The sequence below is a fragment of the Streptomyces sp. GbtcB6 genome (assembly GCF_019091475.1).
In the GTDB taxonomy this organism is placed as follows: Bacteria; Actinomycetota; Actinomycetes; order Streptomycetales; family Streptomycetaceae; genus Streptomyces; species Streptomyces hyaluromycini.
Window position 1 is genome coordinate 167,488 of sequence record NZ_JAGXJL010000017.1, and the last position, 56,912, is coordinate 224,399.

The window sequence follows — 56,912 nt, forward strand, 5'->3', positions numbered from 1 at the left end:
TGGCCGCGATCTTCATCATCGCGATCGGCAACTTCCACCCGGGCAACTTCCACTCGGAGGGCTTCGCGCCCTTCGGCGCCAAGGGTGTACTGACCGCGATCAGCACCAGCGGCATCATCTTCGCGCTGCTCGGCTTCGAGCAGGCCATCCAGCTGGCCGGCGAGAGCCGCAACCCGAAGAAGGACCTGCCGCGCGCCACGCTCGGCTCGGTCGCGATCGGCGCCGTCATCTACGTCCTGCTCCAGGTCGTGTTCATCGCCGCGCTGCCGCACAGCACCTTCGCGCGCGGCTGGGGCCACCTCGCGTACGAGGGCATCAGCGGCCCGTGGGCCGGCCTCGCCACCCTGGTGGGCCTCGGCTGGCTGGCCTGGGTCCTCTACCTGGACGCGATCATCTCCCCCGGCGGCACCGGCCTCATCTACACCACCGCCACCTCCCGCGTCTCCTACGGTCTGGCGAAGAACGGCTACGCGCCGAAGATCTTCGCCCGGACCGACGCCCGCGGTGTGCCGTGGTTCGGTCTCATCATGTCCTTCGTGACCGGCGTGATCTGCTTCCTGCCGTTCCCGAGCTGGCAGCAGTTGGTCGGCTTCATCACCTCGGCGAGCGTGCTGATGTACGCCGGCGCCCCGCTGGCGTACGGCGTCTTCAGCGACAAGCTGCCGCAGCGGGAGCGCCCGTACCGGCTGCCCTTCGGCAAGGTGATCTCCCCGCTGTCCTTCGTGGTCGCCAACCTGATCATCTACTGGTCCGGCTGGGACATCCTGTGGCGGCTCGGCCTCGCGATCATCCTCGGCTACCTGCTGCTCGGCGGCTACGCCTTCTACGCCCACAGCAGGAACCTGCCGGACGCGCCCCGGCTGGACTTCCGGGCCGCGCAGTGGCTGCCCGTCTACCTGATCGGCATGGGCCTGATCTCCTGGCAGGGCAGCTTCGGCGGCCAGGGTCACATCGCGCTGTGGTGGGACATCGTGGTCATCGCCGTCTTCTCGATCGGCATCTACTACTGGGCCAAGGCGACCGCCTCCACGGCCCAGGACATCGAGCGCAGCATCGACGAGGTCGTGGTCACGGACGCCCCGGCGCACTGACTTCTCCTCCTCACCTGCGTCCCGTCAGCCACGGCGGCACTGCCGTGGCTGACGGGACACCGTCATAATGCGGGGGTGACTCACCCCTCCCCCCACATCAACTCCCCTTCCGAAGAACGCCGTACGGTCGTCATCGTGGGCGCCGGGCCCGCCGGGCTGACCGTCGGCAACATCCTGCGGGCCGCCGACGTCGACTGTGTGGTCCTGGAGACCGAGAGCAGGCAGTTCATCGAGACCCGGCCACGGGCCGGGGTCATCGAGGAATGGGCGGTGCGCGGGCTCCGGCAACGCGGCCTGGCCGACGGCCTGGTGGCCCGGGCGCAGCTGCACAGCGAGTGCGAGTTCCGGTTCGGCGGCGACCGGTTCCGGTTCGACTACAGCGAACTGACGGACCATCACCACTACGTCTATCCGCAGCCGTTGCTGGTGACGGACCTGGTACGGGAGTACGTCGACGTGCGCGGCGGGGACATCAGGTTCGGGGTGCGGGACGTCACGTTGCACGACCTGGAGACGGACCGGCCCGCCGTGTCGTACCTCGACCCCGGGACCGGCGAACGGCACCTTCTGCACTGCGAGTTCATGGCGGGCTGCGACGGGGCACGCGGGGTGACCCGGGATGCGATACCGGACGGACGGGTACGGATCGCCCGGCAGGACTACGGCATAGCGTGGCTGGCCCTGCTCGCCGAGGCGCCGCCCTCCTCGGACTGTGTGGTGTTCGGCGTCCATCCGAACGGTTTCGCCGGGCACATGGCACGCAGCCCCGAGATCACCCGCTACTACCTGCAGTGCCCGCCGGGCGACGATCCGGAGAACTGGTCGCACGACCGGGTCTGGGACGAGCTGCGCGAACGTCTCGGCGCGGCCGGGGCGCCGCCGCTCACCGAGGGGCGGCTGATCGAGAAGCGCCTGCTGGACATGCACGACTACGTGGTCGAACCGATGGTGTTCGGCCGCCTCTTCCTGGCCGGTGACGCCGGGCACCTGACCGCCCCGATCGCCGCCAAGGGCATGAACCTCGCCCTGCACGACGCCTTCCTGCTGGGCGACGCGCTCACCGCGCACGTCACGAAGGGCGACGGCACCGGCCTGGAGGGCTACTCCCACGCCTGCCTGCGCCGGGTCTGGGACTACCAGGAGTTCTCGCAGTTCCTGTCCGGCATCTACCACGGCACGGCCTCCGGCGATCCGTTCCTCGCGGGCACCAGCCTGGCCCGGTTGCGCAGGCTGTTCACCTCGCGCGCGGCGGCGACGGCCTTCGCCGAGCAGTACCTCGGTTCGGCCACGGCCTACTGAGCACCACGCGGGGACGGCCGCCAGGTGGATGCCGGCGGCGATCCGGACGAGGCGCTCGCCCTGCTGACGAAGCTCAGCCGTCTGTTGCGGTAGCGGTCTCGGTCAGCCGGTGGTCCGCCACCTTCAGCGCCTCCTCGACCAGCCGCCGCAGATGACCGTGGCGCAGCGAGTACACCACCCGGCGCCCCTCCTTGCGCGTGCCGACCAGACCCGCGAGCCGCAGCCGGGCCAGATGCTGGCTGACGGCGGGCCGTGCGGCGCCGCAGACCTCGGTGAGCGTGCCGACGTCGGCCTCTCCGGTCGTCAGGGCGTGCAGCAGGGTGAGCCGGGTGCGGTCGCCGAGCAGGGCGAGGACCTCGGCGGCCAGCGCGAACTGCTCCTCGCCGGGGGTGCGCGGATGCGCATGATGCGCAGGTGATAGGTGCATGCGTGCGCTCATACGCACATAATGGCGTTGTGGGCGTCGCATGTCCACGTCCCGCGCACCGGAGAGGGGAGCCGCATGAGCGACCGGCACCACCACGAACACGCCCCCGCGGACGACCGCCACCCCCACGGGCACGCCCACACCCCCGACCGGCACGGCGAGCCCGCCCACGACCATGCCCATGCCCATGCCCATGAGCACGGCCACGGCCACCCGGACTCCAAGTCCCACTCCCACCCCGCGCCCGCCGGCCTCCGTCACCGCCTCACCCATCTTCTGACGCCCCACTCCCACGAGACGGCGGACAAGCTCGACTCCGCGCTGGAGTCCTCGGCGCGGGGTATGCGGGCACTCTGGGTCTCGCTGGCCGTGCTCGGCGCCACGGCACTCGTGCAGGCGGTCGTGGTCGTCCTGTCCGGCTCCGTCGCCCTGCTCGGGGACACGGTGCACAACGCGGCGGACGCGCTGACCGCCGTACCGCTGGGCATCGCCTTCGTGCTCGGGCGCCGCGCGGCGAACCGCCGCTTCACCTACGGCTACGGGCGGGCCGAGGATCTCGCGGGGATCGCGATCGTGCTGACGATCACCGCGTCGGCGGCCTTCGCCGCGTGGACCGCGGTCGACCGGCTGCTGGATCCGCGCCCGGTCACGCACCTCCCGGCGGTCGCGGTGGCCGCGCTCGCCGGGTTCGCCGGGAACGAGTGGGTGGCCCGGTACCGGATCCGGGTGGGCCGGGAGATCGGCTCGGCCGCGCTGGTGGCCGACGGGCTGCACGCCCGTACCGACGGATTCACCTCACTGGCCGTGCTACTGGGGGCCGGCGGCTCGGCCCTCGGTTGGCAACTCGCCGATCCGCTGGTGGGGTTGGCGATCACCGCGGCGATCGTGCTGGTGCTGCGGGACGCGGCGCGCGAGGTGTTCCGGCGGGTGATGGACGCCGTGGACCCGGAGCTGACGGACCGGGCCGAGCGGGCGCTGCGCGAGGTGCCGGGGGTGCGTGCGGTGGGCGAGCTGCGGCTGCGGTGGATCGGGCACCGGCTGCGCGCCGAGGTGGCGGTCGTGGTCGACGGCGAGGCGACCGTACGGCAGGCCCACGCGATCGCCGTCGGGGCCGAGCACGCGCTGCTGCACGCCGTACCGAGGCTGACGGCGGCCCTGGTGCACGCCGATCCGGCACCGGCACCGGGCCAGGCGGACCCGCACCTGGCGCTGGCGCACCACGCGCACGCCCACTCCTAGACGCCCAGCCCCTCCAGCACCACCGCGCCCGGCAGCTCGGCGAACGCCTTGCCGGGGACCAGGAGTTTGCCGCGCCGGCGGCCGCTGCCGACCAGGACGTAGGGCAGGTCGACCACCGCCGAGTCCACCAACAGCGGCCAGTCGTGCGGGAGTCCGATCGGGGTGATACCGCCGTACTCCATGCCGGTCGCGCCGGTCGCGGCGTCCATCGAGGCGAACGAGGCCTTGCGTGCGCCGAGTTGGCGGCGCACCACGCCGTTGACGTCCACCTTGGTCGTGGACAGCACCAGGCAGGCCGCCAGGGTGGTCTCGCCGCCGCGCTTGCCCGCCACCACCACGCAGTTGGCCGACCGCTCCAGCAGGTCGTGCCCGTAGTGCTCGACGAAGACCGCGGTGTCCGCCCACTGCGGGTCGGTCTCGACGTAGACGATCCGGTCGGCGGGCACGGCGCCGGTCCAGCGGCGTACGGCGTCGGCCACCGGCGCGGTCAGCTCGTCGAGGCAGTCGGGGGCGGGGACGGCGGTGTCGAAGTCTCCGATGGGTGCGCGCATGTCCGCACGCTAACAGCCCGGTCCGCAAGGCTCAGGGCACGGGTGGCACGGAGACCGTCATCACCATCACCATCGGCACGTCCCCGGTGTTGCCGTACACATGGGCGGTGTTGGCCTCGAAGGAGGCGCTGGCGCCCGTCGGCACGCGGTACTCGGTCCCGTCGACGGTGAGGGTGAGTTCACCGGCGGTGACATGGACGATCTCCACCGTGCCGGTCGGGTGGGGTTCCGACGGGCTGCTCTCGCCCGGCATCAGATGCCAGTCCCACATCTCCAGCGGGCCGGGCGCCTCGGTGCCGGCCAGGAGCCGGTTGTAGCTGCCGGCCTCGGTGTGCCACAGCCGTACGGCCTTGTCCTCGGGGATGATCTGGACCTTCGGGCCCTGCTCGTAGTCGAGGAGGGTGGTGATGCTGATGCCGAGCGCGTCACCGATCTTGACGACCGTGCCGATGCTCGGGTTGGTGCGGGCCTGCTCGATCTGGATCAGCATGCCGCGGCTGACCCCGGCCCGGGCCGCGAGCACGTCCAGGGTGAAGCCGCGCACCGCCCGCCAGTGCTTGACGTTGCGGGCCAGGGACTGGGTCAGCAGGTCGAGGTCCGACACGTTCCGTCCATCGTGGAGAGCCTTGTGGAGAGCATGGTGGTCCAATATTTTGGATGACGTGATTCATCATGGTGAACTACGGTGGGGTGTACCTGATCGTTCACCGAACTGTACTGCGAGGCGGGCCGTGACAGCATTCTTCGCCCTGACCACCAGTCTCCTGTGGGGGCTGGCCGACTTCGGCGGCGGGCTGCTCACGCGACGCGCCCCGGCGCTCACGGTGGTCGTCGTGTCGCAGGGCCTGGCTGCGCTGGTCCTGGGCGTGATCGTGGTCGCCACCGGCGGCTGGAGCGAGGCCGGGCCGCGGCTGTGGTTCGCGGTCGCGGCGGGTCTGGTCGGGCCGGTCGCGCTGTTCTCCTTCTACAAGGCCCTGGCCCTCGGCCCGATGGGGGTGGTCTCCCCACTGGCCACGCTGAGCGTCGCCGTCCCGGTCGGGGTCGGGCTGTTCCTCGGTGAGCGTCCGGGGCTGCTCCAGGTCGCGGGCATCGCGGTCGCCGTCACCGGAGTCGTCCTGGCCGGCGGCCCGCAACTGCGCGGCGCGCCCGTCCAGCGCCGGACGATCCTGCTCACCCTGGTCGCGGCGGCCGGCTTCGGCACCGTCTTCGCGCTGATCACGGAGGCGTCCACCACGGTCACCGGACTGTTCCTGGCCCTCTTCGTGCAGCGGCTGACGAGTGTCGCGACCGGCGGCGGCGCCCTGTGGCTGTCCGTGCGGCAGGGCGCGCCCGCGCTGCCGGAAGGCGGCTTCGCCTGGTCCGCGCTCCCGGCGCTGAGCTTCGTCGGTCTCGCCGACGTCGCGGCCAACGGCACGTACTCGGTCGCCGCCCAGCACGGCCCGGTCACCGTCGCCGCGGTGCTCGCCTCGCTCTACCCGGTGGTCACCGCGCTCGCGGCCCGCGGCTTCCTCAGCGAACGGCTGCGCGCGATCCAGGCGGCGGGCGCCGGGCTGGCGCTGGTGGGGACACTGCTGCTGGCCACCGGCTGAACCGGCGGCCGGCGGCCCGGCCGGGACCCGCTCAGCTCTCGGTCTCCAGTTCGGCGAGCCGCGCCACGTCCTCCTCGTCCAGCTCCGCCAGCGCGCGCAGCTGCTCCGGCGTGGTGCCGGCCGGGATCGGCACCGGCGGGGGCGTGCGCAGCGGCGGCTGCCAGCCGGTCTCGGGCGTCCAGCGGCGTACGACCCGGGCGGGCGCGCCGGCCACCACGGCGTGGTCGGGCACTGTGCCCCGGACCACCGCGCCGGCGGCCACCACCACGTTCCGGCCGATCCGCGCACCCGGCAGGATCACCGCGCCGGTGCCGATCCAGCAGCCCGGGCCGATCTCCACGGGCTCCATGCGGGGCCACTGCCTGCCGATGGGCTCGTGCGGGTCGTCGTAGGAGTGGTTGGTGGAGGTGACGTAGACGTACGGGCCGAAGTAGCAGTCGCTGCCGATGGTGACCGTGGTGTCCGCGATGACGTGGCTGCCTCGGCCGAGGACGACGCCGTCGCCGATGCGCAGGATCGGGTCGGGGCCGAGGTCGAGGTCGGGCATCAGGCCCGCGGTGAGGGTGACCTGTTCGCCGACGATGCAGTGCGAGCCGAGGTGGATCCACGGTTCGCCGAAGACCGTGCCGAGCGGGAAGGCGAGGCGGGTGGCTTCGCCGAGCGCGCCGAAGCGGAAGCGGCCGGGGTGGTCGGCCGTGACGGATCCCGTGCGCTGCGCCCACGCCCAGGCCGCGTGCACTGCGCGTTGGGCGAGGCGGCGGCGCCAGGACGAGAACGTGTTCTTGGGCTTCGGCACGCAGTCACGCTACTCAGCGGGCGCCGACTTAAAGAGGGCGGGCTGCTGTGATCTTCGCCCCAGGGGGTGGGCTAGGTTGCCGGAGACATCGATTAGGACGGGAGACGGTGATGGCACAGCAGGCGCTGATCGTGGGGATCGGGGGGCGTGAGCCGAAGGTCGAGGCCGACGTGTTCGTGGCGCCGACGGCCTCGGTGATCGGGGACGTGACGCTGAAGGCCGGGGCCAGTGTCTGGTACGGCGCGGTGGTGCGGGGGGACGTGGAGAAGATCACCGTGGGGGCGCAGGCGAACGTCCAGGACAATGTGACATTGCACGCGGATCCGGGGTTCCCCGTGACCGTCGGGGAGCGGGTGTCCATCGGGCACAACGCGGTGGTGCACGGGGCGACCGTGGAGGACGACTGCCTGATCGGGATGGGGGCGACCGTGCTGAACGGGGCCGTGATCGGGGCGGGGTCGCTGGTGGCCGCGCAGGCGTTGGTGCCGCAGGGGATGGTGGTGCCGCCGGGGTCGCTGGTGGCGGGGGTGCCGGCCAAGGTGCGGCGCGAGCTCAGCCAGGAGGAGCGGGAGGGGGTGACCCTCAACGGGACCTTGTATGCGGAGTTGGCCAAGGCGCATCGCGGGGTGCATGAGGAGGACTCATAGCGGGTGCGGCGTGGTGGGGGCTGGTCGCGCCCACGCGGCGGAGCCGCAAATTGATACAGCCCCGCGCCCCTAAAGACATTTACTCGCCGGCGCCTACAGGTTCCGCTTCCTTCTGCGTTGCCTGGACCTTCTTTGCCTTGCGGCGGACGATCAGCATCGATGCCAGGCCGAAGAGGACCGCCGCTGCCAGGCCCACGTACGAGAACCTCTTCAGCCAGTCCTCCGCGACGATGCCGACGTAGTAGACGACCGCCGTCGTGCCGCCCGCCCAGCAGATGCCGCCTAGGAGGTTGGCGATCAGGAACTTCCAGTACGGCATCTGGAGGACGCCGGCCAGCGGGCCGGCGAAGATGCGCAGGAGGGCGATGAAGCGGCCGACGAAGACCGCCCACATGCCCCACTTCTCGAAGGAGCGCTCGGCGGTGGCGACGTGGCCCTCGCTGAAGTGGCTCGGGAACTTCTTGCCCAGCCAGGCCAGCAGCGGACGGCCGCCCTTGCGGCCGATCGCGTAGCCGATGGAGTCGCCGATGACCGCGCCCGCGGTCGCGCAGGCGCCGAGGACGAACGGGTTGACGCCCGAGTGCTGGGAGGAGAGCAGCGCGGCGGAGACCAGAACGATCTCGCCCGGCAGCGGGATGCCCAGGCTCTCCACCCCGATGACCAGCGCCACCACGGCGTAGACGGCGACCGCCGGTACCGAGTCGAGCCATTCCTGGACGTGCACGGCCGGATCCTCCCCTGTCGTGTGCTCCTTCCCCAGGAAGGCTACCGGGTCGGCCGGGTACCACCGCGCCCGTGGCACCGGCCCGCCCTCCCGCCTTCGGTTATCGGACATCCGGGTGTCATACGGGCGGGGAAGGCTCCCGGCGTCTCCGCTCACCGGCGGCTCCCCACCGCCGGCCCGCCGTGGAAGGACAACGTCCCCGTGTCCTCTCTGTCCTCGCTCCGCTCCGACGCTCCCGTGCGTCCGCTGTCGACGCCCTCGATGGCGGGCCGACCGCTCCGGCTCGCCCTGTGCCTGTCCCCGCTGCTCATCGCCGCGGTCTGGGGGCTGACCAACCAGTCGCTGCTGTACGAGGGCGTCACCCGGCTCGCCCGCGCCGAACCGGCGTGGCTGCTGGCCGCAGGCGGTTTCACCTGCCTGACCTGGGTGGTGGCCTCCTGCATGCGGCAGGGCGCCGTACCCGACCGGCTGCCGCCGGGCCTGCTGCTGGCCTCGCAGTTCGCCGCCGGTGCCGCCAACCACGCACTGCCCGCCGGACTGGGCGCGCACGCCGTCACCGTCCGCTTCCTGCGCACCCGCGGCGTCCCCCTGGAGCGGGCCACCTCCTCGATCGCGCTGTACTCGGTGGCGAAGTCGGGCGCGAAGACGGTCGTGCTGATCGTGTTCCTGCTCTCCTCGTCCGCCTGGCGGCGGCTGGGCGAGCTGGTCCCGGACGGCGTGGTGCTGATCCCGGTGGCCGCGGTGCTCACCCTGCTGGGCGTGGCGACGGCCGTCGTACGACCGCTGCGGCGGCCGGTCACCGGGCTGGTGCGCTCCGCGCTCACCGACGCCCGGACGGTGCACGCCCGCCCCTCCCGGGTGCTGGCCCTGTGGGGCGGGGCCACCGCGATGCCGCTGGTGCAGGCTTGTGTGCTGGCCTGCACCGGGGAGGCGCTGGGGCTCGGGCTGTCGTGGGGCACCGTGATCTTCGCGTACCTGGCGGCCGGCACGGCGGGGGGTGCCGTACCGGTACCCGGCGGGGTCGCGGTGGACGCGGCGCTGGTGATCACCCTGGTCGCGTTCGGCTCCCCGGTCGCGGTGGCCACCGCGACCGTGATCGGCTACCGCGTCCTGACCGACTGGATTCCGCTGCTGCCGGGCGCCCTGGTGCTGTCGGCGATGATCCGCGCGAAGGTGCTGTGAGGCGAGGCGTCAGTCGCGTCGGGCGACTATGCGGTAGGCGTTGGAGAGGCGGAGGCGGTGCGAGAGCGGTCGTACGGCGAAGCGGTCCAGGAGGGTGCCGGCGATCAGCGCCGGGATGCCCGCGATGAGCAGGGCGGCGCGGAGCGTCTTCTGGAGGGTGCCGGGCGGTGTCGGCAGCCAGGGGGCGTCCTCGCGCGGGGCGGTGTGGTCCAGGGCGAGCCAGACGGCGGCCAGCAGGTCGACGGGGTCGTGGGCCTCGGCGTGCTGTTCGGCGACGACCGTGAAGCCCAGGTCGGTGAGGCGCGCGCGCAGGTTGGCGACCGGGATGAAGTGCAGGTGCTGCGGCTGGAGCCAGGGCAGCCACCAGCGGCCCAGCAGTCGGGCGTAGCGGCTCTCGGGGTCGGGGACCTCGATGAGGAGGTGGCCGCCGGGTCGTACCGTCTCGTGGGCGGCGCGCAGTTCGCGGTCGGGGTCGGTGCTGTGTTCCAGGTAGTGGAACATGCTGACGACGTCGTAGCGGGCGGTGAGGTCGGGGGCCAGGTCGGGGAAGGCGCCGCGGTAGGCGCGCTCCACGCGGCCCTCGCGGGCGGCGAGTTCGACGCCGTCGGTGAAGTCGAGGCCGTCGAAGGCGGTGCCGGGCAGCACCTCGCGGGCGGCCTCGCAGAAGTGGCCGTGGCCGGTGCCGACGTCGAGCCAGTTCTTGGGGGTCGGGTCGTGCGGGACCATGGCCTGGGCGCGGCCCTGGTACATCTTGGTGCGGCCGCCGAAGGTGCCGCTCATCTTCTGCTCGCCGAGGCCGTCGTAGAAGTCTCGGTAGTAGAACTCCAGGCCCGTCTCGTTCAGGCGCGGGTTCTGGAAGGTGTGTCCGCAGTCCTCGCAGCGGTCGAGGACGAAGGCGCCGGGCTTGTGCTGGAGCAGGTCGGTGGTGCGCAGCCGGGTGGTCAGCCGGCCGGAGCCGCACCAGGGGCAGGTGGTGCGCGGGGGTTCGAAGAAGCGGTCGGTGCCCTCGGCGAGGTCCTTCTGGTAGGCGGAGCGCAGCGCCTCGATCTCAGTCTGCTTGCTCATCGGCTCTCCTTGCGTGCGGGTCGGCTGCGAGGCGTTCCAGGTGGGTTGCGGCGGCCGGCGCACCGCCGGCCGCGCGGAACGCGGTGCGGATCCGGGCCGCCGCCGTGCGCGGGCCGGGCTCGTACAGGACGGTGTCGAGGGCCTCGCCCAGCCGCGCGGCGGTGACCCGGCCGAACCTGACCCGGACGCCCGCGCCGGCGTCGACGACCTGCCCGGCGATCACCGGCTGGTCGTCGCGGATGGGGGCGACGACCAGCGGGACGCCGTGCCACAGGGACTCGCACACCGTGTTGTGTCCGGCGTGGCAGACGACCGCGTCGACCCTTTCCAGGAGCGGGAGTTGGGGCAGGGACGGCAGGATCAGGAGGTCCTTGTCGTCGGGCGCCGGGGGCAGGGTGCCGCCGGGGTCGGCCACCAACGCCTGCACGCGGTGGGCCCGTTCGCGTACGGCGGCCACGCACTCGGCGAGGAACCGCCCGCCCGCGTCCGCGTTGGCGGTGCCGAGGGAGACGAGGACCCGCTCCCGGCCCGGGTCCAGCCACTCCCAGGGGAAGCCGTCGGCGACCGGCCGCTCGGAGATCGACGGGCCCACGTAATGGACCGCCGGCCGGTCGGTGGGGCCCGCCAGTTCGGGGGTGGTGAAGGCGAGGGTGAGATACGGCGAGAAACGCGGGTCGGCGGTGCCCGCCGGGTCGCCGATGCGGTCCCGCAGTTCCGTGAGCCGGTCCCGGAGCCACTCGGCGACCTTGGGGATGCCGTCGTAGGCGCCGCCGAACTCGGCCGAGGTGGTCGCGGAGGTCGCCCAGGGCAGGCCCAGCCGCTCGGCCACCAGGGCCCCGGCGAAGGCCTGTTGGTCGGCGACCACCACATCGGGGCGGAAGTCGTCGACGGCCGCCCGTACACCGGGCGCCATGGCGTCCGCCAGGGGCACCAGGAACCACTCCCAGAGGAACCTCAGCGCCTCCGCGCCGCGCAGCTCGGCGGGCCGCTCCCCCTCGGCCGTCCCCGCGCACGGGAACACCCGTGCCTGCGGCCCCGCCAGCCGGCGCAGCAGCCCGGCGTCCGCACAGACCCAGGCCACCCGGTGCCCGCGCGCGGCGAGTTCGGCCGCGACGCCGACGGCCGGGTTGATGTGCCCGACCAGGGGCGGTACGACGAACAGGAATCCGCTCACCGGACCCCGGCCGCCCGCGCCCCGCCGACCGAGTGGATCAGCTCCAGGATGTGTCCGCCGACCGTGCCGGCCGCCTCGACCAGCACGGAGTGCTCGTGCCCTGGCAGCACCACCGACCGGTAGTCCACCAGCAGGGCCTCCTTCAGCGGGACCACCCCGACCAGGTCGGAGTCACCGCCGTACACCCCGAGGACCGGGCAGCGTACGGCGCTGATCTGGTCCTCGGTCAGGACCCGGCTGGCCGGGATGTCCCGGCCGAGGCTGGTCTCGCGGGCGAGGCGGGCCGCGCCCTTGGCCAGGCGGGCGGTGTTGTGGCTGCGGTTGGCGGTGATCCAGGCGATCGCGTCCGACTCGTTGTGGGCGAGTTCGGTGACGACCCGGTGCAGGATGCCGCCGATCTTCGCGGCCCAGGCGGCGGTCGCGGGTTCGGACTCGATGAGGGTCAGGCTGGCCGTGCGCTCCGGGTGGCGGGCCGCGTAGCCGAAGGCGATGGTGCCGCCGTAGGAGTTGCCGACGAGGTGGACCGGGCCGGTGACCGACAGCCGGTCGAGCAGGGCCTCCAGGTCGTCGATGTTGTCGTCGAGGGTGTAGCCGCCGGCCGGGCGGGCGCTGCGCCCGTGACCGCGCAGGTCGTACATGACCACGTCGAGGCCGGAGGCCGCGAAGGCGGGGGCCACGGTGAAGTAGTAGCTGGCCAGGCTGTCGGTGAGCAGCCCGTGGACGAGGACCACGGTGGCGACCGGGATCCGGCCCTCCCCCGGGCCCATTCTCTGCACGTGCAGCCGGACGTCTCCGGTGTCGATGATCGCCATGGCTCAGCCCGCCTCCGTGGCCTTCAGGCTCCACACGACGTACTCGACGAGCCGGCCGACGGTCAGCTCGATGATCTCGTCGAACTCCATCCCGGCCAGGAACTCCGCGAAGTTGACCCGCTTCCCGTACCGCTCCTCCAGGAGCCCGGCCAGGGTGACCAGGTCGATGCTCTCCAGCTCCAGGTCGCGGTTGAAGGTGGTGCTCATGCCGATCTCGGCGTCGTCGTCGCCGTACTCCTCCAGGAGGGTGCGGAGCATCCGCGCGAGGTCGGCGAGCACCGCCTCCTCGTCGGCGCGGACTTCGGGCTCGGTGGGATTCATCGCGGGTCCTCCTCGGGGTCTGCTGCTGCCGGTCCGGTCGTCCAGGCCACGACGTAGTCGCGGTCCGGCAGTGCGGGGGGATTGCGGACCGGCGCGCAGTGCACCGGGTAGGCGCGTTCCAGCCGGCCCGAGACCAGCAGCCGGCTGCCGTCCGGGGCCGCGTCCAGGACGGTGAAGTCCCTTGGCCGGCCGTCGAATCCGGTGCCCTCCGCCTTGGCGACGGCCTCCTTGGCCGCCCAGAACCGGGTGAACCACAGGGCCCGGGAGCCGTCGGCGGAGTCGGCGGAAAGGGCGTACAGCAGCCGGAGTTCGTCCGCGCCGAGCGCGGCCTGGATGGCGGCCGGGTCGCGTTCGGCGACCTCTTCGAGGTCGATGCCCGGCCCGGGTCCGGGCGTGTGCGGGCGTACGATCGCCACCGCCGCCTCCGCCCGGTGGGCGAGGGAGACGTCCAGCGCGGGCAGCGTGCGGCCGTGCACGCCGACCACGTACGGGCGGCCCAACGCGTCGTTCCGGACCCGGAGTTCGGCCGGGAAGACGGGCCCCTCGCCGTGCTGCCAGAGCCACTGCCGTACCGCGTCCTTGGCGGCGATCCGGCCCAGCAGCCACTGCCGGCGGCCGCGCGGTGGCCGCGCCGCGTACTCCGAACGCTCCGCTCCGCCCAGGGAGTTGCGCATGATCAGCTCCCGGGAGGCCAGGTCCGGCCAGCGTTCGTGGAGCAGGGTCCAGCCGCCGGGCCGGGCCTCGGAGAGGGTGTTGCGCTCCGGGAAGCGTTCGACGGGCCGGGTCTGCGGGTCGTTGTCGAAGCGGCGGTCCTGCCAGCCGTCGATCCGGGCCCAGACCCGGCCGCCGACGGTCAGCTCCACGTCCGCCTCCAGCACGGTGTCGGTGAGCGAGGTGATCCGCACCAGGCAGCCGACCTCGGTGCCGGGGGCGGGGTGCGGGCCGTGGAAGCGCATCTCCCGCATCTGCACCGGGAAGACGACGGTCCGCTCGGTGCGGGTGGCCATGATCCAGTAGCCGAGGATCTGGCCGACGTTGTCGAGGAGGGCACCCGGGGCGGTGGGCGTGGTGATCACGCCGCGGACGTGCCGGTCGCCGATCGCCGTGAGCTCGGTGACGCCCTGGAACGCCGGGCCGTGGAACATCCAGCGCTCGGAGTACAGCTCGGCCGCGGTGTGGTCGGGGGTGCGTTCGGGGGCCGGGGGCCGCACGGGGGCGGAGGGGGGTGCGGAGTGGTGGGGGGCGAGTTCGATCACCGCGCGGGCGGTGGGGCCGAAGGTGACCGAGACGCGGCCGGGCCCCTCGGGGGTGACGGTGACCGGGACGTCGACGGGGGGTGTGGCGGTGAGCCAGCGGTCGAAGCGGGCTCCGTGCACGGCGACCGCCCGCAGTCCGGTGGCGTCCTCGGCCGCGTCCATCATGTGCTGGACGATCGTGGTGGCCGGGACCACCGGCCAACGGTCCTCGGTGTCGGGCCAGTCGGGGCGTTGCGGGAAGAAGCAGTGGTCGAGGAGGTGGGGCATCGCCTCGGGGGACACCTGGAGGGTGGTGGTGCGGGAGGTGGAGGTGGCGGGCGGTGTCGTGGCGCCGGGGACGCCCTGCGTGGGACGCGGTGCGGTGGGCTGCGGTGCTGCGGGCCGAGGTGCGGTGGGCGCCGGGATACGGGGCAGGGCACGGGCGGCGGCGGGGGCCGTGGTGCTGCCGGACGGGGTGCGGATCGCGGTGAGGACGGCCGCTGCCGTGTCGGCGGTCTCCCGGAGCAGTGCGTCGAGTTCGGCGGCGGCCGGGATGCGGGCGGCGAGGTCGTCCAGCGGGGACGGTCCGGTGGACGTCCGCCGGCTGCCCAGCGCCGCGCGGAGTTCGTGCAGTTCCGGGCCGTCCAGGGATACCAGTGCGCCGCCCAGGTCGAGCCGGACCGGCGGCAGCTGCCGTGGGGGCACGGCCGTGCCGCTCGTCCTCGGCAGCGCCGGTGCGACGGAGGCGCCGGCCGTCCACAACGCGGTGGCCACGCGCCGGAGTTGGGCCAGGCCGGAGCGGTGCGGGGAGTTGGCGGCGACGGCGAGGTGGTCGCGGTCGCCGAGGGTGTCGCCGATCAGGGAGGCCAGCTGGCCGGGCCCGGTCTGGACGAAGACCCGGTGCCCTGCGGCGTACAGGCCTTCGACCAGTTGCCGGAACCGGACCGGCTCCAGCAGGTGCCGGACGAACAGCTCGCGTACCTCAGCCTCGGCCGCCGGGAAGGGGGCCGCGGTGGTGCCCGACCAGACCGGGACCGTCGGCCGGTGCAGCCGGAAGCGCTCGGCGGCCTCCCTGATGGGGGTCAGGTACGGCTCCAGCATCGGGGTGTGGAACCCGGACCGGAACGGCAGCACCTGGCACAGCACGCCCTCGGACCGGAAGGCACGGACGAAGTCCGCCACCGCCCGGTCCGGGCCGCAGACCATCGACTGGTTCGGCGCGTTGTCGTGGGAGAGGACGATCCCGGCGTCCGTCCAGTCCTCGTGGAGCGCGGCGAGGACCCGGTCGGCGGGGGCGCCGACCGCGGCGAAGGCGAGGCCCGGGACGGTGACCGCGTCGGGGTCGAACTCCGCCATGAACGCGTCTACCTGGTCCCCCGAGTAGAGCCCGGCGGCCGTCATCGCCGTCCACTCGCCGACGCTGTGCCCGGCGACCGCGTCCGGCACCACGCCCATCCGGCGCAGCGCCGAGTCGAGCAGCCGCCCCACGCCGACGACACCGAACCCATGACGGCCTACGTCCCCGACCCGCACGGCGTCCGTGGCCGGGCCGGTGACGGTGGGGAGGCCGAAATGGGCGGCGATGTCGTCGACGCGGGGAGTGAACTCGCCTTCCAGACCCGGGAAGACGAAGGCCAGCCGGCCGGTGCGCAGCAGTGCGGCGGGCCGGAACCACACGTCGTTGCGGCCCTGCCAGGCGCGGCCCCTGCCGACCGCGCGCCGGGCGAGGGCGAGCCGTTTGGCGGTGGGGTCGACGATGCCCAGGCGGACCGGGCCCGCCTGCGGGTGGGTCCCCTCGGGGGCGAGACCGGCGGCGAGGACGGCAGAGTCGTCGGCGGCGAGGGCGGCGGCCAGCTGTTCGGGGGTGTCGGCGGCGAGCAGGAGGATGCGCTCGGGTTCGGTGACTTCGGTGATGTGGGTTTCGGCGACTTCCGTCCGGCGGGGTTCGGCGCCCCCGGTGCTGCGCCTGACGGCGGCCGCGCGGTTGCCGGGGGCCTCCTCCAGCACCACGTGGGCGTTGATCCCGCCGAACCCGAAGGCGTTCACGCCGGCTCTGCGGACCGGCTGTCCGGGAGCGGTCTCCCAGGGCGCGGCCCGGTCCAGGGTGCGGAAGCGGGTGGCGGCGAGCGCCGGGTGCGGGTCGTCGCAGTGCAGGGTGGGCAGCAGGGTGGCGTGGTGCAGCGCGAGGGCGGCCTTGACCAGCCCGGCGACTCCGGCGGCCGGCATGGTGTGGCCGATCATCGACTTCACCGAACCCAGCACGGCCCGCTCGTCGCTGAGCCCGCTGGGTCCGAACACCTCGGCCAGCGTGGTCAGTTCGGCCGCGTCACCGGCCGGGGTGGCGGTGCCGTGCGCCTCCAGGAGGCCGACCGAGTGCGGTGCGGCGGGGTCGAGGCCGGCGGCCCGCCAGGCCTGGCGTACGGCGTGGGTCTGGCCGCCGGGATCGGGGTTGACGAGTCCGGCGGTGCGGCCGTCGCTGGCCACGCCGGTGCCGCGGATCACGGCGTAGACGCGGTCGCCGTCGCGTTCGGCGTCGGCGAGGCGTTTGAGGACGACGACTCCGGTGCCCTCGCCGATGAGGATGCCGTCGGCGTCGCGGTGGAAGGGGCGGATGCGCTGGCTCGGGGAGAGCGCGCGCAGCTGGGAGAAGACGCTCCACAGGGTGATGTCGTGGCAGTGGTGCACTCCCCCGGCGAGCATCAGGTCGCAGCGCCCGGCGGAGAGTTCGGTGACGGCCTGGTCGACGGCGACCAGGGAGGAGGCGCAGGCCGCGTCCACGGTGTAGGCGGGGCCGCGCAGGTCGAGGCGGTTGGCGATCCTGGAGGCGGCGAGGTTGGGCACCAGTCCGATCGCGTGCTCCGGGCTGGCGGGGCCGAGCCGCTCGGTGAACGCCTCGCGTACCCGGGCCAGTTGGCCGGGGCTGAGGTCGGGCACCAACTCGCCGAGGGTGCGCACGAGTTGCCCCGCCGTCCGGACCCGCTGGTCGAGCCGGACCAGGCCGGGCGTGAGGTAGCCGCCCCGGCCGAGGACCACGCCGATCCGGTGCCGGTCGGGCAGCCGGTCCTCGCCGCCCGCGTCGGCTATCGCGGCGGCGGCCACGTCGAGGGCGATCAGCTGGTCGGGTTCGGTGCCGGACACTGAGTTCGGCATGATCCCGTACTGGGTGACCTCCACGTCGGCCAGCCCGTCCACGAAGCCGCCGCGCCGGCAGTACACCTGGTCGGGGACGGCGGGCCCGGTGGCCGAGTCCGGCCGGTAGTAGTCCGCGTCCCAGCGTCCTTCGGGCACCTCGCCGATCGCGTCCACGCCGTCGCGGAGGTTCTTCCAGTACGCGTCGAGGCCTGCGGCGCCGGGCAGCAGCACCGCCATGCCCACGATCGCGACCGGTGTCTGACGGTCGTCGGTCATGTCACCAGCCCGAGGCGGTGTAGACGACGGCCCGCACGGACTCCTCGCCCCAGGCGAGCTCGCGCAGCAGGGCGGCGGTGCCCTCGTCGGGGTCGATCAGCGTGACCCCGCGCCGGGCGTACTCGCGCCCGAGCTCCGGGCTAACCATTCCGGTGTGGCCGCCGGTCGGTGCCCACGGCCCCCAGTGCACGGTCAGCGCCCGGTTGCCGGTACGGTCCGCCCAGCCGGCGCCGAGGCTCTCCAGGGCATCGTTGGCGGCGGCGTAGTCGGCCTGGCCGCGGTTGCCGAGGACGGCCGAGATGCTGCCGAACAGCACCGCGAAACCGGGCCCGTTGGGCAGTTCCTCAAGGGCGGCGAGCAGGGTGGCCGCGCCGGCCGTCTTCGTCCCGTACACCCGTTGGAAGGACTCCGGTGTCTTCTCGGCGATCAGCCGGTCCTCGATCACCCCGGCCGCGAACACGACCCCGTCCAGGCGGCCGTGGTCGGCGTGAATCTCCTTGACGGCCTGGAGTGCGGCGTCGCGGTCGCGGAAGTCGACGGCGCGGTAGCGCGCCTCGCTGCCGAGTGCGGCGAGTTCGTCCAGGGTGGCGGTGATCTCCCGCTGGGCCAGGATCAGTTCGGCCTCGCGGTTGATCTCGGCGGGCTTCAGGCCGCCCCGGGCGGCGAGGGCGGCGCGGAGTTCGGCGGGGGTGCGGGCGGCGGCGGTGTCCGAGGCCTCGGGACCGTTCGCCGCGGGCGTCCGGCCGAGCAGTTCGATCCGGCAGCGGCAGGCGGCGGCGAGGGTGGCCGCGAACTTCGCGGTGATGCCCCGGGCCCCGCCGACCAGCAGCACCACCGAGTCCCGGTCGAGGCCGAGGGCGGCGGCCTCGGCGGCCCCCTCCCCGGCCGGTCCGGCCCCGGTTCCGGCGAGCGCGCCGGGCGGTACCTCGACCAGTTCGAGGCCCTGCCGGCCGGCGGCCGTGCGCAGCACGACCGGGGCCGGTTCCGGTGCGAGCAGCTCGGCGAGCAGTGCGTCGGCGACCGCCTCGGGTGCGGTGTCCCCGAGGGTCACGACCCGGGCGACGGTGTCCGGGTACTCCCGGGCCACGGTACGGAACAGCCCGTGCAGCCCGGCCGAGCGTGCCGCGTCCGCGCCGTCGGCGGGGCGGGCGGCCAGCAGCCAGCGTGGGCTCCTGGCCAGGGCCGCGCGCAGGACCGGGAAGGCGTCGGGCAGCACGGGTGCGTCGCTGCCGGGCAGCGCGCCCAGGTACAGCACGCCGTCCACGACGCCGTCCGGCTCCCCGAGCAGGTGGTCCGCGTCGACGGTGACGGCCTCGGCGCCGTACCCGGCGAGCCGTGCCGCCACCTGTGCGCCGTCCCCGAGGACGAGGAAGCGCCTGCCCGCCAGCACGGCGGCCGGGTCGGCCACGGCGGACGGCTGCGGCAGGGCCACGGGCCGCATCTCGAACCGCTTCGGCGCCTCGCCCGGGGGGACCTCGCCGGCCGCGGCGGGCTGGGGCGCCGGTACGCCCGCGCCGGGCGCCGGCTCCGACACGGCGGCGCTCGCGGCCACCGGTTCGGGCGCGGCGGCCGTCGGGTCGGTGGTGGCCGGGACCGGTCCCGTCGGAGCCGTGGCCGTCTCCTGCTCACCGGAGCCGACCCGCGCCCTCAGCCATCCGGTGACGGCCGCCGCCGTTCGCGCCTTGGCCAGGTCCTCCAGTTCGGTGTCGTCCAGGGTCTGCGCACCGCCCGCGATGCCGAGTCGCTTCGCCAACTCCCCCGCGATCTCGGCCCGCTTGATCGAGTCGATGCTCAGGTCCGCCTCCAGATCGAGGTCGGGCTCGATCATGTCGACGGGATAGCCGGTGCGTTCGCTGATGATCTCCAGGACGACCCGCTCGACGTCGGCCGCCGCCTCGGGCTCGACCGCCGGTGCGGGCGCGGGTGCGAGCGCGAGTGCGGGCTCCGCCGACTGCGGCTGCGCCACGACCACTTCGGCGGTCGGCAGCTGCTGGAGCACCGGCGCCCCTGGCACCTGCACCTGGGTCGCCCCGAAGTAGGTGAGCAGGACGTCGCGCTGGGCGGCGACCATCTCCCGGCTGGTGCGCAGGAACTCGGAGATCAGCGCGTCCCGGTCGACCGGTGCGCCGTGCGGCTGCTGGTTCGTCGTCACAGTCGTCGTCTCCACGACTCGTCGGGCCGGTGCGAGGGCACCGGGCAGGAGGTCTCCGGCGGCAGTGCGCACGAGCTGTCCGTCGACCGTCCAGCCCGGCCGCTTCGGCGCCGGGGTCCGGACCGCGTCCACGGCGTCGCGGCCGCGCAGCAGCCAAGCGGTGCGTACCGGCGCCCCGGCCACGGCCAGCTGCGCGAGCGCGTCGAGCCAGCCGGGCAGTCCGCTGCCGGCGCGCGGCTCGCAGGCCACGGTGGTGTGCGGGCGGTCGCCGAGGATCTGCCCGACGAGCCGGGTGAGGACGGTCCCGGGCCCGGCCTCCACGAAGACGCGGGCCCCGGCCTCGTACATCGCCTCGATCTGGGCGGCGAAGGCGACGGGCGAGCCGATCTGGGCGGCGAGTTCGGCGCGTACGGCGTCGGCGTCGGGCCGGTAGGGGGCCGCGGTGCGGTTGGACCACACCGGGAACTCGGGCGGTCGTACGGCCGTTGCCGCGAGGACTTCGGCGAACCGGTCGCCCGCCCCGGCCACGACCGGGCTGTGGAAGGCGCAGGCCACCGGGATCCGCTTGGCGCCGAGGCCGGCCTCGCGCAACAGCCGTACGGCTTCGGTCACTTCGTCGGTCGGGCCGGAGACGACCGTCTGCCGGGGCGAGTTGTGGTTGGCCACGACCACGGAGGGCGGGGCCCCGGCCGTGCGCAGCGCACGTTCGACGTCGTCCGCTCCGGCGGACACGGCCGCCATGGTGCCGGGTTCGTCGCCCGCGGCGGCCAGGATCGCGGCCGCGCGCCGGGCGCTCAGTTCCAGGAGGGTCTCGGGAGTGAGGGCACCGGCCGCGCTGAGGGCGACGAGTTCGCCGTAGCTGTGTCCGGCGGCCATGTCGGGGCGGACGCCGGCCGCCGTCAGGAAGGCGTGGGCGGCGAGGCCGGTGATGCCGAGGGCGGGCTGGGCGGCCCGGGTGTCGGTGAGGGCGGCCCGGCGGCGCTCGCGGGTGTCGTCGTCGAACGCGGCGGGCGGGTAGAGGGCGTCGGCGTGGGCACGGCCGAGCTGGAGGTAGTGCTGGAGCTCGGGGAAGGCGATGAGGATGTCGGCGAGCATGCCGGGGCGCTGGCTGCCCTGGCCGGGGAAGAGGAAGGCGACCTTGGCGTCGGTCTCGGCGTCGGCATCGGTGCCGGTGCCGGCATCGGTGTCCGGCTGCGGGGCGGCCAGGTGGATGCCGGCGGCCGGGTCGTGCTCCCCCGCGAGGACGCGGCCCAGTTGCCCGGTCAGCCCGGCCACATCGGTCGCGACCACCGCGGCCCGCACCGGCTCGTGCGAGGCGTCCGCGCGGCGGGCGGCGGCGAGCGCCAGGTCGCGCAGCCGCCAGGAGCCGGTCCCGGCGGCCCGCAGGATCTCCTCGACGCCCCGGCGGGCGGCCTGCTCGTCCCGCCCCCGGAACACGAAGAGCTCGGCGGGCCAGGCGTCCAGCCCCTGCTCCGGCGGTACCGCGCTGTCGTAGGCGGCCAGCACCACGTGGAAGTTGGTGCCGCCGAAGCCGAACGCGCTGACCCCGGCGACCCGTTCGGCGGGCGGGGTGGCCCAGGGCCGGGCCTCGGTGTGGAAGGCGAACGGGCTGCCGCCCTCCTGCCAGGCCGGGTTGGGGTGGTCGAGGTGCAGGGTGGGCGGCTTGACGCCGGTGTGCAGGGCGAGGGTGGTCTTGATCAGCCCGGCGAGACCGGCGGCGCACTTGGTGTGCCCGATCTGGGACTTGACCGACCCGAGCGCGCAACTGCCGTTCTCCGCGCCCGCTTCCGCGAACACCTCGCTGAGGATGCCGAGTTCGGTGCGGTCGCCGACGACGGTCCCGGTGCCGTGCGCCTCGACCAGGCCGACCCGAGCCGGGGAGATCCCGGCGCTGCGGTACGCCCGCAGCAGCGCGGCCCGCTGGCCCTCGGGGCGTGGGGCGGTCAGGCCCAGGGAACGGCCGTCGCTGGACGAGCCCAGGCCCTTGATCACGCCGTAGATCCGGTCGCCGTCGCGCTCGGCGTCCGCCAGCCGTTTGAGGACGACGCAGGCCACGCCCTCGCCGAGCGCGATGCCGTCGGCCGAGCCGTCGAAGGCGCGGGAGCGGCCGGTCGGGGACAGCGCATGGACCGAGGAGAACAGGACGTAGTCGTTGATGCCGTTGTGCAGGTCGGCGCCGCCGCACAGCACGACGTCGCTGGTGCCGGCGGTGAGTTCCTTGCAGGCGACGTCGACGGCGGCCAGCGAGGAGGCGCAGGCGGCGTCGACGGTGTAGTTGGCGCCGCCCAGGTCGAGGCGGTTGGCGATGCGGCCGGAGATGACGTTGGCGAGCATGCCCGGGAAGGAGTCCTCGGTGAGCCGGGGCAGCTGGTCTTCGAGGCCGTCGGGCACCTTGCCGTAGTAGGAGGGCAGGACGGCGCGCAGGGTGGCCGCGTTGGAGAGGTCGCTGCCGGCCTCGGCGCCGAAGACGACGGAGGTGCGTGAGCGGTCGAACTCCCGCCCCCGCTCGCCGTATCCGGCGTTGTCCAGGGCACGGCGGGCCGCCTCCAGGGCGAGCAGCTGGACGGGCTCGATGTGGCCGAGGGAGGCGGGCGGGATGCCGTAGCCCAGCGGGTCGAAGGGGATCTGCGGCAGGAAGCCGCCCCACTTGGACGTCGTGCTGCCGTCGGCGTGGTGCACGGCGGGATCCCAGCGCTCCACCGGTACCTCGGTGACCGCGTCGTGTCCGGCGACCACGTTGGCCCAGAAGGCGGCGAGGTCGGGGGCCTGCGGGAACATGCAGGCCATGCCGACGATCGCGATGTCGAGCGGGGCGGGGACGGGAGGCTGTGCCGGCCGGGCCCCCGCCGTCCGCCGCGCCAGGAAGTCGGCGGCCCCGTCGGTCACGGCGCGGTGCAGCGCGGCCACGGTGGTGGTCGCCGAGCGCAGGACGGCGACCTCTCCGGCCATGAACATCCCGTCGGAGAACTGCCGTTGCTCGTCCACGGCAGTCAACTCGCCGTCGCCCGTCCGGTCGACGCCCTTGCTGGCGATGCGCAGCCGGCCGACGTTGAGCCGTTCCAGCTCCTCCCACACCCGCCGGTCGGGCACCCCGCTGTCCCGCAACTCCGCTTCGCGTTCCCGGTAGTTGAAGGTGAATGGACTGGGGACGCAGCGGGTGGCGTGACCGGGTGCGGTCTCCAGCAGGGCGGTCGAGGCGGCCGCCATGACCTGGCGCTGGAACAGGGGCTGGATCGCGCCCCGGTCCACGGCCTCCTCCGTGAAGAGGTAGGCGGTACCCATGAGCAGGCCGACGGCCGCACCCCGGGCGGTGAGCGGCGCGGCGAGCGTGGCGACCATCGCCGCCGAGCGTTCGTCGTGGATGCCGCCCGCGAAGAACACCTCCACGTTCGCCGCGTCCGGGAAGTCCTCCAGTACGGCGAGCTGGGCCTCCCAGAGCGGGAAGCTCGCGCGCGGTCCGACGTGGCCGCCGCACTCGGAGCCCTCGAACACGAACTTGCGGGCCCCGGCGTCCAGGAACTGCCGCAGCAGCCCCGGTGAGGGCACGTGCAGGAAGGTGCTGATCCCGGCCTGCTCCAGCGCCTCCGCCTGGGCGGGGCGGCCGCCCGCGACGATCGCGTGGCTGGGCCGCAGCTCGCGTACCGCTTCGAGCTGGGCGTTCCTGAGTTCCTCGGGCGCGAAGCCCAGCACGCCGACACCCCAGGGGCGTCCGTCGAGCGCGGCCTTGGCCTCGGTCAGCATCTCCCGGGTGCGGGCGCCGTCGGCGAGGGCCAGCGCCAGGAAGGGCAGCGCCCCGTCGTCGGCGACGGCCGCGGCGAAGGCGGCCCGGTCGCTCACCCGGGTCATCGGGCCCTGGGCGACGGGCAGCCGGGTGCCGAGGGCACGGCTCATGGCGGAGGTGGCGGGCCGCAGCGCGTCGACGGCCGTGCCGGCGGTCGGCAGCGCGTCGGGCGCGGCCCCGGCAGCCGAGTCGGTCGGCCGCGGCGCGGTGGCGGCATCGCTCCCCCGGATGGCCGCCGTCAGTTCCCGTACGGTCCGCCGTACATCCCCCCATCGTTCGGCGAACCGTGCGGCGAGGAAGCCGTCCTGGCCCACCGGGAGCAGTTGGGTGCGCAGGTCCTCGGCGCCGAGCACCGCGGCGACCGCGGCCGGGTCGTCGGCGGGCGGGCGCACGGCGTCCGGGCCGCGGCGGTGCAGGACCCGGTATCCGGCCACGACGGCGGTCTCGGAGCCGTCCAGGGAGCGCAGTGCGGCCGCCGTCGCCTCGGGCAGCCGGGACTCGGCGAGCAGGGCCAGTTGGCTGTCCAGGACCACCCCGGCCGCACCACCGGCCACCGCGGCCGCCGCGGTGTGCGGTCCGATGCCGCCGGCGGCCCAGACCGGTACCGCCAACTCGGTTGCGGCGAGCAGCTGTTGGAGGAGGACGAAGGTGCTGAGCTCGCCGACCCGGCCGCCGCTCTCGGCGCCCCGGGCGATCAGCCCGTGCGCGCCGGCCGCGACCGCCGCACGCGCCCCGGCGAGGTCGGTCACCTCGGCCAGCACCCGGGTGTGCGGGGCGAGTTCGGCGACGGTCCAGGGTGCGTCCGCGGCCCGGACCACGGTGTCGGGGGCCGGGCCGAGACCGTCCGGACCGAGACCGTCCGGGATGAGATCGTCCGGGGTGAGGGCGCAGCCGGCGGCGATCCGCACGCCGTACGGTCCCGGTGCCGCCCGTCTCAGCCGGGCCAGCGCCTCCCGGGTTCTTCGGTCGCCGCGGCCCAGGTCGAGGACGCCGAGTCCGCCGGCGGCACAGACCGCTGTGGCGAGCCTGGCATCGGGTTCTCCGAAAGGGGTGATGCACATGATCAGGTCGACGGCACGCACAGGGGACGTCATGACGCTCCGAATAATCGGGAGGACAGCACGGTGGGGGATGTGTGCGGCGAAAAGCTCGTGGTGAGGCCACCGGAAACTAGCGAGTTCGTTACTCGCGGGTCAATAACGGAGCATGCCTATCGCGTCCGGTAGCATTGATTCGGCCAGCGGGAGTAATTCACCGCAAGAGCCGAAAATCCGAGCAATCCACTTCGGGGCGGCCGTCGCACGGCGCCGGGATCACTGGCGGCACACCGCCACAAGCCCGTCAAAGCACCCTGGCCATTCACCGGGCACTCATCGCGGCGCAACGCGGCGTGTGGCTGCGCCGAGCTCTGTAAATTCGGGATGACTTCGGTCCGCTGGCTCGATCGTGGCACACCGGAAACCCACGGCGAACGCCTCCGCGCCAACCCTCACCCAATCCTGACAAAACCCTGCCGTCAACCGCACTACTTCAAATGAAACACACGGTGGGGAAAATTCTTGTAAACCCTTGAAGTAAAGGGCCGGAGAACCCTGGCTCCCCGGCCGCTCATTGACAGGAATTCAGCGGTGGCCGTCGCCCACCCGGGCGCCGGTGCGCAGCCTCAGGTCGCCCGACGAGGCACCGATCCAGACGGTCCGCCGTCCGGTGCCGAGTGTCCAGCGATGGTGCCGCGCGTCCCAGGACGACAGGGTGCGCGCGGCCACCCGAACGGTGACCCGCCGCCGCTCCCCGGCCCGCAGCGCCAGTCGCCGGTAGCCGCCCAACACCCGTACCGCCTGGTCGAGTCGGAGGTCCGGGGAGGGGCCGACGTACACCTGCGGCACGTCGGTCCCGGCGCGGCGCCCGGTGTTGTGCACGGTGAACGTCACCTCCAGCCCGTCGTGCGCCCAGCGGGCCCGGGGGTCGGAGTACGCGAAGGAGGTGTACGACAGCCCGTGCCCGAAGGGGAAGAGGGGCCGCACGCCCTCCGCGTCGTACCAGCGGTAGCCGGCGTGGATGCCCTCGGAGTACTCCTCCACACCGTCGACGCCGGGGTAGCGGCGCGGGTCGCCGGCGACCGGGTGGTGGTCGTCGTCGGCCGGGAAGGACTGGGTGAGGCGGCCGCCGGGGTCGCTGTCGCCGAAGAGGACGGCGGTGGTGGCGGCCGCGCCCTCCTGGCCGGGGTAGTACATCTGGAGCACGGCTCCGGTCTCCGCCAGCCACGGCATCGAGGTGCACGAGGAGGTGTTGAGGACGACGGTGGTGCGCGGGTTGGCCGCAGTCACCGCGCGGATCAGCTCTTCCTGGTGGCCGGGCAGGGCGACGGTCGTGCGGTCGAGGCCCTCGGTGGCGTCCTCGTAGGCGAAGAGCACGGCGTGCCGGGCGGCCCGGGCGGCGGCCACCGCTTCGGCAACGTCCAGGGCGCGGGTCGCGCCGGTGCTGCGCCGCAGCCGGAACAGCAGACCCGAGTCTCCGCCGTCCGCCATGACCTTCAACGCGTGGGCGCCCCGGGCGAGTTGGAGCGTCCTGCGGCGGACACCGAGGCCGTCGGGGGCGACGGCGACCAGGCCGCCGGAGAAGTACTCGCCGTATCCGGCGGCGAGCGGGAAGAGTTCCTCGCCGTCGAGCAGGACCTTGGGGCGGGCGGTGGCCGCGGAGGAGAAGTGGAGCACGAAGGTCCACTCGTCGTCCTCGGCGACGGTGAGCGTGCCGTCGTACGCCCAGGTCCTTCCGGCGCCCACCTGCTGTCCCTCGCTCGTGAAGCCGGGGCTGAGGGCGCCGGCCGGCAGGGCCTTGCCGAACAGGTCCGCGCCGAGGGCGTAGGTGACCGTGGAGCGGGTCCGGGCCCTGATCACGTCGAGAGGGCTGTCGGCGTGGTCGGGGACGACATGGGCGCTGCCGCCGCCGCTGACGAAGGGCAGTGAGCCGGTCGGTCCGATCACCGCGACGCTGCCGCCGTCCAGCGGCAGGGTGCGGTGCTCGTTGCGCAGCAGGGTCGCGCCGGCCTTGGCGACCTCCAGGGCCACGGCCGCGCCCGCCCGGGCATCGCGGCCGGGGCGGGGCGGGGCGCTGCCGTCCAGGAGGCCGAAGCGGTCCATGACCGCGAGGATCCGCCGTACCGCCCGGTCGATGCACTTCTCGGGCACGCTGCCGCTCTGCACCGCCGACTTGAGGGCCGTACCGAAGTAGGTGCCGTCGGGCATCTCCATGTCGAGGCCGGCGGTGATCGCGGCGGCGGTGCTGTGGGCGGCGAACCAGTCGGTCATCACCCAGCCGCCGAAGCCCCACCGGTCGCGGAGGATGTCGGTGAGCAGGGTCCGGTTCTCGCAGGCGAAGGTGGAGTTGACCTTGTTGTAGGAGCCCATGACCGCGCCGGTGCCGGCGCCCACCGCCGCCTCGAAGCCACGCAGTTCGAGCTCGTACATGGTCTGTTCACCGGCGTGCACGTCGATCGAACTGCGGTCCTGCTCCTGGTTGTTGAGGGCGAAGTGCTTGACGGTCGCGATCAGGCCCTCGCCCTGGATTCCGCCGATCTCGGCGGCGACCAGATCGGAGGCGAGCAGCGGGTCCTCGCTGAACGTCTCGAAGTTGCGGCCCGCGTAGGGGGTGCGGATGAGGTTGACCATCGGGGAGAGCAGCACGTCCTGGCCGAGGGCGCGACCCTCGCGGCCGATCACCTGGCCGTAGCGGCGGGCCAGTTCGGGGTCGAAGGCGGAGGCGAGCAGGACGGGGGCGGGCAGCGCGGTGGCGTGCTCGGTGATGCGGACACCGGCCGGGCCGTCGGCGAGTCTGAGGGGCGGGATGTCCAGCCGGGGGACGCCGGGCACGTAGCCGGCCTGGCCGAGCGAGCCGGGGTCGTCGGCCCCGTGCAGCAGAGAGATCTTCTCGTCGAGGGTGAGTCTGGCGAGCAGCCCCTCGACGCGCGGGCCGGCCCCGGCCTCGGGTCTGTCCGCCGCCGCGGCGGACGTGAGCGGGACGAGTCCGCCGGTGGCCGCGGCGGCGACCGCGACGGCGCCGGCCGTCAGTCGCAGGGCGGATCGTCGGGAGACGGTTTCGGACATGAGCCGTCACTCCTTCGGTGTGCGGGCACGACGATGTGGACCGCGAAGGCGCCGGGGCCGCCGGACCGCGTTCGGCCCGTGAACGCAACGACCGCCACAGGACCTTGACGACAAGTCAGCCGCACCACCGGCGCTCCGGAAACGTAGATCCGGTGGTGACTCGTGTCAACGATCTGAACAAAAAGACGGCCCGAAGCCGACAAGAACCGAAAACGGAGAGCCACTGCATGCAGCGGTCCCTCCGCACGAGAGCGGGGTGCTCGGGCCGACGGCACATGAAGTTTCTCGCGACGCGTAGGGCGCGTTTGATCTACTTCTGTTCAGAACACCGATCGACGAAGAGCCGAGGTCATGACCACCCACTGCTGCGAGGCGATGAACAGCCGCGTCAACGTGCCCTGCGACCGGCACGACGGCCCCTTCGCGTGCCCGGACGCGTTGATCACGTTCAGCGCCGAGTTCCAGGAGTACGGCCTGATCATCCATGACGGCGGCACGTCGAGCATCACCATCGAGTTCTGCCCCTGGTGCGGGCGGAGCCTCCCCGAGTCGCAACGGGACAGGTGGTTCGACGAACTGGGGCGCCGCGGGATCGATCCGTGGGAGGACGAGGTCCCTGCCGAGTTCCGCGACGAGCGCTGGCTGGCCTCGCTTCCTCAGGAATGACGGTCCTGGCTGTGCGGCGGGGCGGCGGCACGGGACGCGGGCCTGCGCAGCAGCCACTGTGCGAGCGTCCGACGTGCGGGCCGTACCACCACGCGGCCGTGGGCCTTCGCACCGACCAGTTCCACACGCAGCGTGGGTGGCGATCCGGAACTCGTCGGTTCCTGACGGTACTTGGCCTTGGTGTGCACCAGTAGCAGACCGTCGGTGTCCACCACGACGCCCGGCCGCGTGATCAGCGTCAGCGCCTTCCCCGTCATCGCCACGTCGATCCGCAGGGTGTCGTGCGTGATGACCGCGTCTGTGAAGTCGAGCGTCACCTTGCAGTACGTCACCGCGAGTTCCAGCCTTCGCGGTACCACCCAGCGCCCCACGCGCTCGATCGCGCCACTGTGGACCTGTTCGATCCGCACCACGTCCTTGACTTCCACCCCGACCGCGTCGGCACCGGCCGATATGGGCGGTAAGTCAGTGGTGAGCCCGGCCAGTTCGCTCAGGGTCCGCGCCGACAGGGCGGCTTCCAGGCGCTCGTCCAGCTCGTCCGCGGTCAGCAGACCGTCCCCTGCCGCGATCCGCAGCACATCCACCACCCGGTCCCGGTCGGCGTGGGAGGCCCGCAGCTCGGGCGGCGAGCCGGGGCCGGCGGGCTTCCCGGTGGGCGACATCTCTCCCGGCATGCTTCCGTCCTGGTCCTGTCGAACGTCTCCGCGCGACGCGGGCAGCGGCGCAACCGGAAGACCAACGCTGTATCGCGGCAGGGAGCCCCGCTGTGCCCTGTCACGGCGAGGTGTCTGCCGGCGGCGATCCACGGCGACTCACGGCACGCGGCTTACCGCATCCATCATGCCGAGGCCCGGTCGGCACAACAACCGTGCCCCGAGGGCCAGTTCGCACCGCCCCCGGGGCCGGCCGGGCAAGAAGGCGAGGCGGGGCCCGGTGCGGGCGCTAGCCGAGCAGGCCGCCCACCCCGCTCACGACGTCCGGAACGGCGCCCAGGACGTCCGTCACGGTGGCCGGTACCGAGTCCAGGACATCGCCGACCGCCTCGGTGAGCGGGCCCACGGGCTCGTGCGGCGCGGTCGGGGTGACGGCGACGGGACGCTCACGGGAGCCGGCCTGCGCGACCCGCGTGCCGTACGGCTCACGCGGTTCACCCGTCTGTTCCTCGGGAACGGGCGGGGGCGCGGGGATTTCACTGGGCTCGGCCTTCCCCGGCGCGGGCGGTGCGGAGTGCGTGGCCTCCGGCGTCACCGCCGCACCGCCGCTCCCCGACTCCAGGTCCCACCGCTGCCGCACCGACCCGCTCCGCCGGGCCACGACCACCCGCGTGCCGTCCACGGCCAGCGCGAGGTCCTTGTCCCAGCGCAGCAGGAGTTCGCCGCGCACCGTCAGGTCGTACGACACCTCCCCCGCGTGCACCAGGCAGCCGGAGACCACGACGCGGTGCGCACCGGGGTCGGCGGCGAGGCAGAGAGTGGGGTCGAGCGCGCTGCGCAGCAGGCCGTCGTCCTGGTACGACCACTGCTGGGACCCGCTGTCCGAGCAGAGACCGAGCCGTAGTTCCGCCCCGGTCCGCACCCGGCCCCCGCGCACGTCCAAGCAGAGCCCGGCGTCGAGGCTGCGCAGCCTGCCGTGGGCGATCTCGACGGGCTCGCCCACCGAGGCCGGGGACGGGGAGGCCGCGGAGGGCGGGTTCGCGGCGGGGCCGGGCCGGGTGGTGCCGCCGTTGGAGGCTCCCCAGGTGGTGACGCCCGGGTGCGGGACACCGTTGTCATCGGACCAGCTCCTGGCCACGAGCACGGTGGCGAGCAGCGCGAGGGAGACCAGGCCGGCACCGGCCAGTACGGCCTTGCGCCGTCCGATCTCGGACCCGATGCGGTGCCGTCCGGCGGGCACCACCGCAGGTGCGGGTCGGCCTCCGGCCGGCCAGGCCTCGACGACCGCGCCGTGGCCGGGCCGCGTGTCGAGGTAGCGGCGGGCGCCCCAGCCGAGCACGGTCTCGGCGAGCAGCACCTCCAGGCCGCCGTCGAAATGGCTGAGCTGTTCGGCGGCGTGGCGGCAGTACCGGCACTCGGTCAGATGCCGTTGCACATCGGGGAGCAGAGAGCCGCCCCTGCGAATGGGGACATCGAGGAGGCGGTTGTAGAAGCGGCATTCCTTCGAGGGCGCGAGTTCCCGGTGGGCGCGCACCAATCCGGTCCTGAATTGTTCACGGGCCTGGTCGAGGGCGGCCGTCGCGGTTGCGGTGTCGACACCCAGCAGACCGGCGGGTATGTTTATGGGTTCGGCTTCGGCCTCGCAGTGCCAGAGAAGGCATTGCGAGGCTCCCGGAAGAGCCTGGAAAGCGCGTTCGGCGAGTTGCCGTCTTTCGGGGGTGCCGCGTCTTGAGGCGCTGAGTCCGCGCCCGCCGGTGGTCTTGCGCAGTTCCGGTGCGACCACGGAAATGGCTTCGTCGGCGGCCCAGGCCCGGACCGTCTCCCGAACCGCCACGAGGAGCTGGGGGCGCAGGGCGCCGCCCACCGCGCCGCCGGCCAGTCTGCCGAGGACCCGCTCGAAGGCGGCGCTGGCGACGAGCTGGGCGGTGGGCGTGGCGGAGGCGAGACAGACGACGGCGTAGTCGCAGGTGGCGCGCCAGTGCCGGGCGAGCAGCAGGGCGACGGCATGATGTCTGGCCGTGGGGGTCCCGGTGAGCTGGGCGATGAGATTGCGGTCGGACTCCCCCGGGGTCGAACCGGGGCGAGGCGGGTAAGGCGGGCGTGGGGGGTAGGGGGATTGCACTGAACCATTTCCTTCCGGGCCGCAGGACGGCATGCGAAATGGCGCCCTGACGGAATGCAGTGCTGATTGGTGCGTACCTTTAGGATCCATAACGGCAGGCCTGACGGCCGTACCGTTCCATGGACCCTCCCGCGGGGTGGCTCACCTTCGCACACAGGCCTCACAGGAAACAAGAAGTTGAGGTGACCTAAGTTCAAAGACACGGGAATTCAGATAAGTTACCGGCGGTATGCAAGCTCCGCCGGGATTCAGCGGTCGCACAGGTTCAACTTGTGTGCGCCACGGACCCGATGGCACACGAAATCTTCAACTCCCGGACGGCCGGGGTCACCCGCGGCGGAACGTGGAGTTCCACAGCCGCCTCCCACGTTTCTCCCGGCCCTCTCTCATCCAGGCGGGCCAGCATGTACGGCATGACCGCCCCCCACCCCTCCCCCACCCCCACGCCCCGGCCGGTCCGCAAGGCCGTCGTCCCGGCCGCCGGGCTCGGTACCCGGTTCCTGCCCGCCACCAAGGCGACACCGAAGGAGATGCTGCCGGTCGTCGACAAGCCGGCCATCCAGTACGTCGTCGAGGAGGCAGCCAAGGCCGGGCTCGACGACATCCTCATGGTCACCGGCCGGCACAAGCGGGCCATCGAGGACCACTTCGACAACGCCTTCGAGCTGGAGCAGGCGCTGGCCGCCAAGGGCGACACCGTGCGCCTGGACGCCGTACGCGATCCCGCGCGGCTCGCCGACATCCACCACATCCGCCAGGGCGACCCGCTCGGTCTCGGCCACGCGGTGCTGTGCGCCAAGCACCACGTGGGCGACCAGCCCTTCGCGGTGCTCCTCGGCGACGACCTGATCGACGCCCGCGAGACCCTGCTCAGCCAGATGCTGGACGTCCGCGACCGCCACCAGGGCAGTGTCGTCGCGCTGATGGAGGTCGACCCGTCCCAGGTCCACCTCTACGGCTGCGCCGCCGTCGAGCCGACCGGCGAGGACGGCGTGGTGAGGGTGACCGGCCTGGTGGAGAAGCCGTCCCCGGAGAAGGCGCCCAGCAACTACGCGGTCATCGGCCGCTACGTCCTGGACCCGGAGGTGTTCGACGTCCTGGAACAGACCGCTCCCGGCCGCGGCGGCGAGATCCAGCTGACCGACGCGCTGCAGGACCTGGCCGCGGCCGGCACGGTGCACGGGGTCGTCTTCGACGGACTGCGCTACGACACCGGCGACAAGGCCGACTACCTGCGCACGGTGGTCCGGCTCGCCTGCGAACGCCCGGACCTGGGGCCCGAGTTCACGGCGTGGCTCAAGGAGTTCGTGGCGGGCCTGGAAGAGGACGGGGCCGGGCGCGAGGAAAGCCGCGCCGCCTGAGCGGCCCCTGTGAAGGACGGGGTGCGGGTCCGGCGACCCTCACCCCGTCCGGCGTTCGCGGCGCCGGTCAGCCGTTGGGACGCAGCGTCCAGACGACCGTCATCTCACCCGTGACAGCCCCGTCCTCGCGCGTGATGGCGACGGCGACCGGGAACTCGGGGCGCTTGCCCTCGTCGAGTTCGGCGACGACGTCGGCGATCGGGCGGCCCAGCGTCGCGGTGGCCTTGACCGGGCCGAGGGCGACCTTCTTGTAGGCGATCTCGGCGCTGACGGCGAGCGGCACGGCCCGGGAGAGCTGGTCGCCGAAGGCGGCCAGCACGATCGCGCCGCTCGCGGACTCGGCGAGGGTGAACATCGCGCCCGCGTGCGGGCCACCGATGTGGTTGTGGAAGTCGCCCTGGTCCGGCAGGGACAGCACGGCCCGCTCCGGAGTGGTCTCCAGGTACTCCAGGTTGAGGGTCCGCACCATCGGGACCGTGGCGGCGAGCATCTCGCCGATCGACATCTGGTCAGTGCTCATGACGGCCATGTTACTCATGAGTAGAAGAGCCTGGCCAGAGCCGATACGGTGATCGTTGTCAAAGGCATTCGCCTTCGAGGATCCGGACGGCGACCTCCGCGGTACGCCTGTACGACGTCCCGGCCGGCCGAGGTACCGGTACGGTCCCGGCGACGGCCGGTTACCGGAACGTGTCCCGGGCGGCACTAGGGTTACGAGCCATGTGGCCAGAACAGCAGCCGCCAGGGGGCGAGCAGTACCCGCAGAACAACCCGTATCAGCAACCGGGTTACCAGCAGCCGAATCCGTATCAGCAGCCCGGCTACCAGCAGTATCCGCAGCAGGGCGGGTACGGGCAGCAGCCGCAGTGGGGCCCGCCGGGGCCCGCCGGCGCTCCGCAGGCACCGTCCGGCGGGGGCGGGGGCGGGGGCGGAGGAGGCGACCACACCAAACTGGTCGCGATCATCGCGGCGACGGCCGTCGTGGTGGCGGCCGGGGTGACCGGGTTCCTGGTCCTCGGCGGCAAGAAGGACGACAAGGCGGACACCGGCAAGAACCGGCAGGCGACCCATGCGCCGGCCGTCTCCGCCTCTGCCTCCGCCTCCGCGTCGGCGGACGACGATCCGCGCGGTGCCGACGGGACCGAGAAGCCGACGATCGCGGGCTGGAAGACCGTCGTGAACCCCAAGTGGGGCACGGCCTTCGACGTGCCGGCCGACTGGGAGGTGCTGACCTCGGGGACGTCCGTCGGCTTCGAGGACAAGGACGGCAAGCCGATCATCACGATGTCGGCGCCCGCCCAGTACAAGTCGAAGTGGTGCACGAGCGACGACGACAAGGACGGCAGGACCGAGGACACGGCCCTGGCGGCGGTGGGTACCAAGGGCGAGAGCGGCGCGAAGACCGGGGGCGACGCGGCCGTCCGGGAGGTCCCCTGGTGGGTGTACGGCGGCTACACGTACCCGGACAAGAAGACCATCACCTGGGACAAGAAGGCCACCGCCTACACCACCGCGTCGGGCGTCAAGGGCGCCTACGCCTGGGCGCGTTCGACGAACACCCCGCAGAAGGGCAAGTGCGCGAGCGACGGCAAGGCGATCACGTTCGGCTTCGAGAACTCGGCCGGCGACCTGGTGTCCTGGGACTTCTACGGCGCCAAGGGAGTGAACGGCGAGGTCCCCACCGCGACGATCATGAAGATCCTCAGCACGGTCCGGCTGCACGGCACCCCGACCGGGGGCTGACGGCGGCCGGGAACGGGACGCCTGGGGACCGGACGCCCAGGCGTCGGATGCCCGGGAATCGGATTGGCAGGGCGGGCTTCCGGCGGGGATAGTCGGGCGGTGACCTCCGCCTCCGACTCCCCCGGCACCCCTGTCCGCCTGCGCAGACCCGCCTGGGCGGGCCGCAACTACAGCCTGCTGACCGCGGCGACGATCGTGACGAGCCTGGGCGCCAACGGCTCTCTGATCGCCGCCGCGTTCGCGGTGCTGGACGCGGGCGGCGACGGCGGGGACGTCGGCCTGGTGGCCGCCGCCCGCACCTTCCCGCTGGTGCTGTTCCTGCTCGTCGGCGGCGCGGTGGCGGACCGTCTCCCCCGTCATCACGTGATGGTCGCGGCCAACGGCCTCAACTTCCTCTCCCAGGGCGCCTTCGCCGTCCTCGTGCTCACCGGCGAACCCCGCCTGTGGCAGATGATGCTGCTCACCGCGCTGGGCGGCACCGGCCAGGCGTTCTTCAGCCCGGCCGCGGAGGGCATGCTGATGTCCTCGGTGAGCGGCGAGCAGGCGGGCCGTGCGTTCGCCGTGTTCCGGATGGCGATGCAGAGCGCGGCCCTCGGGGGTGCGGCCCTGGGCGGCGCGCTGGTGGCGGCGGTGGGCCCCGGCTGGGTGCTGGCGGTGGACGCGGCGGCGTTCGCGGTCGCCGGTGCGCTGCGCTCGTTCCTCGACGTCAGCCATATCCCGCCGCGCGCCCCGGGCGAGGGGATGCTGGCCGATCTCCGGGAGGGCTGGCGGGAGTTCGCGGGCCGCCCCTGGCTGTGGGGGATCGTCGTCCAGTTCTCGATCGCGAACGCGATGGTGGGCGCCGCCGACGCGGTGTACGGCCCGCTGGTCGCCCGCGACAGCCTCGGCGGCCCGGGACCCTGGGGCCTCGCCCTCGCCTCCTTCGGCGCGGGCACGGTGGCCGGCGCCCTCCTGATGACCCGCTGGAAACCCCGCCGGCTCCTCTTCGTCGGCACCCTCTGCATCTTCCCGCTCGCGCTCCCCTCGGCGGCGCTGGCGGTACCCGTCCCCGTGGGAGCCCTCTGCGCGGTGATGTTCCTGGCCGGGACCACGGTCGAGGTCTTCGGCGTCTCCTGGATGACCGCCCTGCACCAGGAGATCCCCGAGGAGAAGCTCTCCCGGGTCTCGGCGTACGACTGGTTCGGCTCCGTCTCCCTGCTGCCCCTGGCGACGGCGCTGGCGGGCCCCGCCGAGCAGGCCTTCGGCCGGGGCCCGGCCCTGTGGGGCTGCGCGGGCGTGGTCGTCGCCGTGACGGCCGCGGTGCTGCTCGTCCCGGACGTACGCAACCTCACCCGCCGCACGGTCCCGGTCACCGCGCAGCCGTCGGCCGCCTCACCCGATCCCGAACGTTCCGCCGGGGGGCTCGGGTGACGGTACGGCGTCCGCGTCCCCGACCGGCCGGGCCGCGCCGACGAACTCCCGCAGCGCGGGCCCGTGTTCGACCCGCGCCGGAAAGGCGTCGGCGGCCGTACGTCGGGCCAGCGGGCCGGCGTCGATCGGCCGGTGCGAGGCGATGAGCACCGCGTTCCCGAACCGCCGCCCGCGCAGCACGCCGGGCTCGGCGATGAGCGCCAGCTCCTCGAAGACGGCGGCGAACGTGGCGAGTTGAGCACGCAGGAAGCCGAAGGGGGCGGAGTCCGCGAGGTTGGCCAGGTAGACCCCGTCACCCCTCAGCACCCGCTCGGCCTCCCGCGCGTAGCCCAGCGAGGTCAGGTGCGCGGGAATCCGGGACCCCCCGAAGACATCGGCGACGATCACGTCGGCGGAGTCCGCGGGCGCCGCTTCCAGCCAGCCCCGCGCGTCGGCGGCGTGCAGGGCGATCCCGGTGCCGTCCGTCAACGGCAGGTGCTCGGTGACCAGCTCCAGCAGCTCCCGGTCGGCGTCCACGACATCCTGCCGGGACCCCGGCCGGGTCGCCGCCACATACCGGGGCAGCGTGCAGGCGCCCCCGCCGAGATGCAGCACGTCCAGGGGCGCGCCGGCCTCCGCCACGGCGTCCAGCACATACCCCAGCCGCCGGGCGTACTCGAACTCGAGATGCGTCGGCTCGTCGAGATCCACATACGACTGCGGCGCCCCGTCGACGGTCAGCAACCAGGCCCGCTCCCGATCGACGTCGGGCATCAGCTTGGCGGTCCCGTGCTCGGTGACCCGGACGACGGGTATGGATTCACTCACGCCACCATTGTCGCGCCCCCAAAGAGACCCACCGCACCCCCCGACGACCACTGTGGCGCCCCGAAAGGGGCGCGGGGAACTGCGCGACCAGCCCCCACCGGCCCGCAGTCCCCCACGCACCGCAACCTCACTCCACCGAGGTCACGGTCCCCGCCCCCACCGTCCGGCCGCCCTCACGGATGGCGAACCCGAGCCCCGCCTCCAGCGGAACCTCCCGCCCCAGCTCCACGGTCATCTCGACCGTGTCCCCGGGCCGGGCGACCGCCACCTCACCGAGGTCGACGTCCCCGACCACATCCGCGGTACGGATGAAGAACTGCGGCCGGTACCCCGTCGAGACCGGAGTCGTACGACCCCCTTCGCGCCCCGACAGGACGTACACCCGCGCCGAGAACCGCCGCGCCGGCACCACACTCCCCGGCGTCGCCACCACATGCCCCCGCCGCACCGCGTCCCGGGGCACGCCCCGCAACAGCAGCGCCACGTTGTCCCCGGCCTGCGCCTCGTCCATCGGCTTCCCGAAGGTCTCAAGCCCGGTGACGACGGTCTCGACGTCGGCGCCGAGCACCTCCACCCGGTCGCCGACCCGCACGGTCCCCCTCTCCACGGCACCGGTCACGACCGTCCCGCGCCCGGTGATGGTGAGCACGTTCTCCACCGGCAGCAGGAACGGCGCGTCCAGATACCGCTCCGGCATCGGCACGTACGTGTCCACCGCGTCGAGCAGCGCCTCGATCGACGCCGCCCACCGCGGGTCCCCCTCCAGTGCCTTGAGCCCGGAGACCCGTACGACGGGCACGGAGTCGCCCCCGTAGCCGTGCGCGCTGAGCAGCTCCCGCACCTCCAGCTCCACGAGCTCGACCAGCTCCTCGTCCGCCGAGTCCGCCTTGTTCAGCGCCACCACCACGTGGTCGACGCCCACCTGCCGGGCGAGCAGCACGTGTTCGGCGGTCTGCGGCATGATCCCGTCGAGCGCGGAGACGACGAGGATCGCCCCGTCCAGCTGCGCGGCCCCGGTGACCATGTTCTTGACGTAGTCGGCATGGCCCGGCATGTCCACGTGGGCGTAGTGCCGGGTGTCGGTCTCGTACTCGACGTGCGCGATGTTGATGGTGATGCCGCGGGCGGCCTCCTCGGGGGCCCGGTCGATGCGGTCGAACGGCACGAACGTGCCGGTGCCGCGCTCGGCGAGGACCTTGGTGATGGCGGCGGTCAGGGTGGTCTTGCCGTGGTCGACGTGGCCCATCGTGCCGATGTTGAGATGCGGTTTGGTGCGGACGTATGCCGTCTTGGGCATGGCTGTACCTCGAAGCCTGGTCAGCGGTGATGCGCCTCGTCAGGGCGAGACGCGGGGACCCCGGGGAACCGGCCGACCCTCCCCCTGCGGGGTCCGCCGGACTTTCCGGGGAGGGTCAGCTTCGGGTGCCGTCGACAGCGGCCGCGAGAACGGGGACGGCAGCCTTCGGCGCATCCGCGACTGCGGATGCTGCGACGAGGAAGGCGAACCGGAACATGACACAGATCATGTCCGACGCGTCGCCCCACGTCGAACGGTTTTCCGCGACGCCGATTTCGCCCAATGGACCGCATCCATACGGCGATCACACATCCGCTTCGGTTACTGTCGCCGAATGCTCGATGCCAACCGCTCTGGCACCGCCACGGCCCCTCCCCGGGTCGCCGCCAAGGAGCTGACCATCGCCGTGCCCGCTCCGGTGAGCTTCGGCGCGCGCTGCACGCGCGCGCTGCTGTCGCCGTGGTCCCGGCTGTCCCTGCTCGTCGCCCTGCTGGCGGCCGCCGCGTCGTCGGTGCTGCTCTTCGAGCCCCAGAAACTGATGACTCAGGGCTGGCCGCCCCAGGTGGCGGGCGCCACCGCGGTGGTGATCTTCGCCGTGGCGTACGGCCTGATCACGGTGGCGTTCGTGCCCCGGCCGATCCTGAACCTGGCGGCCGGTGCGCTGTTCGGCTCGGCGCTGGGCATGGGCGCGGCCATGGCCGGCACCGTGCTCGGGGCGTGGCTCTCCTTCGCGCTGGGCCGGCTGCTCGGCCAGGAGGCACTGCGCCCGCTGCTGCGCGGCCGGCTGCTGAAGGCGGCGGACAACCAGTTCAGCAGGCACGGCTTCCGCTCGATGCTGGCGGTACGCCTGTTCCCCGGCGTCCCGTTCTGGGCCGCGAACTACGCGGCCGCCGTCTCCCGCATGCGGTACACCCCGTTCCTGGTCGCCACCGCCCTGGGCTCGATCCCGAACGTGGCCGCCTACGTCGTGGCAGGCGCCCGAGCCTCGACACCGACGTCCCCGGTCTTCCTGATCTCGGTGGCAGCCATCGTCGTACCGGCGCTGGCAGGAGCAGTGGTGGCCTGGAAAAAACGCCACCACCTACGCCCCAAGCCATAGCGCCCCGTAAGGGGTGCGTGGGTGCGAAGCGCCCCGTAAGGGGCGCGGGGAACTGCGCGCTCAGCCCCAACGGCGCGTCAGCCGCCCAACGACACCAAGCGGCACCCCACCAGGCGCACGGCGGCCCCCCTACCGCACCGCTTCCAGAATCATCGCGTTCGCCAACCCACCCGCCTCACACATCGTCTGCAACCCGTACCGAGCCCCACGCTCCCGCATGGCATGCACCAGCGTCGTGGTCAGCCGAGTCCCGCTCGCCCCCAGCGGATGCCCGAGGGCGATCGCCCCGCCGTTCACGTTCACCTTGGCGAGATCCGCCCCGGTCTCCTGCCGCCAGGCCAGCACCACGCTGGAGAACGCCTCGTTCACCTCGAACAGGTCGATGTCCTCGATGCCGAGCCCGGCCCGCCGCAGCACCTTCTCCGTCGCCGGGATCACACCGGTCAGCATGAGCAACGGGTCGGAGCCGGTCACGGCGAAGGCGTGCAGCCGGGCCAGCGGCCGCAACCCGAGCCTCGCCGCGGTCTCACCGGAGGTGATGAGCACCGCGGACGCGCCGTCGTTGATCGGGCTCGCGTTGCCCGCCGTGACGTTCCACTCGATCTGCGGGAACCGCTCGGCGAACCCGGGGTCGTAGTAGGCGGGCTTGAGCCCGGCGAGGATCTCGGCGGTGGTACCGGGCCGTACCGACTCGTCACGGGCGACGCCGTCCAGCGGAGCCACCTGCGCGTCGAACAGTCCCGCCTCCCACGCGGCCGCCGCCTTCTGGTGCGAGGAGACGGCGAAGGCGTCCATCTCCGCGCGGCCGAGCGACCACTTCGCGGCGATGAGCTCGGCACTGATGCCCTGCGGGACCAGGCCCTCCGGGTAGCGCGCGGCGACGCCGGGGCCGAAGGGGTCCTTGCCGGCCGGCACGTTGGACCACATCGGCACCCGGCTCATCGACTCGACGCCACAGGCGACGACGATGTCGTAGGCGCCGGACATGACCCCCTGCGCGGCGAAGTGCACGGCCTGCTGGGAGGAGCCGCACTGGCGGTCCACCGTGGTCGCCGGGACCGTCTCGGGGAGGCCGGCGGACAGGACGGCGTACCGGGTGGTGTTCATGGCCTGCTCGCCGACCTGGTCGACGGTGCCGCCGATCACGTCGTCGATGAGGGCGGGGTCGACGCCGGAGCGCTCGACGAGGGTGCGCAGGGTGTGGGCGAGGAGTTCTACGGGGTGGACGTGCGCCAGGGACCCGTTCGGCCTGCCCTTCCCGACGGGGGTGCGTACGGCTTCGACGATGACTGCGTCACGCATCACGGGGACCTCGATTGCCAGTCTCGATTACCGGTGAGTAGGAAATCCGAACCCACCATAACCCTGAGAGTTTGAAAATCCAACCCTCCACTAGACTGGCCCTATGGCCGCCCCCAAGGACCCCCGCCCGTGTTCGATCGCCGACGCCCTCGCGCTCGTCGGCGAGAAGTACTCCCTGCTGGTCCTGCGGGAGGTGTGCCTGGGCAACGGCCGCTTCGACCAGCTGGTGCGCAACATCGGCGCCCCGCGCGACATCCTGGCCACCCGGCTGCGCCGGCTCGTGGACGCCGGGATCCTCACCAAGCGGGTCTACAGCGAGCGGCCGCAGCGCTTCGAGTACCTGGCCACGCAGGCGGGCCTCGAACTGCAGCCGGTCCTGTTGACCCTGATGGCCTGGGGCGACCGCCACCTCCACCCGGACGGCGACCGCCCGATGGTGATCGAGCACGGCTGCGGGAAGGCCCTCACCCCGGTCGTCACCTGCGCGGCCTGCGGCGACCCGGTGCGGCACGGGGACTCGACGGCCCACCCGCAGGCACCGGGCTGGACCGTCACCGGACCGGAGGCCGCCTGAGCGGCCCGCTCCCCCCGGCGGTGGACGCCGAGCCGCCCGGCAGTCACGCGAACGCGACCTCCCCGTCGCTCACCAGGGATGCGACTCCAGGTATTCGGCGATGTCCGCGCGCTCCCAGGCGCCGTCGCCGATGACGACCCGGTAGCGGCGCCGGAGGGTGTCGCCGGGGGCCAGTTCCAGCTCGTCGTGGAAGGCCCAGGAGGGGGCGATGCCGGCGAACGGGTCGTTGCGCACGAACCAGTGGGCGGGGTGGCTGCCCTGGGTGCCCGAGTGGTCGTTCTCCGGGGCGTGTTCGAAGACGACGGTGGCATGGCCGTCGGCGCCGTCGTGCTCGCCGGACAGGGCCAGCCAGGCGGACCGGGAGCCCATGAGCTCCGGGCCCTCCCCCTCGGGGCCGATGATCCGGCCGTCCCGGAAGGCGCGCGGGCCGCGCCAGAACAGGCCGGTGTAGCCCGCCTGTTCACGCCCGGCCGTGGTCGGGCTGCCGAACAGCAGCGGTTCGGCACGGCGGTTGGTGATCGCGCTGGTCCAGGTGAGCGCCCAGGAACCGGAGTCGGGGTCCACGTCGTGGACCTCCACCCGCCGCTGCTCTTCCGCCCACAGCGTCCCGTCGTACGGATGCCAGGTCAGCCGCTCCGCGACCACCAGACGGCCGTCGGCCGAGGACAGCTCGTCGAAGCCGGCGTGCCGCATCGAGCCGACACGCTCCGGGATGGCGAGGTAACCCTGGCCGTGGACATAGGAGTTGCCGCCCCACAGATTCGCGCCCGACAGGTGCGAGGCGGTCAGGGAGAGGCCCTTGTGCCAGCGGTGGTCGTTGGGCCGGTAGTCGGTGACGACGTCCCCGGCGAGGGTACGGATCGGGTGCAGGTAAGGCCTCGGCGCCTCCCAGGCCGCCTCGGGCCGGTAGACGTACGAGAAGAGCTGTACCCCGGTGACCGGCTCGGTCACGGTGATCCGGTCGCCGTGGGTGTGCGTGATCCGCAGCTCGCCGCTCATGCGGACACCTCCTCACGCTCGGCCGGCGCCCAGCCCGGGGCGCCCCCGTGCAGGGCCGTGTAGTAAGGATCACCCGGACCGATCTCGCCCGCGCGGACGGTCGTGTCGGTGAACGCCGCCTTGTACAGCGCGGTGACCAGCTCCAGGCTGGTCCGCCCGTCCGCGCCGCTGCTGCGCGGCCGCTCCCCCGTCCGCATGGCGGCGACCAGTTCGCGCAGCTGGGCCAGGTGCGAGCTGGGCACGTCGGGACCGAAGTCCCGCCAGGCCGCCGCCTCCTCGGCGGGGACGCCCGGGGCCGGGGTGATGCGCCAGTTCCCGTTGGCGTGCCCGTACAGATGGATCAGTTCGACCGTCGCGCGCTCGCAGTCGATGCGGATGCGGCTGACCTCGTCGGGGCTGAGCACGCTGTTCACGACGGTGGCCAGGGCGCCGTTCGCGAACCGGACCAGGGCGGTGGAGACGTCCTCGGTCTCCACGTCGTGCACCAGCCTGGCGGCCATCGCCCGTACCTCGCTCCACGGCCCGAGCAGGTCGAGGAGCAGATCCGTCTGATGGATGCCGTGGCCCATCGCCGGGCCGCCGCCCTCGGTCGCCCAGCGGCCCCGCCAGGGCACCGCGTAGTAAGCGGTGTCCCGGTACCAGGTGGTCTGGCAGTGGGCGACCAGCGGACGGCCCAGCGCCCCCTCGGCCAGCAGCCGCCGTACATGGGCGGCCCCGGAGCCGAACCGGTGCTGGAAGACGATGGACGCGTACGGCCCGCCGTCCGCGCCCTCCTCCGCCTCGACCGCGTCGAAGTCGGCGAGACTCGGCACCGGCGGCTTCTCGCACCACACCCAGGCGCCGGCCCGCAGCGCGGCCACCGTCTGGTCCCGGTGCAGGGTCGGCGGGGTGCCGATGGTGACCAGGTCGGGCCGCTGTTCGGCGAGCATCCGGTCCAGGTCGGTGTAGGCGTGCGGGATGCCGGCCTCGGCGCAGAACGCCTGGACCGCGGTGGCATCGATGTCGACGGCGGCGACGACCTCGGTCTCGCCCTCCGCGGCCAGTTGGGCGAGGGCGGGCAGATGGGAGCCGCGCCCGATGGCGCCGGCGCCGACGACGGCGGCTCGGATGCGCCGCCCGGCGAAGGGGGGTGTCGAGCGGGGGGAGCGGGGCATGGACGTGATCAGCACTCCTCGGGCGTGTACCGGCGATGGGCGAACTCCCGCCCGAGTTGCGCCGCACCCGCACCCCGACGTGCTGGAGCAAGCGCTTTCTCCTGCAGAAACGTAAGCGGCGGCACCTTGACCGGTCAACACCCCGTGGCCGGCCGTCCGTCTGTCGAACCCCTGTGTCCCGCCGTCACTCCGGCCCGATACGCTGCCGTTGCACGCGCATGATCACGTGCGCCCGTGTGATGCACGTGTGCCCGCGCGACCGCCAGCCCCTTCCACACCCCTGGGACGCCGTACCTTCATGTCTTGGTTTGAATCGCTGGTCCTCGGCCTCGTCCAGGGGCTGACCGAGTTCCTGCCCGTCTCCTCCAGCGCGCATCTGCGGCTGACCGCGGCCTTCTCCGGCTGGGAGGACCCGGGCGCCGCCTTCACAGCGATCACCCAGATCGGCACGGAGACCGCGGTGCTGATCTACTTCCGCAAGGACATCGGGCGGATCGTCTCGGCCTGGTTCAGATCGCTGTACACCAAGGCGATGCGGCGCAGCCACGACGCGCAGATGGGCTGGCTGGTGATCGTCGGCTCGATCCCGATCGGTGTGCTGGGCGTGACGCTCAAGGACCAGATCGAGGGTCCGTTCCGCGATCTCCGGATCACCGCGACCATGCTCATCGTCGTCGGCATCGTCATCGGCGTCGCCGACCGGCTCGCCGCCCGCGACGAGACGGGCGGCAAGCACCGGGCGCCCAAGCAGCGCAAGACGCTGGAGAACCTCGGGGTCAAGGACGGCCTGGTCTACGGCCTCTGCCAGGCCTGCGCCCTGATCCCCGGCGTCTCCCGCTCCGGCGCCACCATCAGCGGCGGCCTGTTCATGGGCTACAAGCGCGAGGCGGCGGCCCGCTACTCCTTCCTGCTCGCCATCCCGGCGGTGCTGGCCTCCGGCGCCTTCGAGGTGAAGGACTCCGTGGGCGAGGGCCAGGTGGCCTGGGGCCCGACCCTGTTCGCCACGGTGATCGCGTTCGCGTCCGGCTACGCGGTGATCGCGTGGTTCATGAAGTGGATCTCCAACAAGAGCTTCATGCCGTTCGTCTGGTACCGCATCGCCCTCGGCGTCGTCATCATCGCCCTGGTCTCGGCGGACGTCCTCAGCCCGCACGCGGCGGAGTCGGCGAGCTAGGCGCTCCGCTGGGAAGGGCCGCGCCGGGTCGTCGGTTGTCTGCAGCGCCGTGGGGGCTGGTCGCGCCCACGCGGCGGAGCCGCATATGGATTCAGCCCCGCGCCCCTTCAGGGCGCTGTCGGCGTGCCCTGGTGGTAGTACATGCGCCAGCCCGTCTCCGTGAGGCGCCACAGGGAGCTGCGCCAGGCCCGGCGGCCCTGGTTGTCGGCGGAGTAGGTCAGGTGCACGATGCCCGGGGCCAGTACGGTCCCGGACATCTCGGTCACCTCGACCGGTGACTCCGGGGACACCGATCCGCCGCTGGTCACCGTCAGGATCGACGTCGCGTCCCAGCGGCGGCCGGACACCCCGACCTCGGTGAACCCCGGGTCGAGCAGTTCCAGGACGAGGTCCGGGCGGGCGCGCACCTCGGGCTCGAGAAGCCGCAGCTCCGCGTCGATGGCCGCCTGCACCGCGCGCTGATCCTCGTCGTCCGTCATATGCCGACCCTACGGACACTCCGTCGCCGGGGACAGCGGATATCCGCTCGGGATCAGCCCAGCTTGAGCAGCAGATCCGCGAGTTCGGCCGACATGGTGATCATGCAGTCGTGGCCGGCGGGCAGCTCCCACACCTGCTCCGTCGCGGGGACCGGACGGCGCACAACGCCCTCCGGAACGTTCGCCACACAGTGGATGTGGGTCCGGGGGATGGTGCGAACCGCCGGATCGTCCAGGCGCACCGGCTGCTGGAAGCTGCGCACCGACTGGTCGGACAGCAGGGTGCGCAGCCACGCCGCGTCCGCCGCCTCGGTCACCCCGAACAGCCCGTAGGGCGGCGGCAGTTCGGGCAGCGGCGGGACCCGCCAGCCGCTGTCGGACGCGAGGGCCCGGTCGATCAGGGCCCGGGTCACGGGCTGGATGTCGGCCGCGGTCTCGCCGTGCTCCGGGACCATCGCGTCGAGGTAGACCAAGTGCCCGACGCGCTCCGGGACTTCGTTGGCCGCCGACGAGACGACCAGCCCCGCGTAGCTGTGTCCGACGAGGACGACGTCGGTGAGGTCCTCGTCCCTGATCAGGCCGACGACGTCGGCCACGTAGGTGTCGAGGCCGACGTCCGGACCGAGCAGCCCGGCCTTCTCGCCGTGCCCGGTCAGGGAGGGCGCGTACACCCGGTGCCCGGCCGCCGTCAGCAGGGGGACCACCCGCTCCCAGCACTCCCCGCTGTGCCAGGCGCCGTGTACCAGCAGATAGGTCGACATGATCACGCTCTTTCCATGGCAGGTCGCTGTCACCGGCCACGTTCGCGGCCCGGCTCCGGCCGGGGCAGTGCCCTGGTGATCCTGGGGGTGACAGGACCAGGCACGGGCACGGGGACCGCATTACGGTGGCGGGATGACCGACGAACCGAACCTGCTGGGCGCCTACGTGCGCGCCCGCCGCGAGCTGGTCACGCCGGAGCAGGTCGGCATTCCCGTGCTGGGGGTACGGCGGGTGCCGGGCCTGCGCCGGGAGGAGGTCGCGATGCTGGCCGGCATCAGCTCCGACTACTACCTGCGCCTGGAGCAGGGCCGCGACCGCAACCCCTCCGTGCAGGTCCTGGAGTCCCTCGCCCGCGTCCTGCGGCTCGACGAGGACGCGACGGCGTATCTGCTCCGCCTCGGCGCCGACCGGCCCCGCCGACGCCGGCGCCGGGCCCGGAGGGAGACCGTTCCGCCCGGCGTCGCCCAGCTCGTCGCCGCCCTGCCGCTCCCCGCCCTCGTCGAGGGCCGCTACTTCGACGTCCTCGCCGTCAACGCCCTGGCGACGGCGCTGTCACCGCGCTTCTCGGTCGGCGCCAACCGGCTGCGGGACATCTTCCTCGACCCCGCCGAGCAGGCCCTTCACCCCGGCTGGGAGGAGGCCGGTGCCGGTATGGTCGCCGGCTTCCGCCGCTCCGTCGGGACGGACACGGACGACCCCCGCGTCATCGACCTCGTCGGCGAACTCTCCCTCGCCAGCCCGCACTTCAGCCGGCTCTGGGCCCGGCACGACGTGGCTTCCTGCGACGGCGCGGCCAAGGTCGTCGACCACCCCCAGGTCGGCCGTCTGCGACTGAACCGGGAGCGGCTGAGCGTCAGCGGCACGGCCGGGCAGACGCTCGTCGTCTACCACCCGGACCCGGGCAGCGGCAGCGCCGAGAAGCTCGCGCTGCTCGCCTCGGCGCTGCCGACGGGGTGAGGACGACCGGGCGCCGCATCTCGGCCAACCCCCGACTTCCTTTGTTTTCCGGGGGTTTGGAATCGCCGTACCGGCTCCGGCGAGGGCGAAGGCCCGCACATGGGCGTACGGCCCGGTCCGGGTCACGGCCGGCGGCCTGGCAAATGCCAAGGCGTGGCCGCCCGCCCGTCGTATCGCCCGTGACCAACCCCATACGGTCTGCGTAGTGGCCCGGTGGCGCAGGGTCAGTTCTTGCCCCTACGCTGTTCGGTATGTCCCCCGATTCCCGAACCCCTGGTTCCGTGCGGTCTGCTGCCGAGGTCAACGAGCACATCCGGGCGCTGTGGCTGCGTGCGGGCGGAACACTGTCGGCCCAGGAGCGGACGGAGTACGAGCTGCTGGTGGTCGAGTGGGCCGCGGCGATCCGCGAGCAGATCATCGAGGCGGCCTGACCGGCTGAGGGTTCAGCGGCCGCCGGAGACCCGCAGCACCGTGCCCGTCGTATAGGAGGCCTCGGGCGACAGCAGCCAGGCGATCGCGGCGGCGATCTCCTCGGGCTCACCGGCGCGGCCCAGCGGCGTGGTGGCACCGACCCGGCCGGCCCGGCCGGGGTCGCCCATCGCCGCGTGGATCTCCGTGTCGATCACACCGGGCGCCACCGCGTTGACCCGCACGCCGTCCGGGCCGAGTTCCTTGGCGAGGCCCACGGTGAGGGCGTCGACGGCCGCCTTGGTCGCCGCGTAGTGGACGTATTCGCCGGGGCTGCCGAGGGTGGCCGCCGCCGAGGACACGTTCACGATCGCACCGGTGCCGCGCGGTCCCATCAGCCGGGCCGCCCGGCGTGTACACAGCAGCGTACCCAGCAGGTTGACCTCCACGACCCGGCGCAGGTCCGCGGTCTCCGCGTCGGCCAGTCGTCCGAACGGCCCGGTCACCGCGGCGTTGTTCACCAGCCCGGTGACGGCCCCCAGTTCCCGTTCCGCCGTGTCGAACAGCCGCTCCACATCGGCCTCCACGGACGTGTCCACCTGGACGACGGCACACCGCGCCCCGGCCTTGCGCACCCCCTCCGCGACCGCCTCGGCGGCATCCGCGTCCCGGACGTAACCGATCACGACGTCGTGCCCGTCGGCCGCGAGCCGCAGACAGGTCGCGGCGCCGATACCCCGGCTGCCACCGGTGACCACCGTGACGGGACGTGCCATCGCGAACCTCCTCGATCCGACCGGACAGCGATCTTACGACGGCAGCTGCGCGGGCATCCCGTCGGCCACGGGGTACGGCCGCTCCTCGGGCAACAGCCCGGCCGCCGCGTCGAGTTCACCGGCCCGGACCAGCTCGTGGACCTGGCTCACCCGAGAGGCCCAACTGGAGGGAGCGGTGCGGCAGCGCGTTGAGGTGCAGGTCCCGCTCGGGATCCCGCGGTACCCGCGCGGGCGCACGCCGCGACTCCCGTTGCCGGGCGGCCTGGTTCTCGTGCAGTCCGAAGACGTCTCCTGCCCCTCCTCGGTGCCCCAGCCGCAGCGGTGGATCATCCGGAGGAAGGATGGCTTGATCCAGGTCAAGCCCCGCTCACCGGCCTTTTGCCGTACCGCTCTCCTGCGCTTCGAGAAGTTCGTCGCCGTGCTCGATCGCCCAGCGCCCAAGTGCCGTCATCGGGCCGTCGACCAGGCTCTGCCCCAAACCGGTCAGGGCGTAGTCGACGCGCGGCGGTGCCTCGGCATGTGCGTGGCGCTCGATCAGTCCGCCCGCGAGCAGACGGTGCAGGCAGTCGGTCAGCACCTTGTCGCTGATGCCCCCGATCGCAGCGCGCAGCTCGCGGCGTCGGCGCGGTCCCAGGCGAAGGGCCGCCAGCACAACGGGATCCCAGGTATGGGCGAAGAGATCGGTGGCCGCGCGCAGCAGGCAGTCGGCGACCCACTCGTGGCGGTGGGCGTCGTCCTCAGTCATCTCGCCGCCCGTCATCGTGTGTCCGGCACGCACTGATCGGTGCGTAACGCCTTGCCTACCGTAACCACCCGACCGACAGCTATGGGAAAGGCACAGATCGGATGCGCATCGGGATCCTGGGAACAGGCACACTGGCGGCGGCCCTGGGTGAGGGCTGGGCACGTGCGGGGCATGAGGTGGCGATCGGCGGACGGTCGCAGGTCAAGGCGGAGAGGCTCGCTGAGCGACTGGGCCACCACGTGCTCGCTGTCACGCCACGTGAAGCGGTCACCGGCCGCGACGCGGTGCTCCTCGCCGTGTCCTGGGACGGCGTCGAGGACATGCTGGGATCGGTGGGCGCCGCCGACGGCGCGCTCGCGGGGATGCCGTTGATCGATCCTACGAACGCCGTCACGCACGGCGTAGGGGTTCTGCTCATCGAACCCGGTGAATCGATGGCGCAGCGAACCGCCGGCCTTGCTCCCGGAGCCGGGGTCGTGAAGGCGTTCCACCTCTTTCCCGCCGACCAGTGGACGAGGCCGCCCGGTGACGGCCGGTCCCGTGTGACGGTGGCGATGTGCGGTGACGACGCGACGGCCCTGCACGTCGTCGGTGAACTGGTCCGTGACGTCGGCGGAGTCCCGGCAACCGTGGGGACGCTGGATCGCGCCCGCCAGTTGGAGGAGGTGGCGGGTTTCGTCATCGGCATGGCCTTCGCGGGCTTCGCCCCCGGCTCCGCGATCCCTCATGCCCCGTCGGACGACGGACTCGCCGGCTCACAGAGGTAGCCGAGCCTCGTTGTGATCGGCTGCGCCCTTCGACCAGGGCTCGCCTCGGCCGTCTACGATCCCCGGTCATGACCGATGACGCGCTCGACCACTCCCGGCCCGGTCCGCTCACCAGCCTCGCCACCGACCAGTTGTGGCTCATCAAGGGCCTGCCGGCCGATCCGGTCGGTATGTGTGCTGCCGTACAGAGCCTGGTCATCCAGCCGACCGATGCCGCCGCGCTCGGCGTTCCCGAAGAGCGGCTCGCGGAGAAGGACATCCGGCCGGTGAACGAGTTGGTCGCCACGCTGACCGCGCTGGACCCCTCTCCTCTGCAACACCCCCGGCCCCCGGAGAGAAGGGTGGTGGGCACGTGCCGCCACTTCGCCACCATCGCCTGCGCGATCCTGCGGGCACGGGGCATCCCCTCCAGGGCCAGGTGCGGCTTCGGCACCTGCTTCCTGGAGGGACGCGGCCTCGACCACTGGATAACCGAGTACTGGAACGCCGGCGAACGGCGCTGGATACGCGTCGACACGGAACATCTGGGCCACGGTTACGTCGAGCGCCCGGAGGACCTCGCACCGGGCGAGTTCCTGACCGGCGGCGAAGCGTGGATCCAGTACCGCAAGGGGCTGATCGATCCACAGCTGTTCGGGGTGTTCGGCACTGATCACGCCTGGGGACCCGCGGAGATCAGCGGCAACGCCGTCCGCGACCTCGCGGCCCTCTGCAAGCTGGAGATGCTGCCCTGGGACGAGTGGGGCCTGATGACCGAGGCCTACGAGGGCAAGACCGGCCCCGACTACGACCGGCTCGTCGACACGGTCGCCGAGGCCTGCCTCGGCGCGGATCCGGCCGCCCTGACCGCTCTGTTCGCCAACGGGGATCTCGCGGTCCCCCGCCACATGATCAGCCTCTGATCAGCCCCGGCTCACCGCTTCCGCTGCCTGCTGGAGGCCGTCGAGGATGAGGTCCAGGCCGAATTCGAACTCGTCGCCGTAGGCGTACCCGGGACGCATGACGTGAGTGGTCGCGATCTCGGTCAGGTACGGGTACTCGCCGTCGCCGAAACCGCTCATGATGGACTCCGCCAGCTCGGCGGTCTCCTCCGGGGTGTCGAAGGGCAGGGTCTTCTCCTGCTGGGCGAACCCGTAGATGTAGCTGTCGAGGACCGAGACGGCGTGGGCGGTCAGGGCGAGGGAGAACCCGCCCTGACGCAGGCAGCCGAGAACGGCTTCGTGGTGACGCAGGGTGGCCGGGCCCGGGGTGGACCGGGGTACCTGGCACCTGATGGCCGGCCTGCCGTACGCGATCCGGCCCGTGAGCGGGCTGCGCGGGCCGAAGCTCCCCAACCCCGGCCGCAACATCGCCGGTGTCATCGAGGCGGTCGGCTCCGACGTGACGGTGTTCGCGCCCGGCGACGAGGTCTACGGCACGGCTGCCGCCGCGTTCGCCGAATACGCCGTCGCCCGTCCCGACAGGATCGCCCCCAAGCCGACCGGACTCACCTTCGAGGAGGCGGCGACGGTACCCGTCAGCGCGCTCACCGCACTCCAGGCGGTTCGCGACAACGGCCGTGTCCAGGAGGGCCAGCAGGTCCTGATCACGGGAGCCGCCGGCGGCGTGGGCACCTTCGCCGTCCAACTCGCCCAGGTATTCGGCGCCCGGGTCACGGCCGTCGCGAGCACTCCCAAGCTCGACGCCGTACGGGCACTGGGGGCCGACCACGTGATCGACTACACGCGCAAGGACTTCCTCGCCGGCCCGCAACGCTACGACGCCATCATCGACATCGCGGGCAACGGCCGTCTGCAGGACCTGCGTCGCGCCCTCACGCCCCGCGGCAGGCTGGTCATCACCGGCGGCGAGACGGACGGCCGCTGGCTCGGCGGCACCGACCGGCAGCTCCGCGCCCAGATGCTGTCACCGCTCACCAGCCGGCACCTGGGCACCTTCATCGCCTCCGAGCACGCCGACGGCCTCCGCGGGCTGACCGCTCTTGTCGACGCGGGCGCGCTCCGCCCTGTCGTGGACCGTGTCTACCCCCTCGCCGAGACCGCCGCGGCCGTCCGGCACCTGCTCGACGGCCGCGTCACGGGCAAGCTGGCGCTCGCACTGCCCGCCGATGACCACCTCGGCGCCACACCAGAGGCCGAGCGCGAAGCAGCCGGCTGAAGCACGCAAACCGGAAAGTGCCGAGCCGACGCCTTGCGCCGGGCTCACCTGATCGAGATCGTCCGCCGACGCGAAGCCGTCAGGTCCCAGCCGACGGCGTCACGGCCCACCCTCCCGCAAACCGTGGCGCCCAGGCACGCCAATACTGTGAACGCGGCTTGACGACCCATGGCGAGCCTCGCTCACAGACCTTTCACGCCAACCCACCGACCCGGCGCACGTCCAGCGGATCGGGAGCCTCCGGTCACGCTCACCGAGGTGGGCGAGCGAACATGATCGCTTGACTGCACGCTGCCAGGCAGCCCTGCCGCTCGATCTCGGCCATCCGGATGACCTGTCCGCTGCTGCCGTCGAAGGGCACCCGCCGGTCCAAGGCGCGAACGAGGGCACCCCCGACCTGCCCGGTTCGCGGCGAGTTGTCTTGATCGCGAAGTGGGCCGTTGCTAAGCCTTTGGCACTCAGCCCTAGCGAGGACTTCGTGTATCAAGAGCCCCGTCTTCCTGTTCCTCCGCGTTCACGTGTCCGGGGATTCGTCTGCGCCGTCGCGGCCATCGCCCTCGTGACGCTCACCGCCGCGACAAGTCCGCCCGACGCGGACACCCGGACCGCGGCGGACCCGGCAGCCGTGGTCCGCGAGTGGAACGCCGTCGCCACCGACACGATCAAGACCAGTCTCGGCCCACGCCCCTCCGGGCAGGCAGCGATCTGGGAGGGGTTCGTCTCCGTCGCCGTGTACAACGCCGTGGTGGGGATCGAAGGCGGCTATGCCCTGTACAAATGGCACGAGCGCGGTCCGGCCAGGGCATCCTCCGCGGCGGCCGCCGCCACCGCGGCCCACGACGTGCTGCTCACCTGCTTCCCCGCCTTCAAGGCACGGCTCGACACCGCCTACGCGGACTCGCTCGCCGCTCTTCCGGCCGGTCAGGCCAGAGACCGGGGCGTTGACTACGGAAAGCGCGCCGCCGCCCGCATCATCGAACTCCGGGAAGGGGACGGAAGGTTCGCGGACGTTCCCTTCACCGCTTCCCCGGCACCGGGGGTCTGGCGGCCCACTCCGCCCGCGTTCCAGCCCTTCATCGACACCTGGCTCGCGAGGCTCCGCCCCCTCCTGCTCGACTCCCCGCAGCAGTTTCGCCCCGGCGGACCACCCGCCCTCTCCTCGGCCGCCTACGCCGAGGATGTCCAGGAGTTGAAGGCCATGGGCGGGAAGACCGGCTCGGGCAGGAGCGCGCAGCAGACCGAGACCGCGCTCTTCTTCAGCGGCAACCTGGTCGAACAGGTCCAGACAGCCGTACGGGACCACGCCGCCCGGCACCGGTTCGGTATCGCCGAGACGGCCCGGCTGTTCGCTGCGGTCAACGCGTCGGCGACCGACGCCGTCGTCACGGCGTGGGACGCCAAGCTCCGTTACGGCTCCTGGCGGCCGATCACCGCCATCCGCCTCGCCGACACCGACGGCAACCCCGCGACGACGGCAGACCCGGCCTGGGAGCCGCTGCTCCTCACCCCGCCGCACCCGGACTACGTCGCCGGCCATACGACCGTCGCCGCTGCCGTGGCACGCGCCCTGACCGGAGTTCTCGGCACCTCGCGCATCGACCTCCACGTCCCCTCCGGGGTCACCGGCACCACGCGGTTCTACGGGTCCGCCGACGACCTCGACCGGGACGTCGTCGACGCCCGTGTGTGGGGCGGCGTCCACTCCCGCACGGCGGACGTGGCCGGCTGCCGGGCCGGCGCCCACGTGGCCGCCTGGGCGCTGGACCACTACTTCCAGCCGGTCGCCGAGAACGGTACCCAGCCGTCCCCGCCGACACGACCGGCTCGGCAGGACAGGCCCGCCGAGCCGAAGTGCGGCGACGGCATCGGCTGAACCGCCGGTCCCGGGGCGGTAGGCCTGGTGGACGGTGACGGTGGGGCCCGTGTGGCGGGCACGGATGCGGGAGCCGGGTACTTGTTCGACCGACCGGCCGTTCATGTGCCCGGGGTCGGGGGGGTTCGGTTCGAACACCACCGAATATCGCCCGTGCCCCTTGGCTCTGCCCGCCCCGTGCCCAACACTGAGCCGATGACGCAGCGTGTGGAGCTCGCGACCGTGATGGACCGGCTGGCCGTGGACGAGATGGTCACCGAGTACGCGGCGGCCGTCGACGACGGGGACTGGACGGCGTACCGGAGGCTGTTCGCGGCGGAGGGGCGGGCCGACTACCGCTCCGCCGGCGGGATCGAGGGCGATGCCGGGCAGGTGGCCGGGTGGCTCGCGGAGAACCTGACGCTCTTCTCGATGCGGCAGCATCTGATCGTCAACCGCCGGGTGCGGTTCGGGATCCTGGACCACGACACCGGCGACACCGCCCATCTGCGGGCCGACTACGTCAACCCCATGCGCTTCGCGGGCGGCGACGGCGCCTCCACCGCCCCGGACTTCGTGTGCGGCGGCCGCTACTCCTTCGCGTTCCTGCGCACCGGGGACGGCTGGCGGCTGCGCCAGGTGGTCGTCGAGGAGAGGTGGCGCAGGCTGCCCGACCCCCGCATGCTCGCCGTCCCCGACTGAGCCCGCTCCCATGCCCTCTGTCGGAGGTCCCGCCCGGTCCCGCACACTGGAAGGACCCGCGGGCAGGAGGCGATGGATGAGGACCGTCGAGCGCTGGCTCACCTCCCCGTGGCGGCGTTCCTGCGTCGGGGCGCTGGCGGGCGCCCTGCCGGTGCTGGCCTTCCCGGCGCCGTCGCTGTGGTGGTTCGCCTATGTCGCGCTGGTCCCCTGGCTGCTGCTGGCGCGCTCGGCGCCGACCGGGCGGCGGGCGGCGTACGACGGCTGGTGCGGCGGGTTCGGCTTCATGGTCGCCGTGCACCACTGGCTGCTGCCGAGCCTGCACGTCTTCATCTTCCTGATCGCCGGAGTGCTGAGCGTTCTCTGGGCACCCTGGGGCTGGGTGACCCGCCGGCTGCTGGGCGAGGTGCCGTCGCCGGGGCGGGCCGCGGTCGCGGTGCTGGTGCTGCCGTCGGGCTGGCTGATGGTGGAGCTGGCGCGGTCCTGGCAGGGGCTCGGCGGGCCGTGGGGCATGCTCGGCGCGACCCAGTGGCAGGTGACGCCGGCGCTGCGGCTGGCCTCGGTCGGCGGGGTGTGGCTGCTGAGCTTCCTGGTGGTGGCCGTCAACGTCGCGGTCACCGTGCTCATATCCGTGCGGGAGGCACGCGTGCCCGCGGTGGCCTCGCTGGTGGCCACGGCCGCCGCGACCTCCGCGGCCTGGGTGTGGTCGCCGCGCCCGGACGTCGACGGCCACGTCCGCATCGCCGTCGTACAGCCCGGCGTCGTCGACGGCACCGAAAGCGGCGACCGGCGGTTCGACAGGGAGGAGCAGCTGACCCGGCAGCTGGCCGGGCAGCATCCGGACCTGATCGTCTGGGGCGAGAGCAGCGTCGGGTACGACCTCGGCGACCGGCCCGATCTCGCCCGGCGGATCGCCGCCCTCTCCCGGGAGACCGACGCGGACATCCTGGTCAACGTCGACGCCCGGCGCTCCGACCTGCCCGGCATCTACAAGAGCTCCATCCTGGTGGGCGCCGACGGCCCGACCGACGAGCGGTACGACAAGATGCGCCTGGTCCCGTTCGGCGAGTACATACCGGCCCGCTCCCTGCTCGGCTGGGCCACCTCGGTCGGCAAGGCGGCCGGCGAGGACCGGCGGCGCGGCACCGAGCAGGTGGTGATGAACGTCGGCCACGGGCTGCGGGTCGGCCCGATGATCTGCTTCGAGACCGCGTTCCCCGACATGAGCCGGCATCTCGCCCAGGACGGCGCACAGGTGCTGATCGGCCAGTCGTCGACCTCTACCTTCCAGGACAGCTGGGCCCCCGAGCAGCACGCCTCACTGGCCGCGCTCCGGGCCGCCGAGACCGGCCGCACGATGGTCCACGCCACGCTCACCGGGGTCTCCGCCGTGTACGGGCCGGGCGGCGAGCGCATCGGCCCCTGGCTCGGCACCGACGCGAGCACCGCCCGGGTCTACGAGGTGCCGATCGCCCGCGGTGTCACCCCGTTCGTGCGGTACGGCGACTGGCCGGTCGACGGCGCGCTGCTGGTGCTGGCCGCCTACTGCCTGGCCGAGGGGCTGCGGACGGTCAGGCTGCGCCGGGGTGCCGCAGAACCTCTCGTACCACCTGCTCGCACAGCTCATGAGTCGCCAGTGCGTCCCGGGCGCTGAGCACCTTCCCGGCGCGGACGGCGTCGAGGAAGGCGAGGACGGCCTGTTCGATGCCGCGCTGCCGGGCGACCGGCACCCAGTCGCCGCGCCGCCGGACCGTCGGCTGCCCCTTGTGGTCGATCACCTCGGCGAGGTTGAGGACCTGGCGCTTGGTGTCCTGTCCGGAGACCTCCAGGATCTCCTCGGCCGAGCCGCTGAGCCGGTTCATCACGCCGAGCGCAGTGAAGCCGTCCCCGGCGAGCTGAAGGACGACATGGTGCAGCAGGCCGCCGACGACCCGGGCGCGGACGGTCACGTCCTCGACCGGGCCGGGGGCGAGGAAGCGCAGGGTGTCGACGACGTGGATGAAGTCGTCGAGGATCATCGTGCGGGGTTCCTCGGGCAGCCCGATGCGGTTCTTCTGCATCAGGATCAGCTCGCGCGGGTGGTCGGCGCACTGCACGTAGCCGGGGGCGTGGCGCCGGTTGAAGCCGACGGACAGCGACACGTTCCGCTCCTCGGCGAGCGTCACGAGTCGCTCGGAGTCGTCGAGCCGGTAGGCGAGGGGCTTGTCCACGTACGTCGGTACGCCCGCCTCCAGCAGCCGGGTGACGATCTCGGGGTGGGCGACGGTGGCCGCGTGCACGAAGGCGGCGTCGAGATCCTGGGCGAGCAGGTCGTCGAGGGTCGCGTGCCGGTGGCCGGCGGGCAGGCGGAGGCTGTCGGCGACCCGGGCGAGGGTGGCCGGGGTGCGGGTCTGCAGGTGGAGTTCGAGCCCCGGCTGCGTGGCCAGCACCGGCAGGTACGCCTTCTGCGCGATGTCGCCGAGTCCGATGCAGCCGACCTTCACTGACGCTCCCCTAGCGGTTGCCTGTGCGTGCCTGAGCGGAAGCATACGGGCCGATAATCCGTGGTGGGATCGGCCGGCGTGGGCCAGGATGCCGGGCATGACGACCGAACGCCGTATGCCCGCCGTCGACGCCGGCGAACGCTCCATGCTGGAGGGCTGGTTGGAATTCCACCGGCAGACCCTCGCGATGAAGTGCGAAGGGCTGACCGACGCCCAGCTCAGGACCGCCGCGGTGGAGCCGTCCGCGCTGTCCCTGATGGGGCTGGTGCGGCACATGGCCGACGTGGAGCGGTCCTGGTACCGCAGAGTCCTCGCCGCGGAGGAGGCGCCGCCGCTGTACTTCAGCGACGAGGACCCTGACGGCGAGTTCCACCTCACCGAGGCGGACACCTGGCAGGAGGCGTACGCGACCTGGCAGGCCGAGATCGAGGCCGCCCGGCAGGCCGCGGCCGGCTTCGGTCTGGACGACCTCTCCAAGGGCCGCCACCGCCGCACCGGCAAGCAGATCAGCCTGCGCTGGATCCACACCCACATGATCGAGGAGTACGCCCGGCACAACGGCCACGCCGACCTGATCCGGGAGCGGATCGACGGCACGACCGGCGACTGACGTCAGCCTCGCACCCGCCCGCCCCTCGTACGGGGCGCGAGATCACCCGTGCGGGGCACCAAAGTGTTGTCGACGGTGTCAACCTCCGCGCCGAACCAGCAGAGTTGCGCGGGTGCATCGAACGACGACGACCGCAGCGCTCCTGGTCACCGTGACCGTCTCGGCCCTCTCCGGCTGTGTGACGGTCCAGCGCCCTGCGGCGCCCGGCCCGCCTCCGGGTACGGCGCCCTCGCTGCCGTCGGTGCCCCGCCCGGACGGCA

50 protein-coding genes and 1 pseudogene (2 of these 51 only partly in view) are annotated in these 56,912 nt (G+C 72.8%); 23 read left to right on the forward strand and 28 right to left on the reverse strand.

Going from position 1 to position 56,912, the window contains the following annotated elements; all coding sequences use genetic code 11:
• Together KVT45_RS27905 and KVT45_RS27910 are read left to right on the forward strand one after the other, a co-directional pair.
• Positions 1-1,091, forward strand: partial view of an APC family permease gene (locus tag KVT45_RS27905; protein ID WP_302832558.1) — the 3' portion only. It extends 547 nt beyond the left edge of the window; only the last 1,091 of its 1,638 coding nucleotides appear in the window; its start codon lies beyond the left edge, outside the window; its stop codon occupies positions 1,089-1,091.
• Positions 1,092-1,166: 75 nt separating this feature from the next.
• Positions 1,167-2,390 carry a 4-hydroxybenzoate 3-monooxygenase gene (locus KVT45_RS27910; protein ID WP_217551851.1) on the forward strand — a complete coding sequence of 408 codons (1,224 nt, stop codon included), beginning with the start codon at positions 1,167-1,169 and terminating at the stop codon, positions 2,388-2,390.
• 73 nt (positions 2,391-2,463) lie between these two features.
• Here KVT45_RS27910 and KVT45_RS27915 read toward each other — a convergent pair whose 3' ends face one another.
• Complete coding sequence (locus KVT45_RS27915; protein ID WP_217551852.1) at positions 2,464-2,817, reverse strand: metalloregulator ArsR/SmtB family transcription factor; 354 nt, start codon at positions 2,815-2,817, stop codon at positions 2,464-2,466.
• On the opposite strand from KVT45_RS27915, the gene KVT45_RS27920 reads away from it, so the two are divergent.
• Positions 2,812-4,056, forward strand: coding sequence for a cation diffusion facilitator family transporter (locus KVT45_RS27920; protein WP_217551853.1), 1,245 nt, complete (start codon positions 2,812-2,814; stop codon positions 4,054-4,056). The genes KVT45_RS27915 and KVT45_RS27920 overlap by 6 nt on opposite strands.
• On the opposite strand, the gene KVT45_RS27925 is transcribed toward KVT45_RS27920, so the two are convergent.
• On the reverse strand, positions 4,053-4,607 hold the full coding sequence (locus KVT45_RS27925) for a YbaK/EbsC family protein (protein WP_217551854.1): 555 nt from the start codon (positions 4,605-4,607) through the stop codon (positions 4,053-4,055). The genes KVT45_RS27920 and KVT45_RS27925 overlap by 4 nt on opposite strands.
• A 31-nt stretch (positions 4,608-4,638) precedes the next feature.
• The gene (locus KVT45_RS27930) at positions 4,639-5,211 is read right to left on the reverse strand and encodes a helix-turn-helix domain-containing protein (RefSeq protein WP_217551855.1); all 573 of its coding nucleotides are present in this window, start codon (positions 5,209-5,211) and stop codon (positions 4,639-4,641) included.
• A gap of 127 nt (positions 5,212-5,338) precedes the next feature.
• Here KVT45_RS27930 and KVT45_RS27935 point away from each other — a divergent pair, with 127 nt between their 5' ends.
• Positions 5,339-6,196, forward strand: coding sequence for a DMT family transporter (locus KVT45_RS27935; RefSeq protein WP_217551856.1), 858 nt, complete (start codon positions 5,339-5,341; stop codon positions 6,194-6,196).
• Between the two features lie 31 nt (positions 6,197-6,227).
• Here the strand turns inward: KVT45_RS27935 and KVT45_RS27940 are convergent, their stop codons facing one another.
• A complete protein-coding gene (locus tag KVT45_RS27940) occupies positions 6,228-6,992 on the reverse strand; it encodes an acyltransferase (protein ID WP_217551857.1) in 765 nt (254 codons plus the stop codon).
• A gap of 110 nt (positions 6,993-7,102) precedes the next feature.
• On the opposite strand from KVT45_RS27940, the gene KVT45_RS27945 reads away from it, so the two are divergent.
• On the forward strand, positions 7,103-7,639 hold the full coding sequence (locus tag KVT45_RS27945; protein ID WP_217551858.1) for a gamma carbonic anhydrase family protein: 537 nt from the start codon (positions 7,103-7,105) through the stop codon (positions 7,637-7,639).
• Between the two features lie 79 nt (positions 7,640-7,718).
• Here KVT45_RS27945 and KVT45_RS27950 read toward each other — a convergent pair whose 3' ends face one another.
• Positions 7,719-8,363, reverse strand: coding sequence for a DedA family protein (locus KVT45_RS27950; protein ID WP_217551859.1), 645 nt, complete (start codon positions 8,361-8,363; stop codon positions 7,719-7,721).
• 201 nt (positions 8,364-8,564) lie between these two features.
• Between KVT45_RS27950 and KVT45_RS27955 the strand changes: the two genes are divergently transcribed.
• The gene (locus tag KVT45_RS27955; RefSeq protein WP_308310879.1) at positions 8,565-9,545 is read left to right on the forward strand and encodes a lysylphosphatidylglycerol synthase transmembrane domain-containing protein; all 981 of its coding nucleotides are present in this window, start codon (positions 8,565-8,567) and stop codon (positions 9,543-9,545) included.
• A gap of 9 nt (positions 9,546-9,554) precedes the next feature.
• Here KVT45_RS27955 and KVT45_RS27960 read toward each other — a convergent pair whose 3' ends face one another.
• The 7 genes from KVT45_RS27960 to KVT45_RS27990 form a co-directional block, all read right to left on the reverse strand.
• Positions 9,555-10,610, reverse strand: coding sequence for a class I SAM-dependent methyltransferase (locus tag KVT45_RS27960; protein WP_217551860.1), 1,056 nt, complete (start codon positions 10,608-10,610; stop codon positions 9,555-9,557).
• Entirely contained in the window at positions 10,594-11,784 is a 1,191-nt protein-coding gene (locus KVT45_RS27965) for a glycosyltransferase (protein WP_217551861.1), read from the reverse strand. The genes KVT45_RS27960 and KVT45_RS27965 overlap by 17 nt, the downstream gene beginning before the upstream one ends.
• Positions 11,781-12,596 (reverse strand): alpha/beta fold hydrolase, encoded by an 816-nt coding sequence (locus KVT45_RS27970; RefSeq protein WP_217551862.1) that lies wholly within the window; start codon positions 12,594-12,596, stop codon positions 11,781-11,783. Before KVT45_RS27970 ends, KVT45_RS27965 begins: the two co-directional genes overlap by 4 nt.
• Before the next feature lie 3 nt (positions 12,597-12,599).
• Positions 12,600-12,917, reverse strand: a complete 318-nt coding sequence (locus KVT45_RS27975; protein ID WP_181809046.1) for an acyl carrier protein — start codon at positions 12,915-12,917, stop codon at positions 12,600-12,602.
• On the reverse strand, positions 12,914-17,560 hold the full coding sequence (locus KVT45_RS27980) for a type I polyketide synthase (protein ID WP_217551863.1): 4,647 nt from the start codon (positions 17,558-17,560) through the stop codon (positions 12,914-12,916). Before KVT45_RS27980 ends, KVT45_RS27975 begins: the two co-directional genes overlap by 4 nt.
• 1 nt (position 17,561) lies before the next feature.
• Positions 17,562-24,587, reverse strand: a complete 7,026-nt coding sequence (locus tag KVT45_RS27985) for a type I polyketide synthase (RefSeq protein WP_217551864.1) — start codon at positions 24,585-24,587, stop codon at positions 17,562-17,564.
• A 528-nt stretch (positions 24,588-25,115) separates the two neighbouring features.
• Positions 25,116-27,596, reverse strand: coding sequence for a beta-glucosidase (locus KVT45_RS27990; RefSeq protein ID WP_217551865.1), 2,481 nt, complete (start codon positions 27,594-27,596; stop codon positions 25,116-25,118).
• 351 nt (positions 27,597-27,947) lie between these two features.
• On the opposite strand from KVT45_RS27990, the gene KVT45_RS27995 reads away from it, so the two are divergent.
• A complete protein-coding gene (locus KVT45_RS27995) occupies positions 27,948-28,262 on the forward strand; it encodes a hypothetical protein (RefSeq protein WP_217551866.1) in 315 nt (104 codons plus the stop codon).
• On the opposite strand, the gene KVT45_RS28000 is transcribed toward KVT45_RS27995, so the two are convergent.
• Positions 28,253-28,936 (reverse strand): DUF1707 domain-containing protein, encoded by a 684-nt coding sequence (locus KVT45_RS28000; RefSeq protein ID WP_217551867.1) that lies wholly within the window; start codon positions 28,934-28,936, stop codon positions 28,253-28,255. The two genes, KVT45_RS27995 and KVT45_RS28000, sit on opposite strands and share 10 nt — an antisense overlap.
• Before the next feature lie 268 nt (positions 28,937-29,204).
• Complete coding sequence (locus KVT45_RS28005; protein ID WP_308310880.1) at positions 29,205-31,037, reverse strand: ricin-type beta-trefoil lectin domain protein; 1,833 nt, start codon at positions 31,035-31,037, stop codon at positions 29,205-29,207.
• 413 nt (positions 31,038-31,450) lie between these two features.
• Between KVT45_RS28005 and galU the strand changes: the two genes are divergently transcribed.
• On the forward strand, positions 31,451-32,398 hold the full coding sequence (galU, locus tag KVT45_RS28010; protein ID WP_217551869.1) for a UTP--glucose-1-phosphate uridylyltransferase GalU: 948 nt from the start codon (positions 31,451-31,453) through the stop codon (positions 32,396-32,398).
• A gap of 67 nt (positions 32,399-32,465) precedes the next feature.
• Here the strand turns inward: galU and KVT45_RS28015 are convergent, their stop codons facing one another.
• Positions 32,466-32,903 carry a DUF4442 domain-containing protein gene (locus KVT45_RS28015; RefSeq protein WP_089105668.1) on the reverse strand — a complete coding sequence of 146 codons (438 nt, stop codon included), beginning with the start codon at positions 32,901-32,903 and terminating at the stop codon, positions 32,466-32,468.
• A 215-nt stretch (positions 32,904-33,118) separates the two neighbouring features.
• Between KVT45_RS28015 and KVT45_RS28020 the strand changes: the two genes are divergently transcribed.
• Both KVT45_RS28020 and KVT45_RS28025 read left to right on the forward strand, forming a co-directional pair.
• A complete protein-coding gene (locus tag KVT45_RS28020) occupies positions 33,119-34,141 on the forward strand; it encodes a hypothetical protein (protein WP_217551870.1) in 1,023 nt (340 codons plus the stop codon).
• Positions 34,142-34,240: 99 nt separating this feature from the next.
• Positions 34,241-35,551, forward strand: a complete 1,311-nt coding sequence (locus tag KVT45_RS28025; protein WP_217551871.1) for an MFS transporter — start codon at positions 34,241-34,243, stop codon at positions 35,549-35,551.
• On the opposite strand, the gene KVT45_RS28030 is transcribed toward KVT45_RS28025, so the two are convergent.
• From KVT45_RS28030 to KVT45_RS28040, 3 genes are all read right to left on the reverse strand, one after another.
• On the reverse strand, positions 35,513-36,358 hold the full coding sequence (locus tag KVT45_RS28030) for a spermidine synthase (protein ID WP_217551872.1): 846 nt from the start codon (positions 36,356-36,358) through the stop codon (positions 35,513-35,515). The genes KVT45_RS28025 and KVT45_RS28030 overlap by 39 nt on opposite strands.
• A 127-nt stretch (positions 36,359-36,485) precedes the next feature.
• The gene (gene tuf, locus KVT45_RS28035) at positions 36,486-37,655 is read right to left on the reverse strand and encodes an elongation factor Tu (RefSeq protein WP_217551873.1); all 1,170 of its coding nucleotides are present in this window, start codon (positions 37,653-37,655) and stop codon (positions 36,486-36,488) included.
• A gap of 115 nt (positions 37,656-37,770) precedes the next feature.
• On the reverse strand, positions 37,771-37,938 hold the full coding sequence (locus KVT45_RS28040) for a hypothetical protein (protein WP_217551907.1): 168 nt from the start codon (positions 37,936-37,938) through the stop codon (positions 37,771-37,773).
• A gap of 51 nt (positions 37,939-37,989) precedes the next feature.
• On the opposite strand from KVT45_RS28040, the gene KVT45_RS28045 reads away from it, so the two are divergent.
• The gene (locus KVT45_RS28045) at positions 37,990-38,754 is read left to right on the forward strand and encodes a TVP38/TMEM64 family protein (RefSeq protein WP_217551874.1); all 765 of its coding nucleotides are present in this window, start codon (positions 37,990-37,992) and stop codon (positions 38,752-38,754) included.
• Positions 38,755-38,883: 129 nt separating this feature from the next.
• On the opposite strand, the gene KVT45_RS28050 is transcribed toward KVT45_RS28045, so the two are convergent.
• Positions 38,884-40,056, reverse strand: coding sequence for a thiolase family protein (locus KVT45_RS28050; RefSeq protein ID WP_217551875.1), 1,173 nt, complete (start codon positions 40,054-40,056; stop codon positions 38,884-38,886).
• A 103-nt stretch (positions 40,057-40,159) separates the two neighbouring features.
• On the opposite strand from KVT45_RS28050, the gene KVT45_RS28055 reads away from it, so the two are divergent.
• Positions 40,160-40,630, forward strand: a complete 471-nt coding sequence (locus KVT45_RS28055; RefSeq protein WP_217551876.1) for a helix-turn-helix domain-containing protein — start codon at positions 40,160-40,162, stop codon at positions 40,628-40,630.
• Between the two features lie 69 nt (positions 40,631-40,699).
• On the opposite strand, the gene KVT45_RS28060 is transcribed toward KVT45_RS28055, so the two are convergent.
• Positions 40,700-41,629, reverse strand: a complete 930-nt coding sequence (locus tag KVT45_RS28060) for a PmoA family protein (protein WP_217551877.1) — start codon at positions 41,627-41,629, stop codon at positions 40,700-40,702.
• On the reverse strand, positions 41,626-42,783 hold the full coding sequence (locus KVT45_RS28065) for a Gfo/Idh/MocA family protein (RefSeq protein WP_217551878.1): 1,158 nt from the start codon (positions 42,781-42,783) through the stop codon (positions 41,626-41,628). Before KVT45_RS28065 ends, KVT45_RS28060 begins: the two co-directional genes overlap by 4 nt.
• A 298-nt stretch (positions 42,784-43,081) precedes the next feature.
• Between KVT45_RS28065 and KVT45_RS28070 the strand changes: the two genes are divergently transcribed.
• Entirely contained in the window at positions 43,082-43,957 is an 876-nt protein-coding gene (locus KVT45_RS28070) for an undecaprenyl-diphosphate phosphatase (RefSeq protein ID WP_217551879.1), read from the forward strand.
• A gap of 107 nt (positions 43,958-44,064) precedes the next feature.
• Here the strand turns inward: KVT45_RS28070 and KVT45_RS28075 are convergent, their stop codons facing one another.
• On the reverse strand, positions 44,065-44,436 hold the full coding sequence (locus KVT45_RS28075) for a DUF4440 domain-containing protein (RefSeq protein ID WP_217551880.1): 372 nt from the start codon (positions 44,434-44,436) through the stop codon (positions 44,065-44,067).
• Between the two features lie 53 nt (positions 44,437-44,489).
• Positions 44,490-45,197, reverse strand: coding sequence for an alpha/beta fold hydrolase (locus tag KVT45_RS28080; protein ID WP_217551881.1), 708 nt, complete (start codon positions 45,195-45,197; stop codon positions 44,490-44,492).
• 133 nt (positions 45,198-45,330) lie between these two features.
• Between KVT45_RS28080 and KVT45_RS28085 the strand changes: the two genes are divergently transcribed.
• The gene (locus KVT45_RS28085) at positions 45,331-46,155 is read left to right on the forward strand and encodes a helix-turn-helix domain-containing protein (RefSeq protein ID WP_217551882.1); all 825 of its coding nucleotides are present in this window, start codon (positions 45,331-45,333) and stop codon (positions 46,153-46,155) included.
• A gap of 251 nt (positions 46,156-46,406) precedes the next feature.
• Positions 46,407-46,586, forward strand: coding sequence for a hypothetical protein (locus KVT45_RS28090; protein ID WP_089105573.1), 180 nt, complete (start codon positions 46,407-46,409; stop codon positions 46,584-46,586).
• A 12-nt stretch (positions 46,587-46,598) separates the two neighbouring features.
• Here KVT45_RS28090 and KVT45_RS28095 read toward each other — a convergent pair whose 3' ends face one another.
• From KVT45_RS28095 to KVT45_RS28105, 3 genes and pseudogenes are all read right to left on the reverse strand, one after another.
• On the reverse strand, positions 46,599-47,339 hold the full coding sequence (locus tag KVT45_RS28095) for an SDR family oxidoreductase (protein ID WP_217551883.1): 741 nt from the start codon (positions 47,337-47,339) through the stop codon (positions 46,599-46,601).
• A gap of 33 nt (positions 47,340-47,372) precedes the next feature.
• Positions 47,373-47,699 (reverse strand): annotated as a pseudogene (locus KVT45_RS28100) (DUF4291 family protein); the annotation flags it as partial.
• A 7-nt stretch (positions 47,700-47,706) separates the two neighbouring features.
• Positions 47,707-48,084 carry a helix-turn-helix domain-containing protein gene (locus KVT45_RS28105; RefSeq protein ID WP_217551884.1) on the reverse strand — a complete coding sequence of 126 codons (378 nt, stop codon included), beginning with the start codon at positions 48,082-48,084 and terminating at the stop codon, positions 47,707-47,709.
• A 101-nt stretch (positions 48,085-48,185) separates the two neighbouring features.
• On the opposite strand from KVT45_RS28105, the gene KVT45_RS28110 reads away from it, so the two are divergent.
• Both KVT45_RS28110 and KVT45_RS28115 read left to right on the forward strand, forming a co-directional pair.
• Positions 48,186-48,851, forward strand: a complete 666-nt coding sequence (locus tag KVT45_RS28110) for an NADPH-dependent F420 reductase (RefSeq protein ID WP_217551885.1) — start codon at positions 48,186-48,188, stop codon at positions 48,849-48,851.
• A 68-nt stretch (positions 48,852-48,919) separates the two neighbouring features.
• A complete protein-coding gene (locus tag KVT45_RS28115) occupies positions 48,920-49,753 on the forward strand; it encodes a transglutaminase-like domain-containing protein (RefSeq protein WP_217551886.1) in 834 nt (277 codons plus the stop codon).
• Here the strand turns inward: KVT45_RS28115 and KVT45_RS28120 are convergent, their stop codons facing one another.
• Complete coding sequence (locus KVT45_RS28120) at positions 49,754-50,185, reverse strand: TetR/AcrR family transcriptional regulator C-terminal domain-containing protein (RefSeq protein WP_254647437.1); 432 nt, start codon at positions 50,183-50,185, stop codon at positions 49,754-49,756.
• Between KVT45_RS28120 and KVT45_RS28125 the strand changes: the two genes are divergently transcribed.
• The 4 genes from KVT45_RS28125 to lnt all read left to right on the forward strand — a co-directional run bounded on the left by KVT45_RS28125 (position 50,154) and on the right by lnt (position 55,213).
• The gene (locus KVT45_RS28125) at positions 50,154-51,008 is read left to right on the forward strand and encodes an NAD(P)-dependent alcohol dehydrogenase (protein WP_308310881.1); all 855 of its coding nucleotides are present in this window, start codon (positions 50,154-50,156) and stop codon (positions 51,006-51,008) included. The genes KVT45_RS28120 and KVT45_RS28125 overlap by 32 nt on opposite strands.
• A 559-nt stretch (positions 51,009-51,567) precedes the next feature.
• The gene (locus tag KVT45_RS28130) at positions 51,568-52,881 is read left to right on the forward strand and encodes a vanadium-dependent haloperoxidase (protein ID WP_217551888.1); all 1,314 of its coding nucleotides are present in this window, start codon (positions 51,568-51,570) and stop codon (positions 52,879-52,881) included.
• A 195-nt stretch (positions 52,882-53,076) separates the two neighbouring features.
• Positions 53,077-53,562 carry a nuclear transport factor 2 family protein gene (locus KVT45_RS28135; RefSeq protein ID WP_217551889.1) on the forward strand — a complete coding sequence of 162 codons (486 nt, stop codon included), beginning with the start codon at positions 53,077-53,079 and terminating at the stop codon, positions 53,560-53,562.
• A 76-nt stretch (positions 53,563-53,638) separates the two neighbouring features.
• Complete coding sequence (lnt, locus tag KVT45_RS28140) at positions 53,639-55,213, forward strand: apolipoprotein N-acyltransferase (protein ID WP_217551890.1); 1,575 nt, start codon at positions 53,639-53,641, stop codon at positions 55,211-55,213.
• On the opposite strand, the gene KVT45_RS28145 is transcribed toward lnt, so the two are convergent.
• Entirely contained in the window at positions 55,131-56,042 is a 912-nt protein-coding gene (locus KVT45_RS28145) for a Gfo/Idh/MocA family protein (protein WP_217551891.1), read from the reverse strand. The two genes, lnt and KVT45_RS28145, sit on opposite strands and share 83 nt — an antisense overlap.
• 97 nt (positions 56,043-56,139) lie before the next feature.
• Here KVT45_RS28145 and KVT45_RS28150 point away from each other — a divergent pair, with 97 nt between their 5' ends.
• Both KVT45_RS28150 and KVT45_RS28155 read left to right on the forward strand, forming a co-directional pair.
• Entirely contained in the window at positions 56,140-56,652 is a 513-nt protein-coding gene (locus KVT45_RS28150) for a DinB family protein (protein WP_217551892.1), read from the forward strand.
• A 112-nt stretch (positions 56,653-56,764) separates the two neighbouring features.
• Positions 56,765-56,912, forward strand: the start of a protein-coding gene (locus tag KVT45_RS28155) for a hypothetical protein (RefSeq protein WP_217551893.1). It continues 326 nt past the right edge of the window; 148 of the gene's 474 nt are visible here — the first part of the coding sequence; its start codon is at positions 56,765-56,767; its stop codon lies off the right edge, out of view.

Coding starts and splice junctions, on each gene's coding strand:
- KVT45_RS27970 (WP_217551862.1), bottom strand. CDS start 12,596: ATGGCGATCATCGACACCGGAGACGTCCGGCTGCACGTGCAGAGAATG.
- KVT45_RS27925 (WP_217551854.1), bottom strand. CDS start 4,607: ATGCGCGCACCCATCGGAGACTTCGACACCGCCGTCCCCGCCCCCGAC.
- KVT45_RS27915 (WP_217551852.1), bottom strand. CDS start 2,817: ATGCACCTATCACCTGCGCATCATGCGCATCCGCGCACCCCCGGCGAG.
- KVT45_RS28050 (WP_217551875.1), bottom strand. CDS start 40,056: ATGCGTGACGCAGTCATCGTCGAAGCCGTACGCACCCCCGTCGGGAAG.
- lnt (WP_217551890.1), top strand. CDS start 53,639: ATGAGGACCGTCGAGCGCTGGCTCACCTCCCCGTGGCGGCGTTCCTGC.
- KVT45_RS28090 (WP_089105573.1), top strand. CDS start 46,407: ATGTCCCCCGATTCCCGAACCCCTGGTTCCGTGCGGTCTGCTGCCGAG.
- KVT45_RS28070 (WP_217551879.1), top strand. CDS start 43,082: ATGTCTTGGTTTGAATCGCTGGTCCTCGGCCTCGTCCAGGGGCTGACC.
- KVT45_RS27985 (WP_217551864.1), bottom strand. CDS start 24,587: ATGACGTCCCCTGTGCGTGCCGTCGACCTGATCATGTGCATCACCCCT.
- KVT45_RS28060 (WP_217551877.1), bottom strand. CDS start 41,629: ATGAGCGGCGAGCTGCGGATCACGCACACCCACGGCGACCGGATCACC.
- KVT45_RS28095 (WP_217551883.1), bottom strand. CDS start 47,339: ATGGCACGTCCCGTCACGGTGGTCACCGGTGGCAGCCGGGGTATCGGC.
- KVT45_RS28000 (WP_217551867.1), bottom strand. CDS start 28,936: ATGCCGGGAGAGATGTCGCCCACCGGGAAGCCCGCCGGCCCCGGCTCG.
- KVT45_RS28135 (WP_217551889.1), top strand. CDS start 53,077: ATGACGCAGCGTGTGGAGCTCGCGACCGTGATGGACCGGCTGGCCGTG.
- tuf (WP_217551873.1), bottom strand. CDS start 37,655: ATGCCCAAGACGGCATACGTCCGCACCAAACCGCATCTCAACATCGGC.
- KVT45_RS27995 (WP_217551866.1), top strand. CDS start 27,948: ATGACCACCCACTGCTGCGAGGCGATGAACAGCCGCGTCAACGTGCCC.
- KVT45_RS27960 (WP_217551860.1), bottom strand. CDS start 10,610: ATGAGCAAGCAGACTGAGATCGAGGCGCTGCGCTCCGCCTACCAGAAG.
- KVT45_RS27975 (WP_181809046.1), bottom strand. CDS start 12,917: ATGAATCCCACCGAGCCCGAAGTCCGCGCCGACGAGGAGGCGGTGCTC.
- KVT45_RS28065 (WP_217551878.1), bottom strand. CDS start 42,783: ATGCCCCGCTCCCCCCGCTCGACACCCCCCTTCGCCGGGCGGCGCATC.
- KVT45_RS28055 (WP_217551876.1), top strand. CDS start 40,160: ATGGCCGCCCCCAAGGACCCCCGCCCGTGTTCGATCGCCGACGCCCTC.
- KVT45_RS28080 (WP_217551881.1), bottom strand. CDS start 45,197: ATGTCGACCTATCTGCTGGTACACGGCGCCTGGCACAGCGGGGAGTGC.
- KVT45_RS27945 (WP_217551858.1), top strand. CDS start 7,103: ATGGCACAGCAGGCGCTGATCGTGGGGATCGGGGGGCGTGAGCCGAAG.
- KVT45_RS28110 (WP_217551885.1), top strand. CDS start 48,186: ATGCGCATCGGGATCCTGGGAACAGGCACACTGGCGGCGGCCCTGGGT.
- KVT45_RS27990 (WP_217551865.1), bottom strand. CDS start 27,596: ATGTCCGAAACCGTCTCCCGACGATCCGCCCTGCGACTGACGGCCGGC.
- KVT45_RS28075 (WP_217551880.1), bottom strand. CDS start 44,436: ATGACGGACGACGAGGATCAGCGCGCGGTGCAGGCGGCCATCGACGCG.
- galU (WP_217551869.1), top strand. CDS start 31,451: ATGACCGCCCCCCACCCCTCCCCCACCCCCACGCCCCGGCCGGTCCGC.
- KVT45_RS28115 (WP_217551886.1), top strand. CDS start 48,920: ATGACCGATGACGCGCTCGACCACTCCCGGCCCGGTCCGCTCACCAGC.
- KVT45_RS28085 (WP_217551882.1), top strand. CDS start 45,331: ATGACCGACGAACCGAACCTGCTGGGCGCCTACGTGCGCGCCCGCCGC.
- KVT45_RS28150 (WP_217551892.1), top strand. CDS start 56,140: ATGACGACCGAACGCCGTATGCCCGCCGTCGACGCCGGCGAACGCTCC.
- KVT45_RS28015 (WP_089105668.1), bottom strand. CDS start 32,903: ATGTCGATCGGCGAGATGCTCGCCGCCACGGTCCCGATGGTGCGGACC.
- KVT45_RS28020 (WP_217551870.1), top strand. CDS start 33,119: ATGTGGCCAGAACAGCAGCCGCCAGGGGGCGAGCAGTACCCGCAGAAC.
- KVT45_RS28105 (WP_217551884.1), bottom strand. CDS start 48,084: ATGACTGAGGACGACGCCCACCGCCACGAGTGGGTCGCCGACTGCCTG.
- KVT45_RS27980 (WP_217551863.1), bottom strand. CDS start 17,560: ATGACCGACGACCGTCAGACACCGGTCGCGATCGTGGGCATGGCGGTG.
- KVT45_RS28045 (WP_217551874.1), top strand. CDS start 37,990: ATGCTCGATGCCAACCGCTCTGGCACCGCCACGGCCCCTCCCCGGGTC.